The following is a 55,765-nucleotide window of genomic DNA, read 5'->3' as shown; positions in this document are numbered from 1 at the left end:
TGAGCGAGCGCACCCAGCCGCAGGCGGTGGAGATGGTCGCCCGCAACCTGTTCAGGGCGGGCTCGGCCACCACGATCGTGGCGCTGAGCATGCCCAAGGCGCGTGCGTTCATGCACCTCGACACGGTGATGACCATGGTCGACGAGGGCCGGTTCACCAAGTACGCGGGCCTGGGCATGCTGCCGTCGTACACGATCGAGCCCGGCGACAACGACAAGGAGCTGAAGGTCACCGACCACCCGCCGCAGGACATGCACCGGGCCATCGGGCGGGCGCTCGGCCTCGACGACATCGAGGTCCTCACCGCCGAGCAGGACGTCCACGCCGCCGAGCGTGAGCAGTGGGACGACGGCTGCAACGTGCTGGCCATCGAGCCCGGCGTGGTGGTGGCCTACGACCGCAACACGACGACCAACAACTTCCTGAGCGAAAGGGGCGTCGAGGTCGTCACCGTGCCCGGGGGCGAACTGGGCCGGGGGCGCGGCGGGCCGCGTTGCATGAGCTGCCCACTGGAACGCGACGGCATCTGAGACAGCGCGCCCGTCATGAGCGGCTGGCGGCGGCTGTTCCGCACCAAGCCCGTCGAGGAGATCGTCACCGAGGGCGGCCACGGGGCGGGCGGCGAGCTGCGGCGCACCATGACCCTCACCCAGCTCACCATGTTCAGCGTCGGGGCCACGCTGGGGACCGGCATCTTCGTCATCCTGGGCGAGGCGACCCCGCTGGCCGGGCCCGCCGTCGTGCTGTCGTTCGTGCTCGCCGCGGTGACCGCGCTGTTCTCGGCGCTGTCCTACGCCGAGCTGGCGGGGACCATCCCGGTCTCCGGGTCCTCATACAGCTACGCCTACGCCACGCTGGGCGAGCTGGTGGCGTGGGTGTGCGGGTGGTGCCTGGTCCTGGAGTACGCGGTGTCGGTGTCGGCCGTCGCGGTCGGCTGGGGCCAGTACCTCAACGAGCTGCTGCGCCAGCTCTTCGGGGTGGCGATCCCCGAAGCGCTGGCCGGGCCGCCCGGCGGCGGCGGAGTGATCAACCTGCCCGCCATCGCGGTGGTCGCGCTGGTCGCCGTGCTGCTGCTGCGCGGCGCGTCGGAGAGCGCCACCGCCAACGTGATCATGGTGTTCGTGAAGGTCGGCGTGCTGATCTTCTTCAGCGTGGTCGCCTTCACCGCCTTCGATTCCGGCAACATGACACCGTTCGCCCCGCTGGGCCTGGCCGGGATCAGCGCCGCCGGGGCCAAGGTGTTCTTCTCCTACATCGGCTTCGACGCGGCCTCGACGGCGGGCGAGGAGTCCAAGAACCCCCGGCGTGACCTTCCCCTGGCGATCCTGCTCTCGCTGTTCATCGTCACCGTCATCTACGTGCTCGTCGCGCTGTCGGCGGTCGGCGCGATGCCGTGGCAGCAGATCTCCGGCACCGAGGCGTCGCTGGCCAAGGTCCTGGAGCACACCACCGGGGCGGCATGGCCGTCGGTGGTGCTGTCGGCCGGGGCGGTCATCGCCATCACCAGCGTCGTGCTCACCGTCCTGTACGGCCAGACGCGCATCCTGTTCGCGATGTCCAGGGACGGCCTGATCCCGGGGATCTTCCAGCGGGTGAGCCCGCGCCGCCGGGTGCCCGCCGCCAACACGCTCATCGTATGCCTGTTCGTGGCGGTGCTCGCCGGGCTGATCCCCCTCGGACGGCTGGCCGACGCCACCAGCATCGGCACGCTGTTCGCCTTCTCGGTGGTCAACGTCGGGGTGCTGGTGCTCCGCCGTACCAAGCCGGATCTGCGCCGGTCCTTCCGCACGCCGCTGTTCCCCCTCACGCCGATCCTCGGGGTGCTCTTCTGCGTCTTCCTCATGACCCGTTTGGACCGTGCCACCTGGATCACCTTCCTGCTGTGGTCGGCGCTCGGCCTGGCCGCGTACTTCGGCTACGGCTTCCGCCGCTCCCGCCTCGCCACGTCCAGCGCGACCGGCTCGTCCGGTGGAGGAGACCCACGATGAGATTCGGCCATGTCCTCACCGGCTACACGCCCGGCCGGGGCGGCAGGGACGCCGTCGCGCTCGGCGCTCTCTTGGCACGTTCCACGTCCGCCCGGCTCAGCCTGGCCACCGTCAACCCGCCCGGCTGGACGACGCCCTCCAGCGGCAGGGTGGACGCCGAATGGACCCGCTATCTGCGCGAGCAGGCCGAGGAGTCGCTCGCCGAGGCGGCCGGCCTGGTCCGGGAGGCGGGCGCGGGCGAGCCGGAGCGGGTGATCGGCGTGAACCGGGGCAGCGGGCGCGGGCTGGCCGCCATCGCGCGCGACGTCGGCGCGGAGGTCATCGCGATCGGCTCGGCGCCGCGCGCCGCCAGGGGCCGGATCACCGTCGGCAGCACCGGCGACCAGCTCCTGCACTCCTCCCCCGTGCCGGTCGCGCTCGCGCCCGCCGGATACGCCGAGGACCCGCCGGACGACATCGACCGCCTGACGGTCGCCTACCGGCGCTGCCCGGCGAGCGACGCGGCACTCCGCCTGGCCGCCGCCGTGGCCGCCCGGCTCGGCACGCCGCTGCGGTTGCTCACGATGCTCATCACCCGGCCCATGGTGCGCGAGGCGAGGCGTGCCGCGCTCGAAGAGGAAATGCTGCACCGTCTGCGGGAACAGTGCGGCGCGGATTTGGAACGTGCCGCGCGCGGGCCGTACCGGGTCGGGGTGAGCGTCGAGATGACCGAGGCGAGGACCGTGCCGACGGCGCTCGGCCTGGTCGAGTGGCTGCCGGGTGAGCTGCTGATCTGCGCTTCCAGCCAATCGGGGCCGCTACGCAAGGTGTTCCTCGGGGACACCTCGTTGAAGATCGTTCAGGGGTCGCCCCGCCCTGTTATGATCTTGCCCAGGACCCCCGAGGCCGAGCCGAGCGGCAGAATCATGAATATCAAACCCTGACGAACCCATGTTTCATTTGGGATCTGGGTAACATATCGAGCGTTCTTCACCGGACCGGATTCGGCATCTTTTTTCCAATCAGCTTGACCTTCGGCGTCCACCGCTTTACCGTCACTGTGCGTAACCACTCCTCGTGGCGTACTGGGGTAAACCCCGGCGCAACGGTCACCGTTGGTGCCTGCCCCTGGCACCGACCCCGGTGGTCTGTGCATAAGCCGCGAGGTAGGACAATCTAGAGATAGCGCTACATAGAGAGCCGGGGGGCCACAGGATGCCGTCTGAGTATGCCAAGTCGCTGGGTGCACGACTCCGCGCGATCCGCACCCAGCAGGGGCTGTCCCTGCACGGAGTCGAAGAGAAGTCTCGCGGCCGTTGGAAGGCCGTCGTCGTCGGCTCGTACGAGCGCGGCGACCGTGCGGTCACGGTGCAGAAGCTCGCGGAGCTCGCCGATTTCTACGGCGTGCCCGTCTCCGAGCTGCTGCCCGGCGGCGCCGCGCCGAGCCCTCTCGGCCCGACGCCGAAGCTCGTGATCGACCTGGAGCGGCTGTCCCAGTTGCCCAAGGAGAAGGCCGGAGCACTCGCCCGCTACGCCGCCACCATCCAGAGCCAGCGCGGTGACTACAACGGCAAGGTGCTCTCGATCCGGCAGGAAGACCTGCGGTCCCTCGCGGTGATCTACGACAAGTCGCCGAGCGAGCTGACCGAGGAACTGATCAGCTGGGGCGTCCTCGACGCCGAGGCCCGCCGCGCGGTCGAGTCCTTCTGATCCGCACCGGGCCTGGCCCGGCCCGGAGCGCGATCGCATGACCCGCGATCGGGTGCGCCACCGCCTCGGCGCACCCGTCACACATGCCGGCGCCGAGCCGTCGGCGCATTCGGCGGCCAGGCCAAGGTCCCGCTTGGTAACGTCGAGCACCAGTTTCAAGATCTTGCTGTAGGGGAGCAGGACCGGAGCACGGGCACGAGAATCGGTAGGTATGGCGCGGGTGACAGACGGGGGGCGGGAAGGCCGCCGCCGCGGCTACGGGCACGCGGCGCATCGTGCCAGGCCGTCCACCACGCGTACGCTGCTGTTGCTGCTTCCCTATGCCGTCATGGCGGTCGTCTCACTGGCCGACTGGCAGATCGGGCCCGACGTCGGCCTGCTGCCGCTGCTCGCGCTCGGGCCCGCGTTCGCCAGCGTCGCCTGCGACATCCGGCGCACCGGCATGGTGGGCTGCGTGGCCGTGGCCCTGTGCCTGCTGCTGTCCACCTCCAACGAAATCGGCCAGGGACGCCTCCAGGTGGCCCTGGTCGCCATCGTGGGGGTCACCATGGCCAGCCTGGTGGCCAGCGCGGCCCGCACCCGCCACGAACGCCGTCTGGCCGACGTCCAGTCGGTCGCCGAGGCCGCCCAGCGCGTGCTGCTGCGGCCGGTGCCCCGGCGGGTCGGCCCCGGCCTCGGCGTCGCGGTCTCGTACACTTCCGCGGTCGCCGAGGCGCGCATCGGCGGCGACCTGTACGAGGTGGTCACCCACCCGCGCGGCGTGCGCGTCATCGTCGGAGACGTCCAGGGCAAGGGCCTGGAGGCCGTCGAGACGGCGGCCATCGTGCTGGGAGCGTTCCGCGAGGCGGCCTACGACGAGCGCGACCTGCTCGGCGTGGCCACCCGCCTGGAGAACGCGCTGTCCCGGCGGCTCACCGGCGAGCAGTTCGTCACGGCGGTGCTGGCCGAGGTCGGCGACGAGGACGAGATCGCGATCCTCAACTGCGGGCACCCGGCCCCGCTGATCATCCGTGCGGACGGCGGCGCGGAGTTCGCCGAGCCCCCGGAGGAGACCCCGCCCCTCGGCCTGGCCTGGCTCAAGCCGGAAACGCCGATGGTGCACGTCGAGCAGTTCGGCGAGGACGACCAGATCCTGCTTTACACCGACGGCATCATCGAGGCCCGCGACCACGGCGGCGCGTTCTACCCGCTGACCGACCGCGTGCATCTGCTGACCGGAGCCGACCCGCAGACCTCTCTCGACGGCCTGCGCGCCGACCTGCTCAAGCACGTGGGACGCCCCCTCAGCGACGACGCCGCGATGCTCCTGCTCCGCAAGAGCGCCGTACCCCGCGACACCGCCCCGGGCGACGCCGACTGACGCCGGCGGGGGCCGCCTGCGCGGCTCTCAGGCGGGTCAGCCCGCCAGGGGGACGGACACGGGCAGCGCGGGCTGCCCGGGAATCCCGAGAAGGGCCTCTACGGTGACGACGAAGGTCTCGGCCTCCGCCGCCAGTTCGTCGGCGTCGCGCGCGCTCACCACGCGGACCATGCCCGCCTCCGCCGCCGCGCGCTTGCCCGCGCTCACCGCGAAGTACGCGGCCCACTCGGCCAGGCGCGGCTCGGCCTCGGGGAGCAGTTCCCAGGCGCTGCGCAGCCTGCGCCGCCTGCCGTCCATCGGACGGGGGCGGGCGGCCAGGACCGCCGCGGCCGCGCGCAGGGCCGCGAGGTGCGCGGAGACGTAACGTGTCGCGGGCGTGCCCGCGGTGGCGGCCTGCGCCAGGCAGTCGCGCGCGTCGGCCAGGTGCGCCCTGACGGTGGGGGACAATCGGGGCCCGCTGTCATCGCTGAGCCGTGGGGTCATGCTGCAGCCTCCCTCGCTCGTGGCGGCTCCGGCATCCGGCCGGTGGAACCACATTCGCAGACACCACCGACAATCTGCGGGCGGCCGGACGAGGAGCTTCCCCACTCCCCGCCCGGCCGGACGGCGCCCACTCGTCTCCGCCGACGACGAGGACGCCACCCACCGCCCATGGAACGGGCCGCGAGTCCCGTTCTCGCCATCGAACATAAATTCGATCAGAGTTCGTGTCAAGTGTCAGGCGAACACAGTTTCGATCAAGCGAGGGGTTCGGCCGGCGTGACGAAGGCCGTAAGGAGTCTCGACCTCTGACTCCTCACGGCCTGAAGGGCGGGCGCCGGTCCACGGACGGCCCGGGGAGGGGTGGACCGTTCCTGTGGACGGCGCCCGCGGCGCGGTACGTCGCGAAGCGCGGAATCAGCGCCGGAACTTGCCTCGCACGTGTACCGGAACCCCCTGGCCGAGCATGCCGGGCAGGATCTGCGCGATGTGCATCGGCAGGCGGACGCACCCATGGGACGCCGGCACCAGCGGGACCGAGAGCGCCCCGTGCAGCGCGATGCCGCCGTTGAAGAAGATCGGGTTGTAGAGCTGGCCCAGGTACGACTTGTGCCAGCCGTCCCGGCGCCAGGTGGTCTTGAAGTCGCCGGTGGGAGTGCGCGCGTCGCCGCAGAAGCGCTGCTTCTTGCCCTGCCACTCGGTGGTCTCGCAGTACGGGATCCCGCTGCCGGAGGAGGTGTGGCTGATCAGCTTCGCCTCACCCCGCACGTACAGGACCATGACCTGCTGGGTCAGGTTGACCTCGACCCGGGTGGGCTTGCCCTTGGGGACGAGCACCCTGGGGGGCTTCGGGGCCTCCAGGGCGTTCCAGGTCCTGGACGCGACGGTGCTGGTGGGCTTGATGCCGTTGACCTTCTGGAAGGCCCAGAGGGCGACCAGGGTGCCGCCGCCGTACCGGCCGTCCACCTTGCCCGGGTGGTAGCCGAGCGCCTTGAGGCGCGTCTGGAGCCGCTTGACCGCGGTCCCCTTGGCGCCGACCTTCAGTTTCTTGTCCGGCGCGACGAACGCCGTCGTCTCCTTGCCCCGCACGATCCCGGCGGACACGCCGGCGACGGCGGCCTCCACGGCGGGAAGGTTCGTCACACGTGCGCCGGCGACGTTCGCCTTGTCCGGGGCGGCCCCCACGGTCGTGCCGCATCCGGAGAGAAGCACGGCCGCCGCGGTCGCGAACGCGGCCGGCCCCAGATGCCTCGCTGCCCCCACGTCAAATCATCCCCTCATCTTCATAACCACTAAACCCAGCGACTCTAGCCGAATGGTCACATACGGTCCACAATGGTCATCGATCTGTAATCAATCGCTATGTCCGGTCACCTTTATTAGAGTGGCGGGATGCCAGAAAAGTTGCCGCCCAACGCGGTGAAAGTCGGCCTTGTCCTGCGCGAGCTGGGCGCGGCCGGCGAGATCGTGGTGCTCCCCGAGTCCGCCCCGACCGCCGCGGCCGCCGCGGCCCAGCTCGGGTGCGAGGTCGGTGCCATCGCCAACAGCCTGATCTTCGACGCCGACGGCGAACCGCTGCTCGTCCTGACCAGCGGCGCGCACCGCGTCGACACCGGGCTCATCGCCCGCACGGCGGAGGCCACCACCGTCAAGCGCGCGACCCCGGAGTTCGTCCGGGCGGCCACCGGCCAGCCCATCGGCGGCGTCGCCCCCGTCGGGCACCCCGCGCCGATCCGCACGTTCGTCGACACCTGGCTCGGCAAGCACGACGTGGTCTGGGCGGCGGGCGGTCACCCGCACACGGTGTTCCCCACCGCCTTCGAGGAGCTCATCCGTATCACCGGCGGGATGCCGGCCGAGGTCGAGTGAGGCCGGGCGGGCGGCTGCTAGGGTGCGGGAAATGATCGGACTGCGGCAGGTCGGACCAGGCGAATTCGGCGCGAGGCTCGACACCTCGATCGGCATCTACATGGCCGCCATGCGCCCGCCCGCCGACCAGCTCACCGGCCGCAAGGGCATCATGCGCAACCACGCGACCTACCCCGACTTCACCTGTGTCTTCGCCGAACAGCCCGACGGCACGGCGGTGGGGTTCGCCTACGGCTTCCACGGAGCGTCCAACCAGTGGTGGCACGACGTCATCTACCGCTCGCTCACCGAGGCCGGCGGGCCTGAGGCCGCCCTCGGCTGGCTCGGACACACCCTGGAGATCGCCGAGGTGCACGTCCACCCCGACTACCAGGGCAAGGGCACCGGCCGGGCGATGATGCACGCCCTCTGCGCGGGCCGCCCGGAACGCACCGCCGTCCTGTCCACCCACGACCAGCCCACGGCGGCCCGCCACCTGTACCACAGCCTGGGCTTCGTAGACCTGCTGACGCAGTACGTCTTCCCCGGCGGCTACGAACGCTACGCCATCATGGGCGCCCCCCTCCCCCTCCTAGGCCCAGCCCCCGGGTACGGCGATCGGCCCACGCGCAGATAGGCCCCCTCCCGCCCGCCGTACGGTCCGGGTACGGCGAGAGGGCGATCCCCGTCACGCGCAAGGGGACGGCAGGCCGTACCCCCGCCTACATGCGGCCCACCGGGGCCGGCCAGCTCTCAAACCGCCTACCGACCGCGGCACAGACGGCGGGCGCGGTTGCCGACGCCAGCCGGGCGACCGGTTCACTCCCCGCACTTGGCACCAGGCCCATACGTCAACAGGCCGCACGTACGCCGACGAAAGCGGCCGGATCACCACCCCCAAGAGGGGGTGATGCTCAGGCGCTCAGCGGGGTGGCGGCCGGGATGGGCTGGATGCGCTGGAAGAGCTCGCGGGTGGCGTTGGAGCGGTTGAAGGTTATGAAGTGGATGCCCGGCGCGCCCTCGTCGAGCAGTTTGCGGCACAGCTCGGCCGCGTGCTCGATGCCGAGACGACGGACCCGCGCCGGGTCGTCCTTGACCGCCTCGAAGCGCGCCGCGACCTCCTCGGGGAACGGGGCGCCGGAGAGCTGCTCAGAACGGGCGATCGTGCTCATCTGGGTCACCGGCATGATGCCCGGGATGATCGGCGTGTCACAGCCCCTGGCCGCCACCCGGTCGCGCAGCCGCAGGTAGTCCTCGGCGCGGAAGAACATCTGGGTGATCGCGTAGTCGGCCCCGGCCTCGCACTTGCGCACGAAGTACTCGGTGTCGGTCTCGATCGTGGCCGACCTCGGGTGCTTGTAGGGGAACGCCGCCACGCCCACGCAGAAGTCGCCGGACTGCCGGATCAGGCGGACCAGTTCCTCGGCGTACAGCACGCCCTCGGGGTGCTTGACCCACTCGCCCATGGGGTCGCCCGGCGGGTCGCCGCGCACGGCCAGGATGTTGCGCACGCCCGCGCCCGCGAACCGGCCGACCAGGTGACGCAACTCACGCAGCGAGTGGTTGACCGCGGTGAAGTGCGCGACCGGGGTCAGCGTGGTCTCGTGCGCGACCCGTTCGACGATGTCGACGGTACGGTCGCGGCTGCCGCCGCCCGCGCCGTAGGTCACCGAGACGAAGGTGGGGCGCAGCGCCTCAAGCTCCCTGATCGCACGCCAGAGCTGCCGCTCGCCCTCCTCCGTCTTGGGCGGGAAGAACTCGAAGGAGAACGATCGCTCACCGGACGCGAGCAGCTCGCGTACGGTGGGCACCCGCTCCGGGCGGACTGACGAACGACCCAAGGACATGCCCACCAGGGTACGGGCAGCCGTGCCGAAACGCTAAGCGACGGCGGCCTCCCGGAACGCGCCCGCGTCTGGAGCGGTCTCCGTCCACTGCCGTGATCATGGGATCGAACCGGGTGAAACGGGTGGTCGGGATCATCTAGTGCGTACCAGTGCCGATAATCTCGGAGCATGACCGCTCCCGCCACCGCGATGCAGCAGTTGCGCACAGAGGTGGACCGTTCGCTCAAATCCTTCCTCGACCGCCAGCAGGTGGTGGTCGGCGGGCCCGACCTCGCGCCGCTGCTCGCCGCGGCGGAGGATTTCCTGGGCGGGGGCAAGCGGCTGCGTCCCGCGTTCTGCTACTGGGGGTGGAAGGCGGCGGGCGGCGACGACGACCCGGCCGTGTTCACGGCGGCGGCCTCGCTCGAACTGCTGCAGGCCAGCGCCCTCGTGCACGACGACCTGATGGACAACAGCGACCTGCGGCGCGGCAAGCCCGCCGCGCACCGGCGCTTCGAGACGCTGCACGCGCAGGCCGGATGGGCGGGGTCGGCGGAGCAGTTCGGCGAGGGGGCGGCGGTGCTGCTGGGCAACCTGCTGCTGCTGTGGTCGGGCGAGATGTGGCGCACCTGCGGCCTTCCCGCCGACGCCCTGGCGGCTGCCCAGCCGGTGCACGACCACATGCGCACCGAACTGATGTGCGGGCAGTACCTCGACCTGCTCGAACAGGCCCACGGCGAGAGCACCTTCGACAGCGCGCTGCGCGTCGCGCTCTACAAGAGCGGCAGGTACTCGGTGGAGCGCCCGCTGCGGCTGGGCATGACGCTGGCGGCGCGCGGCGGCCCGGCGTGGACGGACCGGCTGTGCGAGGAGTACGGCCGGGGCGTGGGCATCGCCTTCCAGCTCCGGGACGACGTGCTCGGCGTCTTCGGCGATCCCTCCCAGACGGGCAAGCCCGCGGGCGACGACCTGCGGGAGGGCAAGCGCACCATGCTGATCGCCCGCACGCTGGCGGGGGCGCCCGCCGAGCAGGCGGCCATCGTCCACCGCCTGCTGGGCGACCCGGAGCTCGACGCCGACGGCGTGGCCACGCTGCGCGCGATCATCGAGGAGAGCGGCGCGCTGGCGGCCTGCGAGGAGATGATCAGGCGCTACCTCGACGACGCACTCGCGGCCCTCGACCGCGCCCCCATCACCGACGAGTCCCGCGCCGCCCTGGCCGACCTGGCCATCGCCGCCACCACCCGCCGCACCTGACTCGCCGCACCCGACCCGCCCGATCCGACCCGCCTGGCCGTTGCGGGAGCCGCTCCGTGTGGCTTTGGGAGTTCGGTTTGGGTGGGGGGTGGGACTTTAGGGTGGCGGTATGACGTCATTCAGGTTTGGGGTGAACTTTCTGGATCCCGGTACCCGGGAGGAGTGGTTCGGGAAGTGCCGGCGGGCGGAGGGGCTCGGGTATGACGTGATCAATGTGGCCGATCACCTGGGGATGCCGGCGCCGTTTCCGTCGCTCGTGCTGGCCGGGGAGGTGACGGAGCGGCCGAGGCTTGGGACGTTCGTGCTCAATGCCGGGTTCTGGAATCCCGTGTTGCTGGCCAGGGAGGTGGCGACGACCGACACGCTGCTCGGGGGGCGGCTGGATCTGGGGCTGGGGACCGGCTACGTCAAGGCCGAGTTCGAGGCGGCGGGGCTGCCGTGGGAGACGCCCGGGCGGAAGGTGGATCGGCTGGAGGCGATGGTCGGGGAGCTGGCGCGGCTGTTCGCGGATCCCGAGGTACGGCCTCGGCCGTTCGCGGCCTCCGGGCCGCCGTTGCTGATCGGCGGGGCGGGTGACCGGGTGTTGCGGCTGGCCGCCGCGCACGCCGACATCGTCGGCTTCACCGGGGCCAGGTCCGGCCCGGACGGCGAGCTGTCGCTGGTCGGCGCGGCCGAGTTCGCCGAGCGGGTCGCCTTCTTCGACCGTCACGCCGCCGGGCGGACGGTCGAGAAGAACGTGCTGGTGCAGCGGGTCGTGGTCACGGACGATCGGGAGGAGGCCGCGCGCGGCCTCGCCCCCTACGCCCCGGGCATGACCCTGGAGGAGATCCTCGAACTCCCCACCCTGCTGGTCGGCACCCACCGCGAGATCGCCGACCGGATCCGCCACCTGCGCGACACCTACGGCATCGGCTACATCACGGTGCTGGAGCCGATGCTGGAGGTGTTCGCGCCGGTGATCGGAGAGCTGCGCTAAACCGCCTCCGCGGCGGCCAGGCGCCGGGCGAACTCCGCCGCCGCGGCGGCGGGGTCGTCGGCGTCGGTGATGGCCCTGACCACGACGACCCGGTGCGCGCCGTACGAGATGATCTCGTCGAGGCGCGCCAGGTCGATGCCGCCGATGGCGAACCAGGGGCGGTCCGTGGGCAGGTCGGACGCGTGTTTCAGCAGGCCGGGGCCCGGAGCCGAGCGGCCCGGTTTGGTCGGTGTCGGCCAGACCGGGCCACAGCAGTAGTAGTCCACGCCCTCTTCGGCCGAGGCGGCGGATGCCTCCTCGGGCGCGTGGGTGGAGCGGCCGATGAGGATGCCGGGGCCGAGGATGTCGCGGGCGACCGGAACCGGCAGGTCGTCCTGCCCCAGGTGCAGGATGTCGGGCCGGGCGGCGTAGGCGACGTCGGCGCGGTCGTTGACGGCCAGCAGCGCGCCGTGCCGGTCGCAGGCGTCGCGGAACACCTCCAGGAGGGACAGCTCCTCGCGCGCCTCCAGGCCCTTCTCGCGCAACTGCACGATGTCCACCCCGGCGCCGAGCACGGCGTCGAGGAAGTCCGGCAGGTCGCCGCGGTCGCGGCGGCCGTCCGTGCAGAGGTAGAGACGGGACGAGGCGAGGCGCGCGGAGAGCGACGGATGTTCTTCGGGCGGAGCCGGGCGGTCAGAAGGCAAGGGCCTGTGCCCGGCGCTTGACTTCGGTGTGGCGGCCCGCCGCGATGGCCTCGACCGGCGCTCCCGGAAGGGAGTCGTCGGGGGTGAACAGCCAGCGCAGTGCCTCGACGTCGTCGTATCCGGCGTCGCCGAGGACGGTCAACGTGCCAGGGAGCCCCTTGAGCACGTCGTCGGTGGCGAGAAAGGCGGCCGGGACCTGAGGTTCTCCGCCGTTCCGCCGTACTCCGATGATCTTACGGTCCTTCAGCAGTTGCTTGGCGCGGCCGGCCGTGAGCCCCAGCCTGCGCGCCACCTCCGAGAGCGAGAGCCACTCGCCCACCAGCTCGTCGGTCTGCTGGTCGATCTGTGCAACAGAAAGCGTCACGAATCCACCACTACCACGACTGGACACGCGGCAAACACCCGCCCGCCCCCTTCAGGCCATCACGGAGTCACGCAGCATGACCTCGGGATCGGCCACGCGCCGCGGGTCGAGCCGTTGCCCGCTCTCGACGATGCGGCGGCCCTGGACGAGGTCTCGCGGACGATCCACGGTGAGGATGGCGGTCAGCCGGTCGTCTCCGGTCAGCCAGCAGATGGACCATTTTGGGTCGTCGCGGGGGTCGCCGCGCAGCACGGCGCGCGACGCCCGAGGGTCGCCGTGGTTCCCGGCGTACTGGACCATGTGCCCGAACTGCTCGGACCAGAAGTAGGGCACCGGGTCGTAGACGGCCTCCTCGCCGAACAGCGCGGCGGCGGCGACGTCGGGGGCCTGCAGCGCGGTGTCCCAGTGCTCCACGCGCAGCCGGCGCGCGAAGCGCCGCGACCACCAGGCCGCGCAGTCGCCCACGGCCACGATGCCGGGCAGCGAGGTGCGGAGGTGCTCGTCGGTGACGACGCCGTCGTCGAGCTCGATGCCGGATCCGGCGAGCCAGGCGACGGCGGGGCGCACGCCGATGCCGGTGACCACGACGTCGGCGAGGACGCGGGAGCCGTCGGCGAGGGTCAGGCCGTCGTGGTCGACGGAGGCGACCAAGGTGGACAGGCGCAGGTCGACCCCGGCCTTGGCGTACCAGGGGATCGTGCAGGCTCCGGCCTCGTCGCCGAGGGCGACGCCCAGCGGGGCGGCCCCGGCCTCGACGACGGTCACGTCGCATCCGGCCCGGGCCGCCGCGGTGGTGACCTCGGCGCCGATCCAGCCCGCGCCGACGACGGCCACCCGCGCGCCGGGCACGAGCAGCGAACGCAGTTCGAGAGCGTCGTCGATGGTCCGCAGGACGTGCTGGTGGCCCTCGCCGCGCAGGCGGGCGGGCACGGCCCCGGTTGCGATCACCAGGCCGTCGAAGGGCAGCTCGCCCTCGGTGGTCTCGACGACGCCGGGGCGCAGGCCCTTGGCGGCCACGGCCTGGCGCCAGTCGACCTCCAGGGCGTCGAGGTCGAGTTCGACGTAGGTGGAGTCGATCTCGCCGTTGAGCACCGCCTTCGACAGCGGTGGCCGATCGTAGGGCCGGTGCCGTTCCTCTCCTACGAGAGTGATTCTGCCGTCGTACCCGTGGGCCCGAAGGGCCTCGACACTGCGCACACCGGCGAGCCCGGCTCCCACCACCACGACATGATTCACAACCCACGACCCTAAGTCGGTGTATCGGTATCGCGCCAATGGCGATTCGATAACGAAAACGCTAATACAGCTACACACCCCGCAGCAGACACCCCGTACCGGGCGGCCCTGGCGAACGCTTAGGCTAGAAGGGATAAACGCGCGGGAGTCCGGACGAACCGGACTGAGAGGAGGGCTGTCACGGCCCTCGACCGTAACAGAACCTGATCCGGGTCATGCCGGCGAAGGGAGCGAACGGCCTTATGAGGCCAAAGATCGAAAACCCCACCGGATCCGAGCGTGGGCACGGAATCGTCGTGGTGGGAGGCGGTGTCGTGGGACTGAGCATCGCCTGGCAGGCGGCGCTCGACGGCGTCTCCGTGACCGTGGTGGACCCCTCCCCCGGCGGCGGCGCGTCCCACGCGGCGGCCGGGATGCTCGCCCCGGTGAGCGAGGTCGCCTACACCGAGGAGCCGCTGCTGCGGCTGGGCGTCGACTCGCTGGCCCGATGGCCCGCGTTCGCCGCGCGGCTCGCCGAGGCCACCGGGCACGACCTCGACCTGCGCGCCGAGGGCACGCTCGACGTCGCCTTCGACGCCGACGACCTGGCCGCGCTGCACGAGCTGAGCACGTTCATGGCCAAGCTCGACCTGCCCGTGGAGCGGCTCACCGGCCGCGAGTGCCGCCGCCTGGAGCCCATGCTGGCCCCGTCCGTCCGCGGCGGCGTGCTGGCCTCCGGCGACGCCTGGATCGACCCGCGCAGGGTGGTCAGGGCCCTGCTGGCCGCCCTGTCCGGCCTCGGCGTGCCCGTGGTCCGCCGCAGCGTGGCCGGGCTGGACACCGGCGACGACGGCGTGCGCGGCGTACGGCTGGCCGGCGACGAGTCCCCCGCCACCATCCCCGCCCGCCAGGTGGTCCTCGCCACCGGCGCCTGGAGCGGCACGCTGGCAGGAGTCCCCCCGGAGGTCCTGCCGCCGGTACGCCCGGTCAAGGGCCAGATCATGCGCCTGCGCTCCCCCGTCCCCGTGCTCAGCCGATGCGTGCGCGGCACGGTACGCGGCTCGGCCGTCTACCTCGTGCCCCGGGGAGACGGCGAGCTGGTGCTCGGCGCCACCCAGGAGGAACTGGGCTTCGACACCCGCGTCACCGCGGGCGGCCTGTGGGAGCTGCTGCGCGACGCCAGGGAGCTGATGCCCGGCATCACCGAGCTGGAGGTGGCCGACGTGGTGGCCGGGCTGCGGCCGGGCACCCCCGACAACCTCCCGGTGATCGGCCGCTCCGCGCTGCCCGGGCTGATCCTGGCCACCGGGCACCACCGGGGCGGGGTGCTGCTCGCCCCGCTCACCGCCGACCTGGTCGTCCGTCTCCTGGCGGGCGACACGACAGACGACCACCCCTGCTCCCCTTCGCGCTTCAAGGACTCCCGCACATGAAAGTGACCATCAACGGCACGCCGCACGAACTCCCGGAAGGGGCGACCGTCTCACAGGCCGTGAACGCGCTGACCAAGGCCACCGCCGGGGTCGCGGTCGCGGTCAACGAGGAGGTCGTGGCCAAGGGGGCGTGGGACTCCACGACGCTGGCCGAACACGACCGCGTCGAGGTTCTCACCGCGGTGCAGGGGGGCTGAGATGACCGACCAGATGACGGGCCCGGCGCCCACAGAGACGAACACAGAGACGGGCACGGAGACGGCGCCGCTGACGATCGCGGGCCGCACGTTCTCCTCCCGGCTCATCATGGGCACCGGCGGGGCGCCCTCCCTCGACGTGCTCGACCAGGCGCTGGCCGCCTCTGGTACCGAGATGACCACGGTGGCGATGCGCAGGCTCGACCCGTCCGCCCCCGGCTCCGTGCTCGACGTGCTGCGGCGGCGCGGCATCGACGTGCTGCCCAACACGGCGGGCTGCTTCACCGCCGGGGAGGCCGTGCTGACCGCGCGGCTGGCCAGGGAGGCACTGGAGACCAACTGGGTGAAGGTGGAGGTGATCGCGGACGAGCGGACCCTGCTGCCCGACCCGATCGAGACCTTCGACGCCGCCGAGCGCCTGGTCGCCGACGGCTTCGTGGTCCTCCCCTACATCGGCGACGACCCGATCCTGGCCAGGCGGCTGGAGCAGGCCGGGTGCGCGGCGGTGATGCCGCTCGGCTCGCCGATCGGCTCTGGGCTGGGCATCCGCAACCCGCACAGCATCGAGCTGATCGTGGAGTCGGCGTCCGTCCCGGTGATCCTGGACGCGGGCATCGGCACCGCGAGCGACGCCGCGCTGGCCATGGAGCTGGGCTGCGACGCCGTCCTGATCGCCTCGGCGATCACCCGCGCGCAGCGCCCCGCCCGGATGGCGGCGGCGATGCGGGGGGGCGTCGAGGCGGGCCGCCTGGCGCGCGAGGCAGGCCGCATTCCTCGCAGAAGGTACGCGGAGGCATCATCGCCCCTGGTCCCCTGACGTCACCTTCCACACCACGAGTACGTTCTTGCCCAATGCCTGGGAACGGCTCGGCATCGGTTTGGGACGTAGGCGCGGTGCCCGTCGCAAAACGCCCGTAAACTCGGGGCCGTGGACACGACGCTAGCGGACCCCCTCGTCGGGAGGCTTCTCGACGGGCGTTATCGCGTCGAGTCCCGGATCGCCAGGGGCGGCATGGCCACCGTCTACGTCGCCCTCGACATCCGGCTCGACCGCACGGTGGCCCTGAAGGTGATGCACCGTTCCCTCGCCGAGGACCCTTCGTTCGTGCGCAGGTTCATCGGCGAGGCCAAGTCGGTGGCCAGTCTGTCCCACCCCAACGTGGTGCAGGTGTTCGACCAGGGCGCCGACGGCGACATCGTCTACCTCTCCATGGAGTACGTCCCCGGCCGCACGCTGCGCGACGCGTTGCGCGAGCGCGGACGGCTCACCCCGCGCGAGTCGCTGGAGATCGTCATCCCGGTGCTGGCCGCGCTCAGCGCGGCGCACCAGAAGAGCCTGATCCACCGCGACGTGAAGCCGGAGAACGTGCTGCTGGCCGAGGACGGCCGGGTCAAGGTCGTCGACTTCGGGCTGGCCCGCGCCGTGGAGGCGAGCAACCAGACCCGCACCGGCGTGATGATCGGCACGATCGGCTACATGTCGCCCGAGCAGGTGACCACGGGCCGCACCGACGCGCGCAGCGACGTCTACTCCGCGGGCATCATGCTCTTCGAGTTGATCACCGGCCGCCAGCCGTACGACGGCGACGCGCCGATGACGATCGCATACAAGCACGTCCACGACACGGTGCCGCCGCCCTCGTCGCTGATCCCCGACATCCCGCCGGCGCTCGACGCGCTGGTGTCCGCGGCCACCAGCCGCGCGCCGGAGGAGCGGCCCGCCGACGCCGGCGCGCTGCTGATCGCCGCGGTGGAGGCGCACCGCGCGCTCGCGAGCGACAGCGTCCCGCCGACCGGCGACGCGGTCTCCAACCTGTCCATGCCGGGCACCGGGGCCATGCCCAGGCCCACGGCGCACCCGCCCACCCAGCCGCCGCCTCCCGCGGGCCACACGCTGATCCAGCCGCGCCCGCAGATGCCCGAGCGGGCCCGGCGGCGCGTCAACCCGTTCCTGGTGGCGCTGGGCGTGGTGATGGTGGCCGCCGTCGCCTTCACCGGCTGGTTCTTCTCCCAGAGCCCGCCGCTCAAGGTCCCCGAGCTGCGCGGCAAGAACATCGACATCGCCAGGTCACAGGCCGAGTCGCGCGGGTTCGCCGTGGTGATCGGCGAGGGCGTCCACGACGGCGAGGTGACCAAGGACAGCGTGCTGCGCACCGACCCCGTGGCCGGCATCGAGGTCGACCGCGGCGCCCGGCTCACGCTGATCCCCTCGCTGGGGCCCAAGATGGTCGCGGTCCCCGACCTCACCGGCGTGCCCGAGGGCACGGCCCGCGAGCGCCTGTCGCAGCTCGGCCTGAAGGTCGACGACGTGCACCGCAGGGAGAGCGACACCGTCCAGCGGGGGCTGGTGCTGAGCAGCAACCCGAAGGCCGGCGGCAGGCTCCGCGAGGGCGGCAAGGTCGACATCACGCTCAGCGCCGGCCTGCTGATGCCCGACCTGATGGGCCTGCCCCGCGACCAGGCCGAGCAGTGGCTGCGCGAGCAGGGCTTCCAGTTCGAGTCCAAGGAGCAGACCGACGACGCCGAGCCGTGCACGGTCATCGCCCAGGACCCGCGGCCGAAGGCCGAGATCGACAAGACCGTGCGGGTCAGCCTGACGCTGTCGCAGTGCAACGTGCCGTTCCAGTGGCCGTGGGAGACCGGGCAGAACAACGGCGACGGCACGGTCCTGGCGATCCCCAACGTGCTCTACAAGAACGTCGCCGACGCCCAGCGCGAGCTGCAGGCCGCCGGTTTCAAGGTGAGGGTCCGCAAGCTGCGCATGGGCGGCGGCATCGTGCGCGGGCAGCTCCCGCTGTCGGGCCAGCAGGCCCCACGCGGCACCCGCGTCACGATCTGGTACTGATCATCCGTCCGCGAGGCGGCCGTGCAGCCGCAGGCGGGCCAGCCCGCCGTCCGGGTAGATGTCCAGCCGCACGTGCGTGACCGTCCGCGCGGCGGCGGCCGGATCGAGCCGGACGGCGTGCGGCTCGTCGGCCCGCAGCGCCGTGCGCGGCAGCAGTTCCGCCCACCCCGCCGGATCGCCCGGCGGCCCGTGCCGCGCGTCCACGCCGGTGAGCCGGGCCGCCGCCGGGGCGTTGAACACCAGGTTGGCGGTGTCCAGTTCGGCCACCTGGATCATGCCGGGCCCGGCCAGCCGGACCACCAGCCAGTCGTTGCCGCCGTCGCGCCGCCGCGCGGTCTCCCAGCCCTCCGCCTGGTGCCTGGCCAGACCGGGCGCGATGACGTTGGCGGCGGAGGAGTAGAAGCCGCCGGAGGAGGCGGTGACCATCGCCCCGTTGCGCAGCGCGGCCAGGTCGATGGTCATGCCCGCCCAGATGGACAGGTCGGGCACGACCTCGCCGTGCACCCGCAGCCTGGCCACCCCGCCGTCGGGGTGGATGTTGAGCCGGACGTGGGTCCAGCGCCGCTCGTCGCGCACCTCGAAGTGGTGCTCGGCGTCGCCGCTCAGCGGGGCGCGCGGCACCAGTTCGGTCCAGTCGGCGGCGAGCAGGTCGGCGGGCGAGGGGTGACCGGGCAGCGCGCAGGCCTCCAGCCAGGCGTGGGTGGGGTGGTTGCCGGTGAACCAGGCGGTGTCGATCACCACTCCGCGCACGACGCCCGGCATGCCGAGCCGGACCACGGCCCAGTCGTGGCCGGGTTCGCGGCGGCGGCGCGTCTCCCACCCGTCGTAGACCTGGCCCTTGGCGCCGAACGTGTGCGGCTGGAAACCGGGGCGTCCGGGGCGGATCAGGTTCTCCCGCGCCGCGAAGGACTCGTCGCTGGCGGCCACCACGGACCCGCCGTTGCCGCGCAGCGCGAGGTCGGGCAGGCCGGCGAACCCGGCCGGGCCGGTCACAGGAGCACCCCCGCCGGGTCGCCGCCGGCGAGCCTGCCGCGCAGCCAGGTGGCGCGCACCACGCCGGTCAGCTTCCGCCCGTGGTACGGCGTGACGGGGTTGCGGTGGTGCAGGTCGCTCGCCCGGACGGTGAACGCCGCGCCCGGGTCGAAGGCCACCATGTCGGCGTCGCGTCCCACCGCGAGCGCGCCCTTGCCGGTCAGGCCCGCCAGCGCGGCCGGCGCTTCGGCCATCCAGCGGGCGATGTCGCCGAGAGAGTGCCCGCGCCGCCGCGCCTCGGTCCAGACCAGCGGCAGGCCGAGCTGCAGTGAGGAGACCCCGCCCCAGGCCGTGGCGAAGTCGGCGGACTTCAGGTCGGGGGTGGACGGCGAGTGGTCGGAGACCACGCAGGTGAGCGCCCCGGCGGCCAGGCCCCGCCAGAGCGCCTCGCGGTTGGCGGCCTCCCGGACCGGCGGGCAGCACTTGGCCGCCGTCCCGGTGATCTCCTCCGCGCACAGCACCAGGTAGTGCGGGCAGGTCTCGGCGGTCACGGCCACGCCCTCCCGCCGGGCCCGCTCGATCGGCGCGAGGCAGTTCGCCGACGACACGTGCGGGATGTGCGCCCGCGCCCCGGCCTCGCGCGCGGCCGCCACGACCCTTTCCACGGCCCGCCGCTCCGCCGCCTCCGGCCGCGACGCCAGGAACTCCGGGTAGCCGGGCCCGGCAGGATCGGTGAGCAGCTCCGGGTCCTCCGCGTGGACGATCATCAGCCCGCCGAACCGGGCGATCTCCGCGAACGCGGCGCGCAGCCCGGCCGCGTCCAGGGGCGGGAACTCCTCCACCCCCGACTGCGACAGGAAGCACTTGAACCCGCGCGCCCCGGCCTCGTGCAGCCCGCGCAGCTCCCCGATGTTGCCGGGCACCGCCCCGCCCCAGAAGGCCACGTCCACGTGGCAGCGCCCGGCCGCCGCCGCCCGCTTCACCGCCAGCGCGGCGGCGGTCACGGTCGGCGGGATCGAGTTGAGCGGCATGTCCACGATGGTGGTCACGCCGCCCGCCGCGGCGGCCCTGGTCGCGGTGGCGAACCCCTCCCAGTGGGTCCTGCCGGGCTCATTGACGTGGACGTGGGTGTCGACCAGCCCGGGGAGCAGCGCCACCTCCCCGAGGTCCACCTCCTCGCGGGCGGGCGGGGGCGCGTCGTAGCCGCTCAGCGCGGAGATCCGTCCGTCGCGGACGGCGACCGACGCGCCGGTCGGGCCGTCCGGCAGGACGGCCCGGCGCGAGCGCACCACGAGGTCGTGCATCGTCAGGTGACCCAGGGGGTGAGGTGGCCGGCGGCCAGGCGCTCCAGCAGGGGACCGGCTTCCGCGACGCAGCGGACCGGGTCGGGCTCGATGTCGGTCAGCGCGTAGGCGGCCCGGATCCCGGCGGCGCGCAGCTCCTCCTCACCCAGGAAGAGGCGCCCGCATACCGCGACCACGGGCACGCCCGCCGCTGCCGCCGCCTCGGCGACCCCTGCGGGGGCCTTGCCGCGCAGGGTCTGCTCGTCCAGGGCGCCCTCGCCGGTGACGACCAGACGCGCGCCCGCGAGGTGGCGGGAGAAGCCGAGCAGGTCGAGCAGGTAGGCGATGCCCGGCCGGATCTCCGCGCCGAGGAAGGCCAGCGCGCCGAAGCCCACTCCCCCGGCCGCGCCCGCGCCCGGCTCGGCGGCGACGCCCATCCGGCGCACCACGCCGTCGTGCTCGGCCGCGCCGACCACTCCGTGCGTGTGCGCGGCGACGGCGGCCAGGCGGGCCAGGCCCGCCTCCAGCACTGCGACGTCGGCGGGGGTCGCGCCCTTCTGCGGGCCGTACACGGCGGCTGCGCCGTAGGGGCCGAGCAGCGGGTTGTCGACGTCGACGGCGACGATCACCTCGACGCCGGCGAGGTCGAGCAGCCCGGTGGTGTCGATGAGGGCCAGGTCGCGCAGCGCGGCACCGCCAGGGGCCAGGTCGGCGCCGTCCGCGTCGAGGAAGCGCACGCCCAGCCCGGCCATCATGCCCGTGCCGCCGTCGGTGCACGCGCTGCCGCCCAAGCCGAGCACCACGCGGTGGGCGCCCTGCCGCAGGGCGTGCGCGATCAGCTCGCCCGTGCCCCGGCTGGTCGCCGTGAGCGGCGCGAGGGCGACGCCCGGGTGGGCGGCCGACCCCGTGGCGCCCGGGGTGTGCTCCACGGGCAGGCGGCGCAGACCCGACGCCTCGGCGAGCTCCACCACCGCCGTGGGAACGCCGCCCGCCGGGCCCGGATGCCAGGCGTAGGCGGCCTTCACCGGGTCGCCGACCGGGCCGGTGACCTCCACCTCGACGCGGGTGAACCCGCAGGCCACTACGGCGTCCACGGTGCCGTCACCGCCGTCGGCGACGGGCAGCAGGACGGTCTCGACGCCGGGGCCGAGCCCGGCCGCCACCCGCGCGGCCACCTCCGCCGCGCTCAGCGACCCCTTGAACTTGTCGGGCGCGATGACGACATGCCCCTTGGCGGACGATGTTGGCGACGTGGATGACGTGGACGACGCGGACACTCGTGCTCCCTGCCGGACGGTTTGCGTGGCGCCTTCATCACAGCACATCCCCGGCGAGTGACAGCAGGCGGCGGTGGGCCAGCGCGCCGGCGCGGGCGGCGGCGTGGCCGTCGGTGGTGGTCAGCTCGCCGTCGCGGACCACGGTGGCCCCGCCGACCAGCAGGCGGGCCAGCGGCGGCGTGTGGGCGTGGACCAGGGCGACCACGGGGTCGGCGATCGCGGCGTGGAAGCCGCCGGTGCGCCAGATCGCCAGGTCGGCCAGCTTGCCCGGCACCAGCGAGCCCAGTTCGTCCTGCCTGCCCAGGCACCGCGCGCCGCCGAGGGTGGCCATGGTGAGCGCCTCGCGGGCGCTCAGCGCCGTGGGGCCGTACCTGGCGCGCTGGGTGAGCAGGGCCATCCTGGCCTCGCCCGCCATGGAGTTGACCTCGGCGGAGGCCGGGCCGTCCACGCCGAGCCCGACTGGTACGCCCGCGCGCGCCAGGTGGGAGGCCCGCGCGATGCCCGCGCCGACCCGGCCGTTGGAGGTGGGGCAGTGCGCCACGCCGGTGCCGGTGGCGGCCAGGCGGCGCACGTCGTGGTCGCCGACGTGGACGCAGTGCGCGAGCCACACGTCGGCGCCGAGCCAACCGGCGCGTTCCATGTACTGCACGGGCGTGACGCCGAGCCGTTCGCGGCAGTGCCGCTCCTCGTCGAGGGTCTCGGCCAGGTGGGTGTGCAGCCTGACCCCCTTGTCCCGGGCCAGCTCGGCCGAGCCGGTCAGCAGTTCCTCGGTCACCGAGAACGGCGAGCAGGGGGCGACCGCCACCCGCAGCATGGAGGAGAACGACGGGTCGTGGTAGGCGTCGATCATCTCGGCGGTGTGGGCCAGGACGTCGTCGGTGCGCTCCACGACCTCGTCGGGCGGCAGCCCGCCGCTCGACCTGCCCAGGTCCATCGATCCCCGGCAGGGGTGGAAGCGCAGGCCCGTCTCACGCGCCGCCTCGACGGTTGCGGCGAACAGGTCGCCCCGGCCCTTCGGGAAGAGGTAGTGGTGGTCGGTGGTGGTCGTGCAGCCGGTGAGCGCCAGCCAGGCCAGTCCGGCCCGCGCCGCGCCCGAGACGACCTCGGCGTCCATCCGCGACCACGGGCGATACAGGCCGGTCAGCCACTCGAAGAGCGTGCTCTCGGCCTCCATGCCCTGCGTCGCCCACTGGTAGAGGTGGTGGTGGGTGTTGACCATCCCCGGGGTGACCAGGCAGCCGGTGGCGTCGATCCGCTCCACGGCCGAAGACGCCGGGAGCGGCGGGGGCGGTCCCTCGCCCAGGGAGGCGATCCTGTCGCCTTCGATCACCAGGTGGCCCCGGGCGATCTCCTCGCCCTCCACGGGCGCGATGGCGGCGTTCTCGACGATCACGCGTCGCGGGGCGGTCACCGACCGGCGGCCTTCCACTCGGCGGCCAGGCGCACCGCTTCGATGATCTTCTCGTAGCCGGTGCAGCGGCACAGGTTGCCCGCCAGCGCCTCGCGGATCTCGGCGTCGCCCGGCCGTCCGGTCCGCTCGATCAGGTCGTGGGCCTGCACCAGCAGTCCCGGGGTGCAGAATCCGCACTGGACGGCGCCGCACTCCACGAAGGCCCGCTGGACGGCGTCCAGCTCGCCGCCGCGCGCGAGGTCCTCCACGGTGCGCACCTCGCGGCCCTCGGCCTGCCCGGCGGCGACCAGGCAGGCGCAGACCGGCAGGCCGTCCAGGTAGACCGTGCACGAGCCGCACTCGCCCTGCTCGCAGGCGTTCTTGGAGCCGGGCAGCCCGACTCGCTCGCGCAGCACGTAGAGCAGGCTCTCCCCCTCCCAGACGTCGTCCACGGCCGCCGTGCGGCCGTTCACGGTGAAGGTCACGCGCATGCCTCAGCCCGCCTCCCGGTAATCGTGCCATGCCCAGGTCAGCGTGCGGCGGGCCAGGACGGCCAGCGCGTGCCGCCGGTATCCCGCCGTGCCGCGCACGTCGTCGATCGGCGACGCGGCGGCGGCCACCAACTCGCCGAAGCGGCCCGCGACTGCCGGGTCGAGCGGGCCCGACCAGTCCAGCGCCCCGGCCAGGTACTCCTCGGCGGCGACGGCGCGCAGCGGCGTGGGCGCGGCCGAGCCGATCCCGGTGCCCACCCGCCGCCCGGCCGGGTTCAGCGCCACGGCGAACGAGCACACCGCGATGACCATCGCGTTCCTCGTGCCCACCTTGGCGAAGTACTGCGGCCCGGCCGCCGGGCGGACGTGGATCGCCGCGATCAGCTCGTCGGCGGCCAGCGCGGTGCGTTTGGGCCCGAGGTAGAAGCGGTCGGCCGGGATCATCCGCGTGCCCCGGGCCGCGCTCGCCACCTCGATCACCGCCTCCGCCGCCAGCAGCGGCGGATGGCAGTCGCCCGCGGGCGAGCCCGAGCCCAGGTTCCCGCCGACCGTGGCCCGGTTGCGGATCTGCGGGGACCCGACCGTCCGCGACGCCTGCGCCAGGCCCGGCAGCGGCCCGCCCAGCTCGCCGATCACCACGTGGTACGGCACGCCCGCCCCCACCCGCAGCGTGCCGTCGGGCGCGGTGGTCCAGTGCCGCAGCTCGTCCACCGGGTTCAGGTCCAGCAGCGCGTCCGGCCGCCGCCGGTCGAAGTTGATCTCCACCATGACGTCGGTGCCGCCCTGAACGGGCAGGGCGGCGGGCCGCTCGGCCTTGGCCGCCAGCGCCTCCGCCCAGTTCGCCGGCCGGATGAAGTCCACGTTCGCCCCAATCGGCTAGTCGAAGGCGAATCCCGCCGCCGGGGCGCCCGCACGCAGCACCGCGCCCTCGATCAGCCCGTACGGCCGATCCGCCACCTGGTAAACCTCGTCGTCGTTGCGGATGCCGAAGGGGGTCAGGTCCACGAGGAAGTGGTGCCTGTTGGGCAGGGACAACCGCACCTCGCACAGTTCCGGGCCGTCGGCGAGCACCCGCTCGCCCATCGCGTAGAGGGTCTGCTGCAGGGAGCGGCTGTGGGTTCCGGCGAAGGCGGCGACCAGGCCGCCGCGCGCCCGCTCCCGCGACTCGCCATAGCCGCTGTGTGTCTTGGTGTGGCGCCACATGGCGGTCACGGCGGTGGCCAGCACCCGATCGGCGGCGGGCGCCAGCGTGGTGTACTCGTCCACGGCGAACCCCCGGAACTCCGAGCCGGTGGTGTTGAGCAGGACGAGCCCCGCGAGGCCGGACACCACCGTGGCGGTGCCGTCGCGGTCGTGGTGGGCCACGCAGGTGCGCGACTCGCCGCCCCGCCCGGCGAACGAGTGGCCGCCCCCCGCGACCGGCTCCCAGGGATACTCCTCGACGCTCACGCGGGCGTGGTGGACGGCGCGCTGGGATTCCACGAAATGGCGGGCGAGCAGCAGCGCGAAGTCCTCGATCTGCTCGATGCCGTGCCGGGCGGCGAAGGCGTAGACGGTGTTCTTCTGGGAGTCGGTGGGCAGGACGGCCGCGTTCGAGCGGCCGAGGTGGGCGTCGTCCATGTCGCCCGACAGCGCGACGCCGACGTTGCAGTCCTTGATCCGGTGGCCGCCGGGGCCGCGGGTGACCCGCACGACGCGGGTCTCCGCCTTGCCGTACCTGTTGGGTCCGAGGACTACCGCCAAGCTAGCTCCCCCGATAGGTCGTGTAGGCGAACGGGCTCAGCAGCAGCGGCACGTGGTAATGCGCGTCCGGGTCGGCGACCGTGAAGGTCACGGTGGCCTCCGGGTAGAAGGTCTCCATGCCGCGGCCCGCGAAGTAGTGGCCGGTCTCGAACACGAGACGGTGCACCCCTCTGCCCGGCTTCCAGCCCCCGACGCGCCCTTCGGCGTCGGTTCGTCTCTCGTCGATCACGCCGTCGCGGCTTTCCAGCCGTACCGCGATCCCCTCCGCGGGACGCCCGATCGACGCGTCCAGCACGTGGGTCGACAGGCTCATATGACCCCCTCCAGCAACTTGATCACCCGCAACCCGGTGATCTTGGCCAGTTCGGCACGGACCACCCGCCTCTCACGCCTCTCGTCGTTCGACAGGCGGGCGTGTAGCAGCGCGAGCATCTCCTCCCCCGAGCGCCCGGTCGCGCAGACCAGGTAAACGTGACCGAAGCGCCGCTCGTAGGCGTGGTTGCCCGCCACGAGCGCGTCGCGCGTCGCCTCGCCGGCCTCCGCGACACCGGACTGTTCCCCACGCGACCATGACGCTTCTCTAGCCTTCCCCGGCCCCGCTTCCCCGATGCGCGGATGGGCCGCCAACGCCTCAATGACGCACGACCACGGCAGTTGGAGTACCGACTGTTCGACGGAGGTGACCAGATCCTCCCGATCGGCGAACGGCCGCCGCCCCTCGACGGCGGCGGCGAAGCGGGCCGCGGCGCAGCATGACAGCAGCGCCTCCCGCGCCCGGGCCGCGCTCAGCGCGTTGAACGCGGCGAGCGCCGTGTCGTGTTCGCCTTCCGGCATGTGATCCAGTAGACACACCCGGGCTTGGCGCGGTCCATGACGTGGGCGGCCAAGCCGCGCCCCGGATCGGGGCCGCCTTTCGTCTCATGCTCCAACCGGCCGCTCCGGCAGTCTCCCCGCCGCCATAAACTTGCGGGCACCATGAGCGTTAACTCACTGATCGGCGGCCATGTCATGGTCGCCGGCGGCCTGGCGACGGGCGGCCTCAAGTACGCCGACGAGATCGGCGCGGAGATGATCCAGGTCTTCGTGTCCAACCCGCGCGGGTGGGCCCTCGCGGCGGGCGATCCCGCCCAGGACGCCCGGCTGCGCGAGTCGGGCATGCCGGCCTTCGTGCACTCGCCGTACCTGGTGAACCTCGGGTCGCCCACCCCGGAGACCCTGGAGAAGTCCGTGGCCAGCGTGCGGCACAGCTTGCGGCGGGGCGCCGCGATCGGCGCGCTGGGCGTGGTGGTGCACGCCGGCTCCGCCGTGAACAGGCCCAAAGAGGAGGCGCTGCGGCAGGTCCGCGAGCACCTGCTGCCGCTGCTGGACGCCATCCCTGACGACGGCCCCGACCTGCTGCTCGAACCGATGGCGGGCCAGGGCCAGGTGCTCTGCGCCACCGTGCAGGACCTCGGCCCCTACCTCGACGCGCTCGACCACCACCCGCGCGCCGGCATCTGCCTGGACACCTGCCACGCCTTCGCGGCGGGCCACGACCTGTCCACCCCGGACGGCGTGCGCGAGACCTTCGACGCCCTGCACGAGATCGCCCCCGGCCGCCTGAAGCTGATCCACGCCAACGACTCCAAGGACCCGGTCGGCTCCAAGCGCGACAACCACGAGAACATCGGCGCGGGCCATATCGGCGCCGAAGCCTTCGCCGAGATCATGCGCCACCCCGTCGCGGCAGGCATCCCCCTGTGCATCGAAACCCCCGGCAAGTCCCCCGAACACCGCGAGGACATCGACCTCCTCAAGAAACTCCGCACCACCTGACCCCACTCACCCACCGCGACCTCCATGCTCCCGAAGGCGGCGCCCCAACGGCGCGGAGGGGGTGCCTCGTCGGTGGGTAGGCGGGCAGGGGGGTGGGACCGCGGCGAGTTGTGGTGGGCGGGGATCGCATGGTGTCGGGCTTCGCCGCGGCTTCGTGGCGTGAGGAGGGCGCCCGTGGGGCTTGCGATCCGGCCGCCCCCGCGGGCCGGATCGCAAGCCGGCTTGGTGCCGGTGCGGGCGCCCTCGTCACGCCGGAGCCGCCTGGCCCCTCCCCCCCGGTCAGGGGCCAGGCGGCGCGGGGTGACACCCGAATGTCACCCTGGTCGCCGTGTGCCGGGTCATTGCGAGCCGACTGGCTCTGTCCCCCCGGCGCACGGTCTCGGCTCCGACACGCGCAACATTACGGTCACGATCATTCGCGTGGCACCCGGTTGAGACCCCACTCTGCCAACGGTCTGTAGTCAGCGCCGTGCGGAGAGTCGCCGAACGTCGAGCGGTGGCCGGGGCGCGACGAGCGGTCTGTCAGACCCGGAGCACGCCCCCGGTAGTGACCCCCCTGGAGGGCTTCACACTCCGCCTCGCGGGGGTTCCGGGCATGGTCGGGAGAATGGGTCAGGAGGAGCGCGGCAGGGCCCTGAACTGGCGGACGAGCTGCTCCCTGACCTGGCGGGTGTGCCTGCGGCTGACCGGGAGGGTCTCGGTGCCGACCTGGAGGATGGCCCGGCCGTCCTCGAAGCGCAGCTCCTGGACGTGCCGCGCGGACACCAGCGTGCTGCGGTGGATCCGGATGAACCCCGCGCCCGCCCAGCGCCGTTCGAGGGCCGCCAGCGACATCCGCACCAGGTAGCTGCCGTCGACCGTGTGCAGCCGGACGTAGTCGCCCTTGGCCTCGGCGAACCACACGGCGTGCTGCGGCACGAACCTGGTGCGCCCGCCCAGCTCGACCGGGATCATCTCCTCCTCGCCCGCGGGCGGGCCGGAGGGCGTCACCGCCGCGGCCAGCCGCCCCACCGCCTCGGCCAGCCGCTCGGCCCTGACGGGTTTGAGCAGGTAGTCGATGGCCTGAAGCTCGAAGGCGCGCACCGCCCCCTCCTCGTGGCCGGTGACGAACACCAACCCGGGAGGCGCGGGAAAGCCGCGGATCATGCGGGCCAGCTCCAGCCCGTCGAAGCCGGGCATGCGGATGTCGAGGAACACGCCGTCGAGCCGCTCGCCGGTGCCGATCATCTGGACCATGTCCTGGAGCGCCGTCACGCCGTCGGTCGCGGTGACCACGTGCCCGATGCGCGCGTCGTGTCGCAGCAGGAAGGCCAGCTCCTCCAGAGCGGGCAACTCGTCGTCGACAGCGAGAACGCGCAGCATGGTCTCAACGCTGCCGTGCCGCCGCCGACATCGCAAGCGAAACGGTAACTACCCGTAAAGAAAAACTACCGACCGTTATCGGGATGCGTGATTCGGTTCTTGGGTACCCGCAACCGCACCGTGGTGCCCCCTCCCAGGGTGCTCTCCACCTGCAGTCCGTAGTCCTCTCCGTAGATCCGCCGCAGCCGTACGTCCACGTTCGCCAGCCCGATGCCGCCACGGGTGGCGCGCAGCCGCGCGGGGTCCATGCCCATGCCGTCGTCCTCCACGCTGATGTGGGTCTCCGGCCCGGCGTCGCTGACCACGACGCGCACCTGGCCGACGCCGTCCCGGCCGCCGAGGCCGTGCTTGACCGCGTTCTCCACCAGGGGCTGCACGCACAGGATCGGCACGCGGGCGCGCAGCGCCTCCGGGGCCACCTGGACGGTGAACCGCAGCCGCTCGCCGTACCTGGCGCGTTCGAGCAGCAGGTAGCGGTCGACGCAGCCGAGCTCCTCGGCCAGCGTGGTCAGCTCGCGGGAGCGGCGCAGCGCGTGCCTGGCGAAGTCGGCGAAGTCGAGCAGCAGGTCTCTGGCCCGGTCGGGATCGGTGCGGACGAAACCGGCGATCGCGGTGAGCGAGTTGTAGACGAAGTGCGGAGAGATCTGGGCGCGCAGCGCGCGCATCTCCGCCTCGCTGGCGCGGCGGCGGCAGGTGTCGAGCTCGGCGAGTTCGAGGCGGCCGGACACCCAGCGCCCGGCCTCGGCGACCCCTCCCGCGAAGTCGGCGCTCACCGCGGGGACGAAGGCCGACAGCGCGCCCACCAGCTCGCCGTCAACCGTGAGCGGGACGGTCACGACGCCGCCGAGCGGGCAGGCGGCGCGTTCGCAGCCGTGCTCCCCGGCCACGTGGGGACGCCCCCTGGCGAGCGCCGAGCGGGCGTGCGCCAGCGCGTCGGCCGCGTGCCCGGCCGGGCTCTCCGCGCCCGCCCAGGCGACGACGCCGTCGGCGGGCACCACGGCCACCGCCTCGCCGCCCAGCAGCGCGCGCAGGTGGCGGGCGGTCACCCGCGCCGAGTGGCGATTCAGCCCGGTGCGCAGCGCGGGCGCCACCATGGTGGCCGCGTTCAGCTCGTGCAGCACGGCCAGCGCGTGCACCGCGTACGGCGTGCCCGGCGCGGGCCCGCAGCGGGACGGCGGGAGCGCGCGCGGCCACAGCCGCAGCAGAAGGTGGCCGACAAGGGCACTCAACAGGCACAAGAGCACCCATCCGGTCGTGGACATGCGCGCCACGGTAGTCAATCAGACACCGTCGGTGAGGTCGAACGCGACTGCCGGTCACGACCGGGGCCGCCTTTCGCCGGGTTATCGGCGAAGGAGCGGTACGCGATCAGGGCGGCCCATCACCTGGTTCCTCCTGGTAGGAGTAGCGCTGCTCGCGCCAGGGGTCGCCGATGTTGTGGTAGCCGCGGTCCTCCCAGAAGCCCCGGCGGTCCTCGACCATGTACTCCACGGCCCGGACCCACTTCACGCTCTTCCACGCGTACAGGTGGGGCACGATGGCCCGCACCGGATACCCGCGGTCCGGGGAGATCGGCTTCTCCTCCAGCTCCGTGGCGAGCAGGGCGGCCCGGAAGTCGCTCACCCGCACGTTGGCGCTGTAGCCGTACTCGCCCCAGATCATCACGTGGCGCACGTTCGGCGACGCCGGGACCGCCGCCATGAGGTCGCCCGCCGTCACCCCGCGCCACTCGTTGCCCATGATCGAGAACTTGGTCACGCAGTGGAAGTCGGCCAGGACGGTCGTCTTCGGCAGCGCCTCGAAGTCGCCCCAGGTCAGCACGCGCTCCAAGCCGTCGGCGGTGGCGCCGAAGACCCGGAAGTCCCATGACTCGGGACGGAACGCGGGCACGCGACCGTAGTGGATCACCGGTCTGCCCCGGGGGACGTACTGCCCCGGTGGCAGGCGGGACTCTCCCCGAGGAGGCTCGGGTAGATCCACCGCCGCTCCCTTCCGCCGCTTCGCACGCGATGTTCCGGCACGACCTTATGGCCGGACATAGCCGGGCACTCGAACCATCCTGCCACCGACACGCCGGGCTCACCGACCCGGGCGGGCCTCTCGGACCCTCCTCGGATGCGCTACGATATGCGGCGATGAGTACAGCGTCCTGGTTTTGGTATGGCGACGGGCCCGTGGGTCGGACCGTTCGCCACCAGGTGCTGCACTGACATCTGAAGGCGTTCGAAAGGCCCCGGGTCCATCAGGACCCGGGGCCTTTCGCATTTCCGGTCCCATCACACCCACAGGAAGAAGCAGCGCATGGTCATCGTGATGACACCAGAGGCCACCGCCGAAGACGTGGACGCGATCGTCGAACTGGTCGCGACCGCGGGCGGCGAGGCGTTCGTCAGCCGCGGCGTCAGCCGTACGATCGTCGGGCTGGTCGGTGACGTGGCGCAGTTCAGCGCGCTGAACCTGCGCGGCATGGCCGGGGTCGCCGACGTGATGCGGATCTCCACGCCCTACAAACTGGTGAGCAGGGACAACCATCCTGAACGCACCACGGTCATGGTGGGCGGGGTGCCCATCGGGCCGGACACCGTCACGCTGATCGCCGGGCCGTGCGCGGTGGAGACCCCGCAGCAGACCCTGGAGGCGGCCGAGATGGCCAAGGCCGCAGGGGCCACGCTGCTGCGCGGCGGGGCCTACAAGCCGCGCACGTCCCCGTACGCCTTCCAGGGGCTCGGTGAGGCCGGCCTGCGCATCCTGGCGGACGTGCGCGAGGCGACCGGGCTGCCGATCGTGACCGAGGTGGTGGACGCCCACGACGTGCCGCTGGTGGCCTCCTACGCCGACATGCTCCAGGTCGGCACCCGCAACGCGCAGAACTTCGCGCTGCTGCAGGCGGTCGGGGCGTCGGGACGGCCGGTGCTGCTCAAGCGCGGCATGAACGCCACCATCGAGGAGTGGCTGATGGCGGCCGAGTACATCGCCCAGCGCGGCAACCTCGACATCGTGCTGTGCGAGCGGGGCATCCGCACCTTCGAGACCGCCACCCGCAACACGCTGGACGTCTCGGCCGTGCCGGTCGCCCAGCGCCTGTCCCACCTGCCGGTGGTCGTCGATCCCTCGCACTCCGGCGGGCGGCGCGAGCTGGTGCTGCCGCTGACGCGGGCTGCCATCGCGGCGGGCGCGGACGGCATCATCGTGGACGTCCACCCGCAGCCGGAGCAGGCGCTGGTGGACGGCCCGCAGGCGCTGGTCAACGGTGACCTCCGGGAGCTGGCCCGGGTCATGCGGCAGTTCCCGCCGCTGCTCGGGCGTACGGCGGCGACCGCCACGGCGCCGCCGCTGACCGCCGTCTGACCACGCGATCCGTCCGCCGGGAGCATCCTACTCACGAGTAACTTAAGCACTGCTACTCATGCGGAGGGTGCTCCCGCACGGCGACGATCGACACATGAGCAAACCGCTGAGCAAGGCGATGAATCCATCCGTCAGCCCCGCGTACTACGTGCAGGCGGTCCTGTCGTTCGGGGCCTCCCTGGCCGCCCTGGCCATCGGAGTGGCCTACCTGCCGGTCACCGGGTGGATCAGGGGGTTCCTGGCGGTCGGCGTCCTGTACGTCGTCACCTCGGCCTTCACGCTGGCCAAGGTGGTGCGGGACCGCCAGGAGGTCACCCAGGTGACCAGCCGCGTGGACCAAGCCCGCCTGGACCGCCTGCTGGCCGAGCACGACCCGTTCAAGGGCGACTGAGCGGGCGGGGCCCGGCCGCTCAGGCGTTGAGCTTGTACTCCTGCAGCGAGTCGGCGAGCTGGACGGCGAGCTCCTCGGCGTCCAGGCGGCGCTCGATCTGCTTGAGGTCCTCGATCTTGGCACGGGTCTCCGCGCGGCGCGGAGCCAGCAGCGTGCAGCAGTCCTCGTCGGGCAGCTCGGAGATCTCCAGGGTGCCGATCCGGCGAGCCTCGGCCATGATCTCGGTCTTGTCCAGGCCGATCAGCGGGCGCAGGATGGGCAGCTCCACGGCGTGGTCCTGCGCGGTGATGTTCTGCAGGGTCTGGGAGGAGACCTGGCCGAGCGAGTCGCCGGTGACCAGCGCGCCCGCGTGGATGCGCTGGGCGACCTCCTCGGCCGTCTTCAGCATCAGCCGCCGCTGCGCGATCACGGCCAGGCGGTCCTGGCCGGAGGCGCGGATCGACTGCTGGGCCTTGCCGAACGGCACCACCCACAGCCGGGAGCGGCCCTGGAAGCGGTCCAGCGACCGCACCAGCGCGTACGCCTTGTAGATCGACTCGGAGGTGGTGAACGGGATGCCGGAGAAGTGCAGGAAGTCGACCCGCAGGCCGCGCCGCATCATCCGGTAGGCGGCCACCGGGGAGTCGATGCCGCCGGACATCAGCACCAGCGCGCGCCCGCTCACCCCGACCGGCAGGCCGCCCTGGCCGGGCAGGCCGTCGGTGAAGACGAACACCTCGTCGCGGTCGACCTCGATGTGGACGGTCAGCTCGGGGTTGCTGAGATCGACCGGCAGGCCGAAGACGTTGTTGATCTCGCCGCCGACCGTGCGGTCGAGCTCGTTGGAGCGCATCGGGAACCGCTTGTCGCGGCGGCGCGAGCGCACCGCGAACCGCGGCTTGCCCGGCCGGGCGCGGGTCTGGAGGCGGTCCTCCACCAGCGCGAGCGCGGCCTTGGTGACCATGCCGGGGTCCTTCTCGACCCGCCAGGCGACGTGGACCCACACCAGGCCTGGGACGTCGGTGACGCGCTTGGCCACCTTCTCGGCCAGTTCGACGGCGGTGCCGGCGGGCAGGAAGATCGCGATCACGCCGTGCCGCTGGCGCACCTCGACGGGCACGCCGCAGTCGCGCAGCGCGGCCCTGATGTTGGCCTGCAGCCTTCGCTCGAACTGTTCGCGGTTCTTGCCCTTCAGCACGACCTCGCCCAGCTTGAGCAGCACGCAAGGCTCGCCGAGCGCGGCCGGCGTCGCTACGGACGTCCCGTCGAGCATCTGTGTTTCCTCCGCTGGGGGATCAAGGGGATTTCCCGGTGGCGCGCACGCCCGCGGCCTGGCGGGCGAGGCGGCAATCGTGTCAACGCGTGCCCCGGCAACTTTAGTCCGGTTCAGGTGTCGTCGAGCCCCTGCTCTATGACATACCTCACCAGCTCCACGCGATTATGCAGATGCAGCTTGTTGAGGGTGTTCTGCACGTGATTCTGGACGGTTCTGTGGGAGAGCACGAGCCGCTCGGCGATCTGCCGGTACGACAGGCCCTTGGCGACCAGCCGCAGCACCTCGGTCTCGCGCCGGGTCAGCCGGGGACGCGCCTCGGCGTCGGCGGGCTGGGCGGCCAGCCTGCGGTATTCGCCGAGCACGAGCCCGGCCAGGCCGGGGGTGAAGACGGCGTCGCCCTCGGCGGTGCGGCGGACGGCGTCCAGGAACTCCTCCCGGCTCGCCGATTTCACCAGATATCCGGATGCGCCCGCCTTGACCGCCTCCAGCACGTCCGACTGCTCCGCGCTCGCCGACAGCACCAGCACCCGGGCCGGATGCTCGCCCGCCACCAGCCGGCGCGTCACCTCCACGCCGGACATGCCGGGCATCTGGAGGTCGAGCACGACGACCTCGGGCCGTGCCGCGGACGCGATCCTGACCGCCTGCCGCCCGTCTCCCGCCGTCGCGACCACGTCGCACCCGGCCTCGGCGAGATCGCGCGCCACGCCGTCCCGCCACATCGGGTGGTCGTCCACCACCATCACCCGCAAGCCGTTCACGCCAGCCACCCTATGGCCGGACGGCGGGCACGCTCAGCTCCACCTCCGTGCCCTGACCGGGAGCGGAGGTGATGCTCACCCGGCCGCCCAGATCGGCGACGCGCCCCAGGATCGACTGGGCGACGCCGAGACGGCCCGCCGCCGCGGCCTCCTCCAGCCGCCCCGCCGCGATGCCGGGGCCGTCGTCCCTGACCGTGACGGTGACGACGCCGCCCTCGCTCTCGGCGAGGATCCAGGCGTGCGCCGACTCCCCGCAGTGACGGCGGACGTTCTCCAGCGCGGCGGCCACGGCCGCGGCGGTCTCACGGGCGGTCTCGGCGGGCATGTGGAGCGGCGTCGCCGGTGTGGAGACGGTCACCCCGGCGCCGCCGTGGGCGCGCAGCAGGGGCCGCAGGTCGCAGTCGCCGGTCGCGGCGGCCGGCTCGCGCTCGATGGTGACCAGCTCGCGCAGCGCCGCCTCCTGCTCCCCCGCCAAACGCCCCAGCTCGGCCGCCTCACCGCCGATCTCGGCGCCCCGGCGCTGCACCAGGGCGAGCACCTGGAGCACCGAGTCGTGGATGCCTCTGGCCAGCCGCTCCCGCTCGCGCCCGGCCGCCTCGATCTCGACGGCCCGCTGCACGCGCTCCTCGGCCCTGCGGGCGAGCCGGGCGACGTGGCCCACCAGGACCCCGGCGAAGAAGAGCAGCACGACCCCGTTGACGGACACCGAGGCGAGCCCGAACTCGGAGACGTCGCGGATCCCGCGCAGCCACAGGTCGGTGCCCGCGACGACGGCGGCGCCCGCCGCGCCAGCCACGGGGCCGTGCCGTACGCCCCAGGCGATGACCGGCGCGCCCATCCAGGTCGCGGTGATCGGCAGGTTTCCCGCCTGGTAGGGCCCCTGCACGTACGGCGTGGCCAGCAGGCAGCCCACGGTGACGAGCATGTCGGCCCCGAGCACGGGCCAGCCGCGCAGCCGCGGGGCGGCGTACGCGTAGATCGTGACCGCGGTCCACGCGGCCATCACGCCCATGACCAGCGCCGCCGCCACGGGGCGGTGATAGCCGTCGGCGCGCACCAGCAGCGCCGCCGCGTAGACCAGGGACGCCACCCGGAACACCGCGATGGTCCGCCAGAACGGCCCTTCGACGCCCACCTTCCAGTCCTTTCGCCGGGTCATTCATAGCGCACGGGGACGTATTCGGGCATCCGCCGCCGTCTTCAGTTCGTCAGCCCGATATGTCAGAAGGTGATGGGCGCTCATGTTCACTCGCGACTACTGCCATACTTCGCAAAAAGCACAAAACCCAAGGACACGGGGCATATGTCGCACATCCAGCACTTCGCGTACGCGTGGTTCGTCCCCGCGATCGCCTTCGCCGTCTCCGGCACGGGAGCCCTGCTCGGGCTGCTCCTCACCGGGCGCGCCCGCCTGGCCGACGGCGGAGCCCGCGCGGGCTGGCTGATCGGCGCGGCGCTGTCCATCGGCGGCACCGGCATCTGGGCCATGCACTTCGTCGCCATGGCCGGGTTCTCGGTCGCCGGCACGCGGATCCGCTACGACGTGCCCTTCACCGTGCTGTCGGCGCTGCTGGCCGTCGTGGTGGTCGGCGCGGGCCTGTTCCTGGTGTCGCGGCGCGGCGAGCGGCCGGACGCCCTGCTCGGCGGCGGCGCGCTGACCGGGCTCGGCGTCGCGGGGATGCACTACCTGGGCATGGCGGCGATGAACATGAACGCCGAGGTCGCCTACGACCCGATGCTCGTGGCCCTGTCGGTGCTCGTCGCGGTGGTGGCGGCGACCGTCGCGCTGTGGTTCACGCTGCGCGTTCGCGGGGCCCTGGCCACCGTCGCCGCCGCGCTGATCATGGGCGTGGCCGTCAACGGCATGCACTACCTGGGCATGTTCGCGATGCGGGTGCGGGTGACGTCGGCCACGGGCGACCTGCCGGGCGCGGACCCGATCGACTTCCTGCTGCCGGTGCTCACCGTGGTCGCCGTCGTGACGCTCGGCCTGCTGCTCGCGGTGGCGCTGTCGCCGTCGGAACGGGAGCTGCGCTCGGAGTCGGCGCTCCAGGACCGGCTGTCCGCGGGCCGGGAGAGGGACCGAGACAGAGACGGGGACCGGGCCGGGCGTTGATGTACGGCCTGCGCCTCGCGGGCCGCTTCAGTCGGGGCGCAAGCCGTACATGGAGGGGATGTAAGCGGATTACCGCTGACGCCCGGAACACTAGGGCGGGCCGCTTGCAATCCGCTTACAAAGATCCACTCCCGGTACGGCTAGCCGAAGAAGACCTCGGCCTCCTGGTAGCGCTCGACCGGAACGGTCTTCAGCTCCTTGGTCGCCTCGTCGAGGCCGACCCGGACGATGCGGGTGCCCTGCAGCGCGACCATCTTCCCGAAGTCGCCCTCATGCACGGCGTCGATCGCCTGCAGGCCGAACCGGGTGGCGAGCACGCGGTCGAACGCGGTCGGGGTGCCGCCGCGCTGGATGTGGCCGAGCACCGTGGTGCGGGCCTCCTTGCCGATCCGCTTCTCGATCTCCTTGGCCAGCATCTCGCCGATGCCGCCCAGCCGCACGTGCCCGAAGGAGTCGAGCTCGCCCGTCTGCAGGGTCATCTGCCCCTCAAGCGGGTGGGCGCCCTCCGCCACCACGATTATCGGCGCGTAACGCGTCTTGAAGCGGCTCTCGACGTATTCGCAGACGCGCTCGATGTCGAACGGCTTCTCCGGGATCAGGATGACGTTGGCCCCGGCGGCCATGCCCGCGTGCAGCGCGATCCAGCCCGCGTGCCGTCCCATGACCTCGCAGATCAGCACGCGGTGGTGGGACTCGGCGGTGGTGTGCAGCCGGTCGATGGCCTCCATCGCGATGTTCACCGCGGTGTCGAAGCCGAAGGTGTAGTCGGTGGAGCCGAGGTCGTTGTCGATCGTCTTCGGCACGCCGACGACCCGCACGCCCAGATCGTAGAGCTGCTTGGCGACGCCGAGGGTGTCCTCGCCGCCGATGGCGATCAACGCGTCCACGCCGGTGGCGGCGAGGTTCTCGTTGATACGCTCCACACCGCCGTCGATCTTGATCGGGTTGGTCCGCGAGGAGCCGAGGATCGTGCCGCCGCGCGGCAGGATGCCCCGCACCGCCTGGACGTCGAGAGGCATCGTCTCGCCTTCGAGCGGACCGCGCCAGCCGTCCCGGAATCCTACGAACTCATGCCCGTAGACGCTCACGCCCTTGCGAACGGCGGCCCTGATGACGGCGTTGAGCCCTGGGCAGTCACCGCCCCCGGTGAGCACTCCTATACGCATAGCGGGTTCCTCCCGATGGGTTGCACGGCCGGACTCTCAAAGGTAGTAGCGTCGGCGACCGGGCAGACCCGTTCGCCGACCCTGGCATTCTGCCCCAGGCGGAATCAATGGTCTAGACCAAACGCGAGGAGTGTCATGAGTGTCCTGGCCGTCGACGCAGGTACCACCGGAGTGACGGCGGTGGTCGTCACCGAGGACGGCCGCGTCGACTCCCGCGGATACCAGGAGTTCGCCCAGCACTTCCCGGAGCCGGGCCGGGTGGAGCACGCGCCGGAGGAGATCTGGCAGGCGGTGCTGGCGGCCTGCCGCGCCGCGCTGGACGCCGCCACGGTGACCCCGACCTGCGTCGGCATCACCAACCAGCGTGAGACCGCCGTGCTGTGGGACCGTTCCACCCTCGCCGCGCCGCGCCGCGCGATCGTCTGGCAGGACCGCCGCAGCGCGGGCGTCTGCGCCCGGCTGCGCGACGCTGGACACGAACCGCGCGTGGCCGAGCTGACCGGCCTGCGTCTGGACCCGTACTTCACCGGCACCAAGCTCACCTGGCTGGCCGAGCACGACCCGCGCGCCTGGGCTGGCGTCACGGAAGGCCGTACCGCCCTGGGCACCGTCGACTCCTACCTGATCGCCCGGATGACCGGCGGCGCCAGGCACGTCACCGACGCCTCCAACGCCTCCCGCACGCTGCTCTACGACCTGGCCGAGGGCGGCTGGTCCGACGAGCTGTGCGAGCTGTTCGGCGTGCCCCGCCGGGCGCTTCCGGAGATCGTGCCCAACCACGGCGTGGTCGGCCGTACCGACACGGGCTCGTTCCTGGGCCTCGACCTGCCGATCAGCGGCCTGGCGGGCGACCAGCAGGCCGCGCTGTTCGGGCAGACCTGCTTCTCCCCCGGCGACGTGAAGTGCACCTACGGCACCGGCTCCTTCGTGCTCATCAACACCGGCGGCGAGCTGGTGCGCTCCCAGGAGGGGCTGCTGACCACGGTGGCCTGGCAGGACCCCTCCGGCGAGATCACCTACGCGCTGGAGGGCGCGATCTTCGTCACCGGCGCCGCCATCCAGTGGCTGCGCGACGGCCTCGGCCTGGTCAACACCGCCCCCGAGACCCAGGCGATCGCCCGCACGGTGCCCGACTCCGGCGGTGTGGTGTTCGTGCCCGCGCTCACCGGGCTCGGCGCCCCGCACTGGGACCCCGGCGCCCGAGGCACCATCTGCGGCATCACCAGGGGCACCACCAGGGCCCACCTGGTCCGCGCGACGCTTGAGGCCATCGCCTTCGAGGTGCGCGACGTGGTGGAGGTCATGACCGGCGCGGCCGGGCTGCCGGTGCCGGTGCTCAAGTCCGACGGCGGTGCGAGCGGCAACGACCTGCTCATGCAGTACCAGGCCGACCAGCTCGCCACCCCCGTGGAGCGCCCGGTGGTCCACGACACCACCGCGCTGGGCGCGGCGTTCCTGGCCGGGCTCGGCGCGGGCGTGTGGTCCTCCACCGACGAGCTGCGCCAGACCTGGCGGCTCGACCGCCGCTTCGAGCCGGGCACGCGCGACGACGACGCGTACCGGCTGTGGGGCAGGGCGGTCGAGCGCGCCCGCGCCTGGGTCTGAGCTCCCTCAGTCGCCCGCCGGCTCCGCGCAGACGGTGCCGCGCGGCGGCGTCCGCAGCGTGACCAGATAGCGGTTGGCGTGGGCGATGGCGCACGCCTGGCCGGTCAGGTAGAGCCCGTGGCCGGGGCCGTCCAGCCGTACGGTGGACGATCCCGGCACCCGGGCCACGATGGCGGCCGTGTCGTCGTGGTCGGTCCACGAGCCCGCGGCGAGCATCGGCGGCAGCCCGCGCGCCGGGAGCGGCCCGCGCGGGTTGGCGACGGGCGCGGGCCACCCGGCGCACGCCAGCGTGTGCCACAGCCGGTTGCCCGCCAGGTTCGGCGACCGCCTTTCGGCGTCGTCCCGCAGCCGCCGGTACTCCTCGTAGCCGGACAGGCCCTGCCCGTCCGGGCAGTGGGTCATGTTCATGCCGACGAAGGACGGCACGTCGGGACGGCCGATCCGGGCCTTCAGGTAGTCCGCGAAGCCCGACCCATCGCCCCCGGCCGCCATGCCGACGGCCTTGGCCAGCTCCCGCCACAGCGGCCGCTCCGGCGCGGGGCCCGGCGAGACCAGGTGCGGGGAGGCGGCGACGATGATGTCGAAGCCGCTGTAGGTCACCCGCTCCCCCTTCACCGGCAGCGGACGGCGGTCGGCGTCCGCGATCAGCTCGCGCCACAGCGCGGGCACGTCGCGCCCGTGCAGGGCGCACTCCTCGGTGGCGTCGCACCAGGCGGCGAACCGGGCGAACTGCCGTTCCAGCGTCTCCTGCCGCATCCGCTGGTCCGTGGCGCGGTCGACGAGGTGGTTCACCGCCCCGTCCAGGTACATCGCGCGCACGCGGGTGGGGAAGAGCCGGGCGTAGGCTACGGCGGGCACGCCGCCGTAGGAGGTGGCCACGAGGCTCAGCCGCTCGGCCCCCAGCGCGGCGCGGACGGCGTCGATGTCCCTGGCCACCGACAGGGAGTCCAGGTGGTCGAAGTACTCGGGGTCGGCTGCCCGGCAGTCCAGCGCGGCCTTCCTGATCCGCGCCGCCTGGGCGTCGTACTCGGCGGCGCCGTCCGGCAGCTTCAGCACCGGCCCGGAGGTGAAGCAGCGCTCGGGGAAGACGCCCTGGTCGGTGGAGTTGCGCGGGGCGAAGCTGACCACGTCGAAGCGCTCGCGCAGGGCCGCGAACGCGCCCCCCTGCTTCCTCAGGTCGTCGATCCCGGATCCGCCTGGGCCGCCGGGGATGGAGAACACCGTGCCGATCACCCGGTGCGTGCCGGTGGCCGGGAGCATGGCCACGCGCAGGTCCACACGGCGGCCGGACGGACGCGACCAGTCCAGCGGCACCGAGACGGTCGCGCAGCGCAGCTCCCCGCCGCAGGCCCGCCACGCCGGGGACGCGACGGCCACGCCCGCCGGAAGGGCGGGCACCGCCCCGAGCACGGCGACGGCGAGCGCCCCCGCGACCAGCGGGCGCGCCCGGCCGCCGCGCAGCGCGATCGCCGCCGAGCCCAGGGCGAGCGCCGCCACCGGGTAGGCCACGAGCACGGCGAGCGCCGCCACCGGGCTCAGCACGCCCGGCCCGCCGCTCCCGGCGATCTGCCCGGGCAGGCTCTCGATCATGAACGAGCCGATCCGGGCCCGCCACACGCCGGGAAGGGCCTGGGCCGCCACGGGCAGCGCGAACACGATCACGATCAGCGTGACCAGGGTGCCCGCCGTGGACCTGATCAGCGCCCCCAGGCCGAGCCCGACCAGCGCCACCAGCGGCACGGACGCCCCGGCCAGCAGCACCTCGGCGAGCACGCGCGGGCCGTCGGACACCGGTACGGCCAGCGTCTCGCCGCTCAGCAGGACGTGCCCGGCCCGTTCGCCGAACACCGCCAGCGCGGCCAGGTGCATGCCGAACGCCAGCGCCAGCCCGGCGGCCAGCCCGATCCCGGCCACCACGGGGACCTTCGCGAACAGGTAGACCTGCCTGCGGGGCTCGGCCACCAGACCGGCGCCGATCATGCCGGTGGCGTGCTCGGCGGTGACGGTCAGCGCGCCCAGCGCGCCGAACACCAGGTAGGCGACCGGAAGACCGGCGCCCAGGCCCGGGCCGACGCCGTCGAAGCGCAGCAGGTCGTCGCCCGACTGGTTGTCGAACCCCCGAGACACCAGGAACGCCATGCCGGCGCCGACCAGCACGGCGGACACCGAGGCGGCCAGCAGCGCGGCGTTGGAGCGCAGGGTGCGGAACTTCACCCATTCGGCGGCGATCGCGTTCCTCACGACGCCCTCCCGGCGACCGCGCCGGTCAGCTCCATGAACGTCTCCTCCAGTGACCGGCCGCCCGGGGTCAGCTCGCGCAGGGCGATGCCCGCGGCCAGGGCGAGTTCGCCGATCCGCGCGGCGGACAGGCCGCGCACGCGCAGCCCGCCGTCTTCGTCGCGGACCTCGCCGCCATGCCGGCGCAGCTCGCGGGCCAGGGCCTGCCGATCCGCCGCGCGCACCAGGACGCCACCGTGCCGCAGGCCGGCCATCGGGGCGTCGGCGATCAGCCGCCCCCCGGCGATGACCACGACGTGGTCGGCGGTGAGCGCCATCTCGCCCATCAGGTGGCTGGAGACCAGCACGGTGCGGCCGTCGGCGGCCATCGAGCGCATCAGGTCGCGGATCCAGCGGATGCCCTCCGGGTCGAGCCCGTTCACCGGCTCGTCGAAGATCAGCACCTCCGGGTCGCCGAGCAGCGCGCCCGCGATGCCGAGCCGCTGCCGCATGCCCAGGGAGAAGCCGCCGATCCGCCGGTCCGCGGCGCCGTCGAGGCCCACCTCCGTGAGCACCTCGCCCACCCGGCGCCGGTCGATGCCGTTGCTCCTGGCCAGCCAGCTCAGGTGTCCCCTGGCGGTCCTGCCGCCGTGCGCGTTCCCGGCGTCGAGCAGCGCGCCGACCCGCAGCATCGGCCTGCGCAGCCCCGCGTACGGCCGGCCGCAGACCAGCGCCGTGCCCTCGTCCGGGCTCTCCAGCCCGAGGATCACCCGCATCGTGGTCGACTTTCCGGCCCCGTTCGGCCCGAGGAACCCGGTCACCAGGCCGGGCTTCACCGCGAAGGTCAGCTCGTCCACGGCGAGGGCCCCGCCGTACCGTTTGGTCAGTCCGGTCACTTCGATCATGTCTTCAGCGTCGCGGGCCGCGCGGGCCGTCTCCATGGGCCGGGGACGAGGGCCGGTGGTGGGATTTCCCGCACTCGGGGGTGGGGCCACCCCCACCGACCGGGGCCCGGGCGAGGGGGCAGACTGCAGGGGTGAACGCATTCCCGCGTGTCCCCCGGGCGCTCGGACGGCTGGTGATCGACGCCGTCACCGGCCTCGCCGCACCGCCGCTGCTGGCCGCGCTGGGGGTGTGGACGCTGCTCGGCCGGGACGCGGGCGCGGGGCCTGGGCGGGCCGTCCGCGTCCTGGCCGCACGGCGGCGCGCCTGGGCGGGCCGCGTGCTCGGCCGGGAGGTCCCGGCGGGTGACGGTCCCGGGTGGCATGCCGCCGCCTGGCTGGCCGCGCACGCCGTGGCGGGGCCGGGGGCGCTCGCGGTGGTCTGCGTGATCGGCTCGGCCGTCTCGACCCTCTTCGCGCTGCCGACCGCGCGGACCGGCGGCGAGATCACCCTCGCGCTCAGCCTGGCGATCCTGGCCGTCATCGCGGTCGCGGCGGCCACCGCCGTGCTGCTGCGCTCGGCGCAGGCGAGGCTGGCGGAGGTGCTGCTCGGCCCCGGCACGGCGCGGGCGCGCCGGATCAGGGAGCTGACCGAGTCGCGCGCGGCGGCGGCGGGCGCGCAGGCCGCCGAGCTGCGCAGGATCGAGCGCGACCTGCACGACGGCGCGCAGGCCAGGCTGGTCGCGGTGCGGATGACCCTCGGCCTGGCCCGGGGCTCGCACGATCCCGACCAGGTGCGGGCGCTGGTGGACGAGGCGTGGGAGTCGGCCGGGCAGGCGCTCACCGACCTGCGCGACCTGGTGCGCGGCGTCCATCCGCCGGTGCTCGCCGACCGTGGGCTGGAAGGGGCGATCCGGGCCGCCGCGCTGATGTGCCCGATGCCCGTCGAGGTGGACGTCGAGCTGCCGCGCCGTCCGGACGCCCCGCTGGAGTCCGCGCTCTACTTCGCCGCCGCCGAGTCGCTGACCAACGTGACCCGGCACAGCGACGCGGGCAGGGCGTGGGTGCACCTGCGGCGGCGCGACGGCGGGCTGCGGCTGACCGTCGGCGACGACGGCCGGGGCGGCGCCGACCCGTCGGCCGGGAGCGGGCTGCTCGGCATCGGGCGGCGGCTGTCGGCCTTCGACGGCACGCTCGACGTGCGCAGCCCGGCGGGCGGCCCTACGGTGCTGACCATGGAGGTGCCGTGCGCGTCGTGATCGCCGAGGACCTGGCCCTGCTGAGAGACGGCCTGACCCGGCTGCTGAGCGCGCACGGGTTCGAGGTGGCCGAGGCGGTGGACAACGGCCCGTCGCTGCTGGCCGCGATCGACCGGCACCGGCCCGACGTCGCCGTGATCGACGTTCGGCTGCCGCCGTCCTTCACCGACGAGGGCCTGCGCGCCGCGCTCACGGCCCGCGAGCGCCTCCCCGGGCTGCCGGTGCTGATCCTCTCGCAGTACGTCGAGCAGCTCTACGCCCGCGAACTGCTCTCCGACCGCTCCGGCGCGGTCGGCTACCTGCTCAAGGACCGGATCGGCGACGTGGAGCAGTTCGTGGACGCGGTGCGCAGGGTGGCCGGGGGCGGCACCGCGATGGACGCCGAGGTGATCTCCCAGCTCCTCACCCGCAGGGGCCGCGACGAACCGCTCGGGGGGCTGACGCCGCGCGAGCGCGAGGTGCTCGGGATGATGGCCGAGGGCATGTCCAACATCGCCATCGCGGCGCGCCTTGCGGTCACCGAGAAGGCGATCGGCAAGCACACCAACAACATCTTCGCCAAGCTCGGGCTGCCGCCGTCCGACGACCACAACCGGCGCGTCATGGCCGTGCTGGCCTACCTGGAGGCGGATCCCCGCTGACCCGCCCCCGCGCCGGCGCATAGGTGGCAGACTCTCAGCTCTATGGAAGAAACGAGCATTCAGCGAGGAGACACCCCTAGCGGGTGGCCCATCCTCGACGAGGCATATCTCGCGCTCCGCACCGCCGTGCGCGGCGTCGCCGACGGCGACTGGGAGCTGCCGACGCCGTGCGAGGCGTGGAACGTCACCCAGGTGGTTCAGCACGCCTCTGGTGACCAGGTGGGCTACGCCGGTTTCATCACCGGCGGCCGGATGCCCACGGAAGACCCGTTCGCGCCCTCCGGCAAGGTGGCGGGCTCCCCCGTCGACCTGGCCGAGGAGGCGATGACCTACGGCACGAGCGCCTGGGTCACCGTGGAGGCCGACGCCGAGGCGGTGCCGGTGCCCATCCCGGTCCCCGGCGGCACCCTGCCCGCCCGGGCCGCCGTGGCCGTCTGCGCCCTCGACGCCGCCGTGCACGCGTGGGACATCGCCGCCGCCACCGGGCAGCCGTCCACGCTCCGGCCGGAGACGGCCCGCGCCCTGCTGGCCGCGACCAGGGACGTGATCGAGCCGTTCCGTGGCTTCGCCTTCGCCACGCCGGTGCCGCCGGGCGAGGGCGACGACGACGCGGCGGTCCTGCTCCGCCACCTCGGACGCGACCCCGGATGGCGCCCACCGGCGCGCTGACTCCCCCGGCCTACGCGGCGCTGTCCGCGTTGCGGGTCAGGGATCTGGTGCTCGGCCGCCGGGTGAACGCGCGTGAGGTCACCGAGGCGGCGCTGGCCCGGCTGGAGCTGATCGACCCGCGCCTGCGCGCGTTCGCCGGAACCCCGGGCTGGTCGCGGGCGGCTCCTCGGCGGGATCGGCCGCCGCCGTGGCCAGGGGCATCGTGCCGCTGGCGACGGGCAGCGACGGGGCGGGGTCGATCCGAGTCCCCGCCGCGTGGTGCGGCGTGGTGGGGCTGAAGACCACCAACGGGCTGCTGCCGGTCCGGGACCGGGCGGGGCTGGCGGCGCGTTCCGACCGCCGGGCGGCTAGAGGGCCGGTACCGGCAGGACGCAGGAGGGGGTCTCCACGGCGAACCGCTCGGCCACGGCCTGGGGAACGCCGGACTTCACGGTCAGCGCGGTGATCTCGGCGGAGTGCTGGTCGGCCACGTACATGCGGTCGCCGACCACGGCGAAGTGACGCGGCCACGCGCCGCCGCAGGGGACCTCCGCCACGTGCGACAGGTCGCGGGAGTCGAGGACCGTGACGGTGTCGGGCCCCCGGTTGGCGACGTACACGAACCGGCCGTCGGCGGAGACCTCCAGGTGGGAGGGGGCGTTCGGCTCCGGCGAGCGGGAGGCGGGCACCGTGGCCAGCTCGTTCCACGCCGCGTCGTACATGGTCACGGCCCCGTTCAGCTCGCCCGCCAGGTACCAGCGCCCGGCGGAGTGGAACAGGTGCCTGGGGCCGGTGCCCGGGGTCACGCGGATCGGGCCGTCCGGGTGCGGGCGGACGCCGTCGCCGACCAGGTAGCGGCGGATCTCGTCGGTGCCCAGGTCGGTGACGTAGAGGCCGCCGTCGGGCCCGAACACGGCCTGGTGGGCGTGCGGCCCGGCCTGGCGGTCGGGGTCGGGCCCGGAGCCGGTGTGCGGGAAGACCTTGGGCGGGCCCGCCATGCGGCCGAACTCGTCCAGGCGCCGCACGCCGAGCACGCCGTCGCCGTAGTTGGCGATGGCCAGCCACGAGCCGTACGGATCGACGGCGACGTGGCAGGGCGAGTTCCCGCCGCTGGAGTGCTCGCCCAGGCGGGTGAGCCTGCCGTCCGGGTGGCGGGTGAAGGCGCTCACGGTGCCCTCGGCGGTCTCGCCGACCGCGTACAGGACGGGCAGCGCCGGATGGGCGGCCAGGAAGGACGGGCCGGACGCGGCGGTCACGGCCAGTTCGCCGAGCCGTCCGTCCGACTCCCTGCGCACGGTGGTGACGCCGGGTCCGGATCCGCCGCTGTCCGGGGTGTAGCCGCCGATGTAGATCAGTCGTGTGGTCCCCACAGTTGGCGAAGGTACCGGAGTTGGATCTCGACCTGCGCCCCGGCCCCGCCCTCATGGCCGTTCCATGGCCACACGGAGATGTCCTTGGGCCCCGACCAGTGGTTATAGGCGGCGAACACGGTGGAGGGAGGGCACACCTCGTCCATCAGGGCCACCGAGTACCGGGCCGGGATCACGCCGCGCGCCGCGAAGTTGATCCCGTCGAAGTAGGACAGGGTGCGGAACACCCGCTCCTGGGCGTCGTGCTGGGTGGACAGGAACCGCACGAGCTCCGCGTACGGCTCCCGGCCGGTGATCTCCACCGCCCGCCGGAAGTGGGTCAGGAAGGGCACGTCGATCAGCGCGGCCGAGACGTTGGGCCGCAGCGCCGCGACGGCCTGGGCGATGCCGCCGCCCTGACTGCCCCCGCAGACCGCGATCCGCGCGGGGTCCACGCGCGGGTGGGCGGCCATCACGTCCACGGCCCTGGCGGCGTCGGCGAACACCCGGCGGTAGTAGTAGTTCTCCGGGTCGAGCACGCCCCTGGTCAGCATGCCCCACGCGGCGGCGAAGTCGCCTCCGTCGGGGTCGGCGGTGGCGCCCGGCCTGTTCGGGTTGGAGCCGCCCTGCCCCCGGGTGTCCATGATCAGCGCGGCGAACCCGGCGGCGGGCCAGGCCAGGTGGTCGTGCGGGTAGCCCCGCCCGCCGCTGTAGCCGATGTAGTTGACCACGCACGGCACGGGCCCGTTCACGTGACGGGGCAGCAGCAGCCAGGCGTTGATCCGGTGTCCGTGCCATCCGGCGAACGCGGTGTCGAACACCTCCACGGACGACAGGCCGGCGTCGTACGGCTTGAACTCGGCCGCCAGGTCGAACGCCTCGGCCTCGATGAGGGTGCGCTTCCAGAAGTCGTCGAAGTCGGCGGGCTCGTCACGGTCGGGAAGGTAGCTCCGCAGTTCTTCGAGGGGCAGGTCGAACAGAGGCAAGGGATCTCCCAACTCTTGTCCAGTGAACCGATCGGTGGTGGTCCTTGAGCATCGTGCCACGTTCTTCGCGAATGCCACGCAGGGGCATTGCGCGGTGGCCGGGGCGGCGCGTATCGTTTGACTCCGTCAATGAATTGATTGATCGGGTCAAAGGAGAGCGATGGCGAGCGATGAGCACGTGACCGCCGTGCGCGCCTTCAACCGCTTCTATACCGGGGTGGTCGGTGCCCTCGCGGCCGAGACCATGTACACCCCCTACTCCCTGACCGAGGCCAGGGTGCTCTGGGAGCTGGCGCACGCGACGAGCGAGGGACGGCAGAGCGAGGCCGTCGAGCTGCGCAGGCTGCTCGGGCTCGACGCGGGCTACCTGAGCCGCATCATGTCCAGGTTCGAGTCCGAAGGGCTCGCCACCAGGGAGCGGTCCGCGGCCGACGGGCGGCGCCAGGTCGTAACGCTGACCGACGCCGGGCGCTCAGTGTTCGCCGAACTCGACAAACGCTCCGACGAGCAGGTGCGGGGCATGCTCGCCGGGCTCACCGACGAAGACGCGGGCCGCCTGGTGTCGGCCATGACCGTGGTCCGGCGGAGCCTGACCGAGGGCGACCGCGCGGGCGCCGCCCTCGTCATCCGCCCGCCGCGCACCGGCGACCTGGGCTGGGTGGTGTTCCGGCACGGCGCGCTCTACGCCGCCGAGTACGGCTGGGGCCCGCGGTTCGAGGCGCTCGTCGCCCGCATCGTGGCCGACTACGCGGACGGCCACCAGCCCGCCCGCGAGGCCGCCTGGATCGCCGAGATCGACGGCGAGCGGGCCGGGTGCGTCTTCTGCGTGCGCAAGGACGACGAGACGGCCCAGCTCCGGCTGCTGCTCGTCGAGCCCTCCGCCCGGGGCCACGGCGTCGGCGGGCGGCTCGTGGCGGAATGCCTGAACTTCGCCCGCGAGGCCGGATACAAGCGGATCACCCTGTGGACCCGCCACGTGCTCACCGACGCGCGGCGAATCTATGAGCGGGCCGGATTCACCCTCGACGGAGAGGAGCCCGACGAGGAGGAGGGCCGGCCCCTGGTGAACCAGGTCTGGTCCATGGATCTGGCCTAGAACTGCAACGGCACCTGTATAGCTCGTATCGTTTGGCGATCATGTGTGTCTCATGGCGGTAGTGGACGTTCGCGTGTGGTCGGCAGGGCTGGCAGAGCTGCACCAGCGGATCGCGGGACGGTTCGCCCGCTCAGAACCGCGTGAGCGGGTGTCGGCCTACATCCGGGGGCTGCCGGCAGGGCTAGAACGCAAGAACGGCTGGACGTTGGCCGAGTTCGCCGGCCAGATCAGCCCGGACGGCATGCAACGGGGCCGGGCAGGAGCCGACACCCCACCAGACGATCATGATCTCATCCCCTTGACCGTCAACGAAATCCGGCGTCTGCTGGTCCGGCTTCACCTGATAGTGGTCCATCCCGGCTTCGTTCTTGGCCGCCTGGAAGCACTCTTCGATGGCCCGGCGCGATCCGGCCACCCGCAGCAGCCGATCCAGAGTGGTACGGGCAGGCCCGTAGCACACGTAGTAGGCGATGTCGTCGTTGGTAAGGGAGCGGCGGGCCAGCACCCAGTGGCCGCGACCGGTAATGGGAACGGCGGGTCTGGGCCTGTCGGTGGCGCCGCCAGTCGGCTTCTCCTGCAACCCCGGCATTCACTCGACCACGTTCTCGCCTGGTCACGATCGTGCGCGTCGAGCCGGTCGATCGCCCGCTGGAATACCTGGGCTGCGATCTGGTGACGGCCTTCGGTGCGGAGCATCATGCCCAGGGCCCGCGCGGAGAACGCCATCGCGACCGGGTCGCCGGATCGTTCGGCGTACAACACTCCCCGGTCGGCGGTGACCCGCGCCGCCGATCTGGCGCCGACCTTGTTCAAGGTCTCGGTGGCCAGGTCGTGGCAGGCGGCCAGGACCGCCCATCCACGCGGATCGCTCGACCGGCCGGCCGTGTCTCGCGCCGCGGTGAGCAGGGCGGGCAGATCGGCCACCAAGGAAGGAAGGGCGCTGGCGTCGAAGGCCCGGCGGGCCGCCGCGAGCCGGGCGGTGATCGGCGCGGGACTGGCGGCAGGGCCGGGATCGGGGGGCAGCACGAGCAAGTCGTCGACTCGTTCGAGAAGCTGGGCCGGGATGCTCAACCCGGCGGCCAGCAGCGTGCGTCGCCGCATTGGATCGATCCCTTGGCCGTCGCCGTATCCGGCCGGTTCGCTCACTGTAACCGTCGGTCGCCGGTCGGCGCCGGTCCCACGCTCCGGCGACGTCGATCCGCTCGATGAGAGCCCCAGCCGCTGCGGCGGCACCTGATACAGGCGGCACAGCAGCGCCGCGTACCCCGCGCTCACCGCGACCTGGCCGTGCTCCCACCGGCACAGCATGGCCGTGGTCACCGGCGGAACGGGTGATCCCTCGTCCTGGTAGAGCGCGGCGAGTTCCGCCAGCACCGCCGGACGCGACCAGCCGTGGGCCAGCCGCCGCACCTCCAGCGGCGACAACTCCGGCACACCGCCGGCGATGGCCTGCACGTCCAGCCCGCGAAGCTCGCCGTCCAACCTGATATCCCGGGCGCGGCGTTGCAGCTCGGCCCGTCGTGCTCGATCCACAGCGACCTCCGAAGCGCGACCTCCGAAGCGGCTCATCCGGCTCGACGGTACGTCAGATGCACGCGATTGACACCTGCCGCCGGCGGCTGACATTGCCGCGGCGGCAATGACCACGCCCGCGGCATTGTTCGCGACCGTGCTGTGGACGTTTCCTGATGGGCAACCGCCGGCCTCGCCGTCGCATCAGAGCCGGCGCCCCTTCGACAAAAGGGTGTGAGCGCGATGTGCACCAAACGACTCGCCGGCATAAAGGTGCCGGTCACCGGGCCCAGCCGTCGCAGCGGTCGTGGCCCGCTGACGGCTCGGCTGTGCCGGATCGGCGTTCGGCCGGCGTCGGGCGCACGATCGAAACGATCAGCGGCCGGTCCGGCAGCCTCATCCGAAAGCGCCTTCGGCGTGCGCTGTCATGAGCACTGCCCGGGGCCGTGTGCCCCGGTCGCCCGCCCGGTGAGCGGCAGCCCTGGCCGTTCGTTCACCGTCACCGGGAGGCGCCGGATCCCGCGCAGCGCTGCCGGAGCAGCGCTGTCGCGGTGCGGGACGCCCCGGCCCGGCCCGCCACCGGTCGCCTGCCACCACCGCATCGCACGGCCAGCGCGGTGTCACGGACATGAGCGGTCATCGACCAGGCGAACGGCCGTTGCAGCCTGGGCCAAGCGGGAGGAGAGGCAGCCGTGCGGGCAGTGATCTTCGGGGCGTCCGGGCTCCTTGGGCGTCCGATGATGCGGGCCTTCGCCGATCAGCAGGTGAGCGGCACCGGCCTTCGCCGCAAGTCCCAGCGGCTGATCACGCTGGATGCGACATCGCCCGGCGATGTCCGGGACGTGCTGGACCGCCTCCGTCCCGACATCGTGGTCAACTGTGTCGGTGAGCGACGCCCTGAGGTGTGGGCGGGCGCGCCGGCACGGGCCCGGCGGTTGAATGTCGCCGCGGCCCGGCTGATCGCGCAAGGCGCTCACGACCACGGGGCGCGGCTGCTTCACATCTCCAGCGACTACGTCTTCGACGGGAGGAACCCCGCCTACCGGACCGACGCCCCGCGTAACCCGGTGAACGCCTACGGCCGGTGGAAACGTCTGGCCGAAGACGCCGTGCGAAGCCTCTGCCCGGAGGCCACGATCCTGCGGCTGCCTGTGCTGTACGGGCGCGCGGAGTACGCGACCGAGACCAACCTGACGCAGATCGCCTCTCAGCTGAGCGCCGGGTGCGACATGGAACTGGACGATGATTGCGTCCGCTACCCCACGCACGCGAACGAGGCGGCCGAGGTGTGCCGGTGGATCGCGGGCGCACAGCTACAGGGACGGTATCTGGGCTCTGTGTGCCATTGGAGTGCGGAGCAGGGCTTCACCAAGTACGAAATGGTGGTGATGATCGCCCGCCGCTTCGGCTTGCCCGCCGTTCACGTGCGTGCCGGGCAGGCGGACACGGCGGGCGGCGACCGGCCGGTCGACTGCCGCCTTGACTGCGGGGATCTGCGCGCCGCTCTCGGGTGGCCCGCGCACCGCTACCGCAGGTTCGACGAGGAGTTCACGCAGGTCGTCGAGCCCTGGTTGCTGTCCTTTCGACCGGTTTCCGCTGAGGGAGGTAGGTGATCTGCCGTGACGTCGTCGCTCGTGACCCAAGCCTTCGCGCACGCGTACCTGAGGCAGGTGGACGCCGCTTTGCGGCGGATGCTGGAAAGCGGCGGCGAGGCTGCCGCGCAACTGATGAGGACGGCGGTCGCCGGGGGCGGCCTGATACGCGGGTTCGGCAACGGCGGCAGCTCGGCCATCGTCCGGTCGGCTCTCCTGCAGCTGCGCGCCGGCCATGCCGGACTCCCGGTGAACGACTCGATGATCAGCCCGGCGGCCATGGCGTACTGGGCTCAACAGGACTCCTACCGGATGGTCTTTCGCCGGTCACTCGCCGGCGACATCCAGGACGTGGGCCTGGTCATCCTCGCCAGTGTGAGCGGCCGATCGGCGAACATCATCGAAGCGGCCGCTCTGTGCCGGACCCGGCAGGTGCCCGTGCTGGCCCTGGTAGGCGGCCGCGGGGATCAGCTGGGGCCGGTGGACGGCATGCTCTGGGCCACCGGCACCACCGACCAGCAGCTCAGTGAGGCTGTGTCCCGACGGCGGCCCTCTCGCCTTGGCCGGGGAACACTTCGCGCACAACCTCCACTGGGACGCGCCCTTCGGAGTGAAGGGAGTGCGACCCCCATCGTCATCTGCGACCCGTCACTCGCCGACATGAGCGCGATCTACAACGACCACCCCGACCCGGCGCACGGCGTCCGCTACCAATTGCACTCCGCCGCATCCGGGGACGTGGTGTTCCTCCTGGCCTACGACTCCCACCGCAGAACGAACCGGCAGGCCCTGGATGCCGCACGGCAGGCGGGCGCGCAGGTCTTCCTCCTGCACCGGGACGGTCCCACACTGCCCGCCGCGGGCTGGCGCAGCCAGAGGTTACCGGCAGTGGACGACTTCGGCCTGCCCTGCCTGGTGCAGTCGATCGCCCACATGATCTGCCGGACCACCCGCGCGGCGCTGGCAGCCGATTCCGCTACGGCCGGACCGTCGCCGCACGACCTCATGACCCGAGACCTCGCGCCGCTGCGCGAGCTGTCCGACTCCCACGGCCCCCGGTGAATGAAAGGTCCCTACGTGTCCGTACGCGAGATCCACACGCAGATCATCCGCCCCGCCCGAAGCGAGATCGCCGCCCTGTCCCGCCTGCCGGTCGCCTCGATCGTGGACGCCCTCGGCAAGACCGGCGCCCTGTCGCACTGCCTGAAGCTTCAGACCCCCGGCCTGGTCCTGTGCGGCAGCGCCGTCACGGCCCCGGGCCCGGACGTGACCGTGCGCCGCGCGGCGATCGATCTGGCCCGGCCCGGCGACATCATCGTGGTCGCGGCCGGCGGCGGCAAAGAACGATCCTGCTTGGGCAGCGCGACCGCCGCGTACATGCAGAGCCGGGGCATCACCGGCGTCCTGGTCGACGGCATGGTCCGCGATGTGGCCGACCTGCGCCGCCTGCTCTTCCCCACCGTCGCCCGCGGCACTCTGCGTAGTACGACCCGCCGTCCTTGACGGTCACTTCGCACTCCCACACGAACACGGCGCCGTTCAGTAGGTCCGCCAGAAGCGGCGCGGCCTGCGGGTCCATCAGTGACATCCACGCGGCGTCGCCGTAGCCCTGGTAGGCGACACCGACCGAGCCGCCAGGAGCGCTGGCTAAATCCTTCGAGATCAGTCGCGGCGCGCCGGGTCCTGGCGGAGCAGAACTACGTAGCCCACATACCGTCGCTGTCATCGGTGCAGTCAGTAGTGGCTGAGTTCGCTGTGCCTTCCTGGTATGGACTGGCCCGCGCCGACCGCGTTGAACGTCCATGAGCCTTGCGGACCGACATGATGCTCCTGCGGAGGACCGCACATAGGGATCTGATGGCATATGTCAAAGTTTGACAACCTCGACTTGCCAAAGCGTTAAGTAAAATCCCTTGAAATCGTGAATCAAGTGGGAAACGGCGGACAAGCTGCAGCGTCTTTTGTCGCGACCAGGGCGAGTCATTGACTAAAGCTCCTCGTCAAACACAGCTTAGGCCGCCGAAGTAGCAGCACGTGATTGTCATATCACCGAGAGAGCCTTGAAAAAAAGTCTTCGAACCGGCTTAAATTCTTGATGAGAAGATCACTGTCAAGACCCACAGGAGGTATTCGCATGGCAAAAACGCCCCGAACGGGATTCCTAACTCTCTGCATCGCCTCGTTTGCTTTCGCCACGCTCCAATCTGGGCCAGCGAATGCAGCGCCAGCGAGCAGCATGGGGGCTTCCTCCGAAAGCAGCTCAGATCCACGCGTGGCAGCCGTTCAAGAATACCGCATCAAACACCCGAACGATTATGTCGGCCAAGAGCGCGTGGCGAAGAGGTACGGCGGCACATTAAAGTTCCATGCGCCTAAGTTGGGCCTGCAAAATGTAGAGGCCAATGACTTCCAGAAGCTTTACAGCCGCAGTAGATCTACTTCTGCCCCTGACTTCAAGAGCGGAATCCCAACAGATGCGTTCGCGCTGTCCGGATATACAGAGGTCTACCCTGCAGGAGGCGGCTACCCATTCAGCTTCACGGTGGGAGGGAACTGGGAGTACAACGGAACTTACCTTGGAACTGGCTATCCCGAGAACGTTGCGGGGCTGGCGACAGAAAACGTGGACCCAGCCTGCTGGGTTGTGGAACGGGACTGGTTCTATGCGCGCGACTGGGCGCTGTGGCCATTACCCAGCAGCGAATACAACCGCTATTCTGCTGGCAGTCAGTCCCTTGTTTACCAAGTCCGAGATGCCTCCACCCTTGACCACGGACAGAATGCGCATTGGGGAACCACGAGTATCACCTACAAGCCCGCGGGCGGCCACGCCGAGCCAGGTGCTGGATGCAAGCAGAAGACAGTGTCCGCCAACTTCTACTACAATCACAATCAGGCGGGCGGGGGGATTCTGAGCATCGAATTGAACTTGATACTCATGCAAGTGCAATTCGGTGATACGACAGACGACATGGTACTCCAGAAGAGTACCGGCGTATTCAGCGTCACACCGGGTGATGGGATAGTAGGCTAACATGGCTCTATGACTCCCGTAGGCTCTAAGCGGGCAACGACCCGTCAGGTAGGCAATTTTTCCCTAACCGTATGCGCTTGCCTCTTCGCTCTCACTATCGCCCAACCAACAGCATGGTCCCTCACAGGATGTGTGATTCTGACCATTCTGGGAGTTGGAATGCGCCTTGAGGCTGCAATAATGAGCGCAGTAGATCGTTTACCTATAAATCCCGAAGACGCCAACAGAAGTTGATCCATCAAGGCCTCGGTCGGGGACTCCGGCCGAGGCATTGAATTGCACCCGAACGACATTTCGGCGAAATCTAGCTCATCCTGAGCGGTCTTTGCATTTTTACTCTGCGGGCACCTACCTCCATCTCTCGAAGTGACAATGGCGGCCGCTGGCGACTATTCAAGCCACCCGGCTCGCACTCACTCGTCCTGAAACCTTCGTACCGGTTCATCGGCCTCATATAGATCTACGGCCTGCACGCAAGTGGCGATCGCGCTCCACGCAAACCTTCACGCACGCCAAGCCAACTGCTACAGAGGTTGAAAGACTGAGGTACCACCTCGCGGTTGCATGCTCACGGCGAGGTTCGGGAGTATGCCGGTGGTATGCGTTATCCGGATGGTGGTGGTCTGCCCCCGGCGGCCCGAGCCAAGCGTGAACAGGTCCGCTTGGAGGCTGCCGGGCTGTTCGCCGCGGGCATGTCTCCGCCTGCGGTGGCCGAGAAGCTGCGGGTCTCACGCAAGTCGGCCTATGTACGGCACCATGCCTGGCGCACGGCAGGAGCCGGGGCACCGGCGTCGAAAGGACCGGGCGGGCAGCACTGCCGGCTGAACACCGCGCAGGTGGAGCGCTTGGAGGCCGCCTTGGACGCCGGTCCGGCCGTGTGGGGGTGGACCGAGGATCAGCGGTGGACCCTGGCGCGGGTCACCGTCCTGGTCGGCAGGTTGTTCCATGTCTCCTACACCCCGCGCGGGATCTACTATCTGCCGCATCGGCTGGGCTGGAGCCCGCGGGTCCCCCGGCGCCGCCGCCGAGCGCGACGAAGAGGCGATCGCCACCTGGGTGAAGGAGACCTGGCCGCTGGTGGAACAACGGCGCGGGATCAGGACGCGTGGATCTGCTTCGCCGACGAAGCAGGGCAATCGCTGAGGCCGCCCAAGGCCCGCACCTGGTCCCGCCGCGGACGCACCCCCATCGTCACCGTCCCGGGCAAGGGCTCCGGGCGCGTTGACCTGGCCGGGCTGATCTGCCTCAAGCCGGGGCGGCGGACCCGGCTGATCTACCGCATGATGATCTACCGGCGCCGTTCACGCCGCTCCCGAATCGGGTTCGCTCGACGCCGTCGGTCAAGCAGCGGTTCGCGGCCAAGAGCAGCGTGCGCTTCACCGTCAAGCGACGGGGCGGGCCCCCGGCGACGTGG

General features: G+C 72.1%; 55 protein-coding genes, 3 pseudogenes and 1 riboswitch (1 of these 59 cut by a window edge). Of the genes and pseudogenes, 30 read left to right on the top strand and 28 right to left on the bottom strand.

Annotated features, from left to right (window positions below):
• The 5 genes from P3X83_RS29755 to P3X83_RS29735 all read left to right on the top strand — a co-directional run.
• Positions 1–530 carry the end of an arginine deiminase gene (locus tag P3X83_RS29755; RefSeq protein ID WP_277308582.1) on the top strand. 703 nt of this gene lie to the left of the window's left edge, so 530 of the gene's 1,233 nt are visible here — the last part of the coding sequence; its start codon lies beyond the left edge, outside the window; its stop codon occupies positions 528–530.
• Between the two features lie 15 nt (positions 531–545).
• Positions 546–1,988, top strand: a complete 1,443-nt coding sequence (locus tag P3X83_RS29750) for an amino acid permease (protein ID WP_277308581.1) — start codon at positions 546–548, stop codon at positions 1,986–1,988.
• Positions 1,985–2,911: a universal stress protein gene (locus P3X83_RS29745; RefSeq protein ID WP_277308580.1), complete on the top strand. Its 927-nt coding sequence runs from the start codon at positions 1,985–1,987 to the stop codon at positions 2,909–2,911. Before P3X83_RS29750 ends, P3X83_RS29745 begins: the two co-directional genes overlap by 4 nt.
• Positions 2,912–3,182: 271 nt before the next feature.
• The gene (locus P3X83_RS29740) at positions 3,183–3,677 is read left to right on the top strand and encodes a transcriptional regulator (protein ID WP_277308579.1); all 495 of its coding nucleotides are present in this window, start codon (positions 3,183–3,185) and stop codon (positions 3,675–3,677) included.
• A 211-nt stretch (positions 3,678–3,888) separates the two neighbouring features.
• Entirely contained in the window at positions 3,889–5,037 is a 1,149-nt protein-coding gene (locus P3X83_RS29735; RefSeq protein ID WP_277308578.1) for a PP2C family protein-serine/threonine phosphatase, read from the top strand.
• Between the two features lie 36 nt (positions 5,038–5,073).
• On the opposite strand, the gene P3X83_RS29730 is transcribed toward P3X83_RS29735, so the two are convergent.
• Positions 5,074–5,520, bottom strand: coding sequence for an SAV_6107 family HEPN domain-containing protein (locus tag P3X83_RS29730; RefSeq protein WP_277308577.1), 447 nt, complete (start codon positions 5,518–5,520; stop codon positions 5,074–5,076).
• Between the two features lie 414 nt (positions 5,521–5,934).
• Complete coding sequence (locus P3X83_RS29725) at positions 5,935–6,780, bottom strand: L,D-transpeptidase family protein (protein ID WP_277308576.1); 846 nt, start codon at positions 6,778–6,780, stop codon at positions 5,935–5,937.
• A gap of 129 nt (positions 6,781–6,909) precedes the next feature.
• On the opposite strand from P3X83_RS29725, the gene P3X83_RS29720 reads away from it, so the two are divergent.
• On the top strand, positions 6,910–7,386 hold the full coding sequence (locus P3X83_RS29720; RefSeq protein WP_277308575.1) for a YbaK/EbsC family protein: 477 nt from the start codon (positions 6,910–6,912) through the stop codon (positions 7,384–7,386).
• Positions 7,387–7,417: 31 nt separating this feature from the next.
• Positions 7,418–8,002: a GNAT family N-acetyltransferase gene (locus P3X83_RS29715; protein WP_277308574.1), complete on the top strand. Its 585-nt coding sequence runs from the start codon at positions 7,418–7,420 to the stop codon at positions 8,000–8,002.
• 277 nt (positions 8,003–8,279) lie between these two features.
• Here the strand turns inward: P3X83_RS29715 and metF are convergent, their stop codons facing one another.
• Positions 8,280–9,212: a methylenetetrahydrofolate reductase [NAD(P)H] gene (gene metF / locus P3X83_RS29710; protein ID WP_277308573.1), complete on the bottom strand. Its 933-nt coding sequence runs from the start codon at positions 9,210–9,212 to the stop codon at positions 8,280–8,282.
• A gap of 168 nt (positions 9,213–9,380) precedes the next feature.
• On the opposite strand from metF, the gene P3X83_RS29705 reads away from it, so the two are divergent.
• Both P3X83_RS29705 and P3X83_RS29700 read left to right on the top strand, forming a co-directional pair.
• Complete coding sequence (locus P3X83_RS29705) at positions 9,381–10,448, top strand: polyprenyl synthetase family protein (RefSeq protein ID WP_277308572.1); 1,068 nt, start codon at positions 9,381–9,383, stop codon at positions 10,446–10,448.
• Positions 10,449–10,557: 109 nt separating this feature from the next.
• A complete protein-coding gene (locus P3X83_RS29700; RefSeq protein ID WP_277308570.1) occupies positions 10,558–11,424 on the top strand; it encodes a TIGR03621 family F420-dependent LLM class oxidoreductase in 867 nt (288 codons plus the stop codon).
• Here P3X83_RS29700 and thiE read toward each other — a convergent pair.
• Genes thiE through P3X83_RS29685 form a run of 3 tightly spaced genes read right to left on the bottom strand, consistent with a single transcriptional unit; the run spans position 11,421 to position 13,707 of the window.
• A complete protein-coding gene (gene thiE / locus P3X83_RS29695) occupies positions 11,421–12,107 on the bottom strand; it encodes a thiamine phosphate synthase (RefSeq protein ID WP_277308569.1) in 687 nt (228 codons plus the stop codon). The two genes, P3X83_RS29700 and thiE, sit on opposite strands and share 4 nt — an antisense overlap.
• Positions 12,097–12,471 carry an Rv2175c family DNA-binding protein gene (locus P3X83_RS29690; protein ID WP_277308568.1) on the bottom strand — a complete coding sequence of 125 codons (375 nt, stop codon included), beginning with the start codon at positions 12,469–12,471 and terminating at the stop codon, positions 12,097–12,099. Before P3X83_RS29690 ends, thiE begins: the two co-directional genes overlap by 11 nt.
• 51 nt (positions 12,472–12,522) lie before the next feature.
• Positions 12,523–13,707 (bottom strand): FAD-dependent oxidoreductase, encoded by a 1,185-nt coding sequence (locus tag P3X83_RS29685; protein ID WP_277308567.1) that lies wholly within the window; start codon positions 13,705–13,707, stop codon positions 12,523–12,525.
• Positions 13,708–13,838: 131 nt separating this feature from the next.
• Positions 13,839–13,954, top strand: a riboswitch (TPP riboswitch).
• On the opposite strand from P3X83_RS29685, the gene thiO reads away from it, so the two are divergent.
• The 4 genes from thiO to pknB all read left to right on the top strand — a co-directional run bounded on the left by thiO (position 13,950) and on the right by pknB (position 18,161).
• Positions 13,950–15,119: a glycine oxidase ThiO gene (gene thiO / locus P3X83_RS29680; protein WP_277308566.1), complete on the top strand. Its 1,170-nt coding sequence runs from the start codon at positions 13,950–13,952 to the stop codon at positions 15,117–15,119. (Overlaps the previous riboswitch by 5 nt.)
• Positions 15,116–15,316 (top strand): sulfur carrier protein ThiS, encoded by a 201-nt coding sequence (thiS, locus tag P3X83_RS29675; RefSeq protein WP_277308565.1) that lies wholly within the window; start codon positions 15,116–15,118, stop codon positions 15,314–15,316. Before thiO ends, thiS begins: the two co-directional genes overlap by 4 nt.
• Before the next feature lie 13 nt (positions 15,317–15,329).
• Positions 15,330–16,133 (top strand): thiazole synthase, encoded by an 804-nt coding sequence (locus tag P3X83_RS29670; protein WP_277308664.1) that lies wholly within the window; start codon positions 15,330–15,332, stop codon positions 16,131–16,133.
• Positions 16,134–16,244: 111 nt separating this feature from the next.
• Complete coding sequence (pknB, locus tag P3X83_RS29665) at positions 16,245–18,161, top strand: Stk1 family PASTA domain-containing Ser/Thr kinase (protein WP_277308564.1); 1,917 nt, start codon at positions 16,245–16,247, stop codon at positions 18,159–18,161.
• Here the strand turns inward: pknB and alc are convergent, their stop codons facing one another.
• Genes alc through uraD form a run of 9 tightly spaced genes read right to left on the bottom strand, consistent with a single transcriptional unit; the run spans position 18,162 to position 26,151 of the window.
• The gene (alc, locus tag P3X83_RS29660) at positions 18,162–19,154 is read right to left on the bottom strand and encodes an allantoicase (protein ID WP_277308563.1); all 993 of its coding nucleotides are present in this window, start codon (positions 19,152–19,154) and stop codon (positions 18,162–18,164) included. It lies immediately after the preceding gene.
• On the bottom strand, positions 19,151–20,443 hold the full coding sequence (allB, locus tag P3X83_RS29655; RefSeq protein ID WP_277308663.1) for an allantoinase AllB: 1,293 nt from the start codon (positions 20,441–20,443) through the stop codon (positions 19,151–19,153). The genes alc and allB overlap by 4 nt, the downstream gene beginning before the upstream one ends.
• Positions 20,440–21,693 (bottom strand): glycerate kinase, encoded by a 1,254-nt coding sequence (locus tag P3X83_RS29650; protein WP_277308562.1) that lies wholly within the window; start codon positions 21,691–21,693, stop codon positions 20,440–20,442. Before P3X83_RS29650 ends, allB begins: the two co-directional genes overlap by 4 nt.
• A 37-nt stretch (positions 21,694–21,730) precedes the next feature.
• Complete coding sequence (locus P3X83_RS29645; RefSeq protein WP_277308561.1) at positions 21,731–23,104, bottom strand: 8-oxoguanine deaminase; 1,374 nt, start codon at positions 23,102–23,104, stop codon at positions 21,731–21,733.
• Positions 23,101–23,574: a (2Fe-2S)-binding protein gene (locus P3X83_RS29640; RefSeq protein ID WP_277308560.1), complete on the bottom strand. Its 474-nt coding sequence runs from the start codon at positions 23,572–23,574 to the stop codon at positions 23,101–23,103. Before P3X83_RS29640 ends, P3X83_RS29645 begins: the two co-directional genes overlap by 4 nt.
• A 3-nt stretch (positions 23,575–23,577) precedes the next feature.
• Positions 23,578–24,435, bottom strand: coding sequence for an FAD binding domain-containing protein (locus P3X83_RS29635; RefSeq protein ID WP_277308559.1), 858 nt, complete (start codon positions 24,433–24,435; stop codon positions 23,578–23,580).
• A gap of 15 nt (positions 24,436–24,450) precedes the next feature.
• Positions 24,451–25,317 (bottom strand): factor-independent urate hydroxylase, encoded by an 867-nt coding sequence (gene pucL, locus P3X83_RS29630; RefSeq protein ID WP_277308558.1) that lies wholly within the window; start codon positions 25,315–25,317, stop codon positions 24,451–24,453.
• Position 25,318: 1 nt separating this feature from the next.
• Positions 25,319–25,630 (bottom strand): hydroxyisourate hydrolase, encoded by a 312-nt coding sequence (gene uraH, locus P3X83_RS29625; protein WP_277308557.1) that lies wholly within the window; start codon positions 25,628–25,630, stop codon positions 25,319–25,321.
• Entirely contained in the window at positions 25,627–26,151 is a 525-nt protein-coding gene (gene uraD / locus P3X83_RS29620) for a 2-oxo-4-hydroxy-4-carboxy-5-ureidoimidazoline decarboxylase (protein ID WP_277308556.1), read from the bottom strand. The genes uraH and uraD overlap by 4 nt, the downstream gene beginning before the upstream one ends.
• Positions 26,152–26,292: 141 nt before the next feature.
• Between uraD and P3X83_RS29615 the strand changes: the two genes are divergently transcribed.
• The gene (locus P3X83_RS29615) at positions 26,293–27,132 is read left to right on the top strand and encodes a deoxyribonuclease IV (protein ID WP_277308555.1); all 840 of its coding nucleotides are present in this window, start codon (positions 26,293–26,295) and stop codon (positions 27,130–27,132) included.
• A gap of 612 nt (positions 27,133–27,744) precedes the next feature.
• Here the strand turns inward: P3X83_RS29615 and P3X83_RS29610 are convergent.
• From P3X83_RS29610 to P3X83_RS29600, 3 genes are all read right to left on the bottom strand, one after another.
• Positions 27,745–28,494, bottom strand: coding sequence for a LytTR family DNA-binding domain-containing protein (locus P3X83_RS29610; RefSeq protein ID WP_277308554.1), 750 nt, complete (start codon positions 28,492–28,494; stop codon positions 27,745–27,747).
• Between the two features lie 65 nt (positions 28,495–28,559).
• Positions 28,560–29,756: a histidine kinase gene (locus tag P3X83_RS29605; RefSeq protein ID WP_277308552.1), complete on the bottom strand. Its 1,197-nt coding sequence runs from the start codon at positions 29,754–29,756 to the stop codon at positions 28,560–28,562.
• Positions 29,757–29,862: 106 nt separating this feature from the next.
• On the bottom strand, positions 29,863–30,474 hold the full coding sequence (locus tag P3X83_RS29600; RefSeq protein WP_277308551.1) for a molybdopterin-dependent oxidoreductase: 612 nt from the start codon (positions 30,472–30,474) through the stop codon (positions 29,863–29,865).
• A 321-nt stretch (positions 30,475–30,795) separates the two neighbouring features.
• On the opposite strand from P3X83_RS29600, the gene aroF reads away from it, so the two are divergent.
• Both aroF and P3X83_RS29590 read left to right on the top strand, forming a co-directional pair.
• Positions 30,796–31,842, top strand: a complete 1,047-nt coding sequence (aroF, locus tag P3X83_RS29595) for a 3-deoxy-7-phosphoheptulonate synthase (RefSeq protein WP_277308550.1) — start codon at positions 30,796–30,798, stop codon at positions 31,840–31,842.
• Positions 31,843–31,936: 94 nt separating this feature from the next.
• Positions 31,937–32,233 carry a YiaA/YiaB family inner membrane protein gene (locus tag P3X83_RS29590; RefSeq protein ID WP_277308549.1) on the top strand — a complete coding sequence of 99 codons (297 nt, stop codon included), beginning with the start codon at positions 31,937–31,939 and terminating at the stop codon, positions 32,231–32,233.
• Positions 32,234–32,252: 19 nt separating this feature from the next.
• On the opposite strand, the gene thiI is transcribed toward P3X83_RS29590, so the two are convergent.
• The 3 genes from thiI to P3X83_RS29575 all read right to left on the bottom strand — a co-directional run bounded on the left by thiI (position 32,253) and on the right by P3X83_RS29575 (position 35,408).
• The gene (gene thiI, locus P3X83_RS29585; protein ID WP_277308548.1) at positions 32,253–33,485 is read right to left on the bottom strand and encodes a tRNA uracil 4-sulfurtransferase ThiI; all 1,233 of its coding nucleotides are present in this window, start codon (positions 33,483–33,485) and stop codon (positions 32,253–32,255) included.
• A gap of 113 nt (positions 33,486–33,598) precedes the next feature.
• Positions 33,599–34,258, bottom strand: a complete 660-nt coding sequence (locus P3X83_RS29580; protein WP_277308547.1) for a response regulator transcription factor — start codon at positions 34,256–34,258, stop codon at positions 33,599–33,601.
• A gap of 1 nt (position 34,259) precedes the next feature.
• Positions 34,260–35,408, bottom strand: coding sequence for a DUF5931 domain-containing protein (locus tag P3X83_RS29575; protein WP_277308546.1), 1,149 nt, complete (start codon positions 35,406–35,408; stop codon positions 34,260–34,262).
• 144 nt (positions 35,409–35,552) lie between these two features.
• Between P3X83_RS29575 and P3X83_RS29570 the strand changes: the two genes are divergently transcribed.
• Positions 35,553–36,365 (top strand): MHYT domain-containing protein, encoded by an 813-nt coding sequence (locus tag P3X83_RS29570; RefSeq protein ID WP_277308545.1) that lies wholly within the window; start codon positions 35,553–35,555, stop codon positions 36,363–36,365.
• Between the two features lie 140 nt (positions 36,366–36,505).
• Here P3X83_RS29570 and P3X83_RS29565 read toward each other — a convergent pair whose 3' ends face one another.
• Positions 36,506–37,531 carry a 6-phosphofructokinase gene (locus P3X83_RS29565; RefSeq protein WP_277308544.1) on the bottom strand — a complete coding sequence of 342 codons (1,026 nt, stop codon included), beginning with the start codon at positions 37,529–37,531 and terminating at the stop codon, positions 36,506–36,508.
• A gap of 135 nt (positions 37,532–37,666) precedes the next feature.
• Between P3X83_RS29565 and P3X83_RS29560 the strand changes: the two genes are divergently transcribed.
• Positions 37,667–39,136, top strand: coding sequence for a glycerol kinase (locus tag P3X83_RS29560; protein WP_277308543.1), 1,470 nt, complete (start codon positions 37,667–37,669; stop codon positions 39,134–39,136).
• Between the two features lie 6 nt (positions 39,137–39,142).
• On the opposite strand, the gene P3X83_RS29555 is transcribed toward P3X83_RS29560, so the two are convergent.
• Entirely contained in the window at positions 39,143–41,377 is a 2,235-nt protein-coding gene (locus P3X83_RS29555) for an alpha/beta fold hydrolase (RefSeq protein WP_277308542.1), read from the bottom strand.
• Entirely contained in the window at positions 41,374–42,258 is an 885-nt protein-coding gene (locus P3X83_RS29550) for an ATP-binding cassette domain-containing protein (RefSeq protein ID WP_277308541.1), read from the bottom strand. Before P3X83_RS29550 ends, P3X83_RS29555 begins: the two co-directional genes overlap by 4 nt.
• Positions 42,259–42,389: 131 nt before the next feature.
• On the opposite strand from P3X83_RS29550, the gene P3X83_RS29545 reads away from it, so the two are divergent.
• From P3X83_RS29545 to P3X83_RS29530, 4 genes and pseudogenes are all read left to right on the top strand, one after another.
• Positions 42,390–43,493, top strand: a complete 1,104-nt coding sequence (locus tag P3X83_RS29545; protein ID WP_277308540.1) for a histidine kinase — start codon at positions 42,390–42,392, stop codon at positions 43,491–43,493.
• Positions 43,481–44,134: a response regulator transcription factor gene (locus P3X83_RS29540; protein ID WP_277308539.1), complete on the top strand. Its 654-nt coding sequence runs from the start codon at positions 43,481–43,483 to the stop codon at positions 44,132–44,134. The genes P3X83_RS29545 and P3X83_RS29540 overlap by 13 nt, the downstream gene beginning before the upstream one ends.
• Positions 44,135–44,176: 42 nt before the next feature.
• The gene (locus P3X83_RS29535) at positions 44,177–44,803 is read left to right on the top strand and encodes a TIGR03086 family metal-binding protein (protein WP_277308538.1); all 627 of its coding nucleotides are present in this window, start codon (positions 44,177–44,179) and stop codon (positions 44,801–44,803) included.
• A 151-nt stretch (positions 44,804–44,954) separates the two neighbouring features.
• Positions 44,955–45,104 (top strand): annotated as a pseudogene (locus tag P3X83_RS29530) (amidase family protein); the annotation flags it as partial.
• Positions 45,105–45,150: 46 nt separating this feature from the next.
• Here the strand turns inward: P3X83_RS29530 and P3X83_RS29525 are convergent.
• Positions 45,151–46,152: a lactonase family protein gene (locus P3X83_RS29525; protein ID WP_277308537.1), complete on the bottom strand. Its 1,002-nt coding sequence runs from the start codon at positions 46,150–46,152 to the stop codon at positions 45,151–45,153.
• The gene (locus P3X83_RS29520; protein WP_277308536.1) at positions 46,134–47,117 is read right to left on the bottom strand and encodes an acetylxylan esterase; all 984 of its coding nucleotides are present in this window, start codon (positions 47,115–47,117) and stop codon (positions 46,134–46,136) included. The genes P3X83_RS29525 and P3X83_RS29520 overlap by 19 nt, the downstream gene beginning before the upstream one ends.
• A gap of 160 nt (positions 47,118–47,277) precedes the next feature.
• Between P3X83_RS29520 and P3X83_RS29515 the strand changes: the two genes are divergently transcribed.
• Positions 47,278–48,213 carry a helix-turn-helix domain-containing GNAT family N-acetyltransferase gene (locus P3X83_RS29515; protein WP_277308535.1) on the top strand — a complete coding sequence of 312 codons (936 nt, stop codon included), beginning with the start codon at positions 47,278–47,280 and terminating at the stop codon, positions 48,211–48,213.
• A gap of 61 nt (positions 48,214–48,274) precedes the next feature.
• A pseudogene (locus tag P3X83_RS29510) lies at positions 48,275–48,463 on the top strand (IS701 family transposase); the annotation flags it as partial.
• Here the strand turns inward: P3X83_RS29510 and P3X83_RS29505 are convergent.
• The gene (locus tag P3X83_RS29505) at positions 48,395–48,568 is read right to left on the bottom strand and encodes a hypothetical protein (RefSeq protein ID WP_277308671.1); all 174 of its coding nucleotides are present in this window, start codon (positions 48,566–48,568) and stop codon (positions 48,395–48,397) included. The pseudogene P3X83_RS29510 and the gene P3X83_RS29505 overlap by 69 nt on opposite strands.
• Positions 48,548–48,733 (bottom strand): annotated as a pseudogene (locus tag P3X83_RS29500) (IS701 family transposase); the annotation flags it as partial. The pseudogene P3X83_RS29500 and the gene P3X83_RS29505, both read right to left, overlap by 21 nt.
• Positions 48,734–48,910: 177 nt before the next feature.
• Between P3X83_RS29500 and P3X83_RS29495 the strand changes: the two are divergent.
• From P3X83_RS29495 to P3X83_RS29470, 6 genes are all read left to right on the top strand, one after another.
• A complete protein-coding gene (locus P3X83_RS29495; protein WP_277308534.1) occupies positions 48,911–49,450 on the top strand; it encodes a hypothetical protein in 540 nt (179 codons plus the stop codon).
• A gap of 967 nt (positions 49,451–50,417) precedes the next feature.
• Positions 50,418–51,338, top strand: coding sequence for an SDR family oxidoreductase (locus tag P3X83_RS29490; RefSeq protein WP_346742759.1), 921 nt, complete (start codon positions 50,418–50,420; stop codon positions 51,336–51,338).
• Positions 51,339–51,344: 6 nt separating this feature from the next.
• Entirely contained in the window at positions 51,345–52,379 is a 1,035-nt protein-coding gene (locus P3X83_RS29485) for an SIS domain-containing protein (protein ID WP_277308533.1), read from the top strand.
• Between the two features lie 15 nt (positions 52,380–52,394).
• Complete coding sequence (locus P3X83_RS29480) at positions 52,395–52,820, top strand: hypothetical protein (RefSeq protein ID WP_277308532.1); 426 nt, start codon at positions 52,395–52,397, stop codon at positions 52,818–52,820.
• A gap of 769 nt (positions 52,821–53,589) precedes the next feature.
• Complete coding sequence (locus tag P3X83_RS29475) at positions 53,590–54,351, top strand: hypothetical protein (RefSeq protein WP_277308531.1); 762 nt, start codon at positions 53,590–53,592, stop codon at positions 54,349–54,351.
• A 945-nt stretch (positions 54,352–55,296) separates the two neighbouring features.
• A complete protein-coding gene (locus tag P3X83_RS29470; RefSeq protein ID WP_277308530.1) occupies positions 55,297–55,494 on the top strand; it encodes a hypothetical protein in 198 nt (65 codons plus the stop codon).
• Positions 55,495–55,765: the final 271 nt, after the last annotated feature.

It is taken from the genome of Spongiactinospora sp. TRM90649 (genome assembly GCF_029382225.1).
Classification (GTDB): Bacteria; Actinomycetota; Actinomycetes; order Streptosporangiales; family Streptosporangiaceae; genus Spongiactinospora.
Note: the sequence above shows the minus strand (reverse complement) of the source record. Positions and strands in the feature narration are given on the sequence as shown.

Excerpts from the sequence above, each read along its gene's own strand:
- P3X83_RS29670 (WP_277308664.1), top strand. The coding sequence starts at position 15,330 with ATGACGGGCCCGGCGCCCACAGAGACGAACACAGAGACGGGCACGGAG.
- P3X83_RS29750 (WP_277308581.1), top strand. The coding sequence starts at position 546 with ATGAGCGGCTGGCGGCGGCTGTTCCGCACCAAGCCCGTCGAGGAGATC.
- aroF (WP_277308550.1), top strand. The coding sequence starts at position 30,796 with ATGGTCATCGTGATGACACCAGAGGCCACCGCCGAAGACGTGGACGCG.
- P3X83_RS29565 (WP_277308544.1), bottom strand. The coding sequence starts at position 37,531 with ATGCGTATAGGAGTGCTCACCGGGGGCGGTGACTGCCCAGGGCTCAAC.
- uraD (WP_277308556.1), bottom strand. The coding sequence starts at position 26,151 with ATGCCGGAAGGCGAACACGACACGGCGCTCGCCGCGTTCAACGCGCTG.
- uraH (WP_277308557.1), bottom strand. The coding sequence starts at position 25,630 with ATGAGCCTGTCGACCCACGTGCTGGACGCGTCGATCGGGCGTCCCGCG.
- P3X83_RS29560 (WP_277308543.1), top strand. The coding sequence starts at position 37,667 with ATGAGTGTCCTGGCCGTCGACGCAGGTACCACCGGAGTGACGGCGGTG.
- P3X83_RS29610 (WP_277308554.1), bottom strand. The coding sequence starts at position 28,494 with ATGCTGCGCGTTCTCGCTGTCGACGACGAGTTGCCCGCTCTGGAGGAG.
- P3X83_RS29715 (WP_277308574.1), top strand. The coding sequence starts at position 7,418 with ATGATCGGACTGCGGCAGGTCGGACCAGGCGAATTCGGCGCGAGGCTC.
- P3X83_RS29515 (WP_277308535.1), top strand. The coding sequence starts at position 47,278 with ATGGCGAGCGATGAGCACGTGACCGCCGTGCGCGCCTTCAACCGCTTC.
- P3X83_RS29720 (WP_277308575.1), top strand. The coding sequence starts at position 6,910 with ATGCCAGAAAAGTTGCCGCCCAACGCGGTGAAAGTCGGCCTTGTCCTG.
- P3X83_RS29730 (WP_277308577.1), bottom strand. The coding sequence starts at position 5,520 with ATGACCCCACGGCTCAGCGATGACAGCGGGCCCCGATTGTCCCCCACC.
- P3X83_RS29550 (WP_277308541.1), bottom strand. The coding sequence starts at position 42,258 with ATGATCGAAGTGACCGGACTGACCAAACGGTACGGCGGGGCCCTCGCC.
- P3X83_RS29570 (WP_277308545.1), top strand. The coding sequence starts at position 35,553 with ATGTCGCACATCCAGCACTTCGCGTACGCGTGGTTCGTCCCCGCGATC.
- P3X83_RS29590 (WP_277308549.1), top strand. The coding sequence starts at position 31,937 with ATGAGCAAACCGCTGAGCAAGGCGATGAATCCATCCGTCAGCCCCGCG.
- P3X83_RS29575 (WP_277308546.1), bottom strand. The coding sequence starts at position 35,408 with ATGACCCGGCGAAAGGACTGGAAGGTGGGCGTCGAAGGGCCGTTCTGG.
- thiI (WP_277308548.1), bottom strand. The coding sequence starts at position 33,485 with ATGCTCGACGGGACGTCCGTAGCGACGCCGGCCGCGCTCGGCGAGCCT.
- P3X83_RS29505 (WP_277308671.1), bottom strand. The coding sequence starts at position 48,568 with ATGGACCACTATCAGGTGAAGCCGGACCAGCAGACGCCGGATTTCGTT.
- P3X83_RS29495 (WP_277308534.1), top strand. The coding sequence starts at position 48,911 with ATGCCCAGGGCCCGCGCGGAGAACGCCATCGCGACCGGGTCGCCGGAT.
- P3X83_RS29640 (WP_277308560.1), bottom strand. The coding sequence starts at position 23,574 with ATGCGCGTGACCTTCACCGTGAACGGCCGCACGGCGGCCGTGGACGAC.
- P3X83_RS29700 (WP_277308570.1), top strand. The coding sequence starts at position 10,558 with ATGACGTCATTCAGGTTTGGGGTGAACTTTCTGGATCCCGGTACCCGG.
- P3X83_RS29735 (WP_277308578.1), top strand. The coding sequence starts at position 3,889 with ATGGCGCGGGTGACAGACGGGGGGCGGGAAGGCCGCCGCCGCGGCTAC.
- P3X83_RS29740 (WP_277308579.1), top strand. The coding sequence starts at position 3,183 with ATGCCGTCTGAGTATGCCAAGTCGCTGGGTGCACGACTCCGCGCGATC.
- P3X83_RS29470 (WP_277308530.1), top strand. The coding sequence starts at position 55,297 with ATGTCTCCTACACCCCGCGCGGGATCTACTATCTGCCGCATCGGCTGG.
- P3X83_RS29605 (WP_277308552.1), bottom strand. The coding sequence starts at position 29,756 with ATGTCCACGACCGGATGGGTGCTCTTGTGCCTGTTGAGTGCCCTTGTC.
- metF (WP_277308573.1), bottom strand. The coding sequence starts at position 9,212 with ATGTCCTTGGGTCGTTCGTCAGTCCGCCCGGAGCGGGTGCCCACCGTA.
- P3X83_RS29705 (WP_277308572.1), top strand. The coding sequence starts at position 9,381 with ATGACCGCTCCCGCCACCGCGATGCAGCAGTTGCGCACAGAGGTGGAC.
- thiS (WP_277308565.1), top strand. The coding sequence starts at position 15,116 with ATGAAAGTGACCATCAACGGCACGCCGCACGAACTCCCGGAAGGGGCG.
- P3X83_RS29615 (WP_277308555.1), top strand. The coding sequence starts at position 26,293 with ATGAGCGTTAACTCACTGATCGGCGGCCATGTCATGGTCGCCGGCGGC.
- P3X83_RS29535 (WP_277308538.1), top strand. The coding sequence starts at position 44,177 with ATGGAAGAAACGAGCATTCAGCGAGGAGACACCCCTAGCGGGTGGCCC.
- thiO (WP_277308566.1), top strand. The coding sequence starts at position 13,950 with ATGAGGCCAAAGATCGAAAACCCCACCGGATCCGAGCGTGGGCACGGA.
- P3X83_RS29745 (WP_277308580.1), top strand. The coding sequence starts at position 1,985 with ATGAGATTCGGCCATGTCCTCACCGGCTACACGCCCGGCCGGGGCGGC.